At 71.5% G+C, this 54,498-nt stretch carries 53 protein-coding genes and 1 riboswitch (1 of these 54 only partly in view); of the genes, 27 read left to right on the top strand and 26 right to left on the bottom strand.

Annotation, left to right across the window (positions count from 1 at the left end; genetic code table 11):
- The 4 genes in view from CKO43_RS04165 to CKO43_RS04150 are tightly spaced (at most 59 nt apart) and all read left to right on the top strand, a layout consistent with a single transcriptional unit that may run on beyond the window.
- Positions 1-57: the 3' portion of a DUF1688 family protein gene (locus CKO43_RS04165; protein ID WP_200377915.1), read on the top strand. Its footprint begins 1,188 nt before the window's first position; 57 of the gene's 1,245 nt are visible here — the last part of the coding sequence; its start codon lies beyond the left edge, outside the window; its stop codon occupies positions 55-57.
- A 14-nt stretch (positions 58-71) separates the two neighbouring features.
- A complete protein-coding gene (gene upp, locus CKO43_RS04160; protein ID WP_200226952.1) occupies positions 72-704 on the top strand; it encodes a uracil phosphoribosyltransferase in 633 nt (210 codons plus the stop codon).
- 59 nt (positions 705-763) lie between these two features.
- The gene (locus CKO43_RS04155) at positions 764-2,080 is read left to right on the top strand and encodes an amidohydrolase family protein (RefSeq protein WP_200377914.1); all 1,317 of its coding nucleotides are present in this window, start codon (positions 764-766) and stop codon (positions 2,078-2,080) included.
- A gap of 44 nt (positions 2,081-2,124) precedes the next feature.
- Positions 2,125-2,742 carry a glutathione S-transferase family protein gene (locus tag CKO43_RS04150; protein WP_200226948.1) on the top strand — a complete coding sequence of 206 codons (618 nt, stop codon included), beginning with the start codon at positions 2,125-2,127 and terminating at the stop codon, positions 2,740-2,742.
- Positions 2,743-2,747: 5 nt separating this feature from the next.
- Here the strand turns inward: CKO43_RS04150 and eutC are convergent, their stop codons facing one another.
- From eutC to eat, 3 genes are read right to left on the bottom strand one after another with little or no spacing between them, the layout of a single operon-like run.
- Positions 2,748-3,539, bottom strand: coding sequence for an ethanolamine ammonia-lyase subunit EutC (eutC, locus tag CKO43_RS04145; RefSeq protein ID WP_200377913.1), 792 nt, complete (start codon positions 3,537-3,539; stop codon positions 2,748-2,750).
- A complete protein-coding gene (locus CKO43_RS04140) occupies positions 3,536-4,933 on the bottom strand; it encodes an ethanolamine ammonia-lyase subunit EutB (protein ID WP_200377912.1) in 1,398 nt (465 codons plus the stop codon). Before CKO43_RS04140 ends, eutC begins: the two co-directional genes overlap by 4 nt.
- Positions 4,934-4,937: 4 nt before the next feature.
- The gene (gene eat / locus CKO43_RS04135; protein ID WP_200377911.1) at positions 4,938-6,296 is read right to left on the bottom strand and encodes an ethanolamine permease; all 1,359 of its coding nucleotides are present in this window, start codon (positions 6,294-6,296) and stop codon (positions 4,938-4,940) included.
- A gap of 84 nt (positions 6,297-6,380) precedes the next feature.
- Between eat and CKO43_RS04130 the strand changes: the two genes are divergently transcribed.
- The 4 genes from CKO43_RS04130 (at position 6,381) to CKO43_RS04115 (ending at position 10,414) form a co-directional block, all read left to right on the top strand.
- The gene (locus CKO43_RS04130; protein WP_200226941.1) at positions 6,381-7,316 is read left to right on the top strand and encodes a helix-turn-helix domain-containing protein; all 936 of its coding nucleotides are present in this window, start codon (positions 6,381-6,383) and stop codon (positions 7,314-7,316) included.
- Between the two features lie 28 nt (positions 7,317-7,344).
- Positions 7,345-7,423, top strand: a riboswitch (SAM riboswitch).
- A gap of 31 nt (positions 7,424-7,454) precedes the next feature.
- Positions 7,455-8,609, top strand: a complete 1,155-nt coding sequence (metX, locus tag CKO43_RS04125; protein ID WP_200226939.1) for a homoserine O-succinyltransferase MetX — start codon at positions 7,455-7,457, stop codon at positions 8,607-8,609.
- The gene (gene metW, locus CKO43_RS04120; RefSeq protein ID WP_200226937.1) at positions 8,602-9,186 is read left to right on the top strand and encodes a methionine biosynthesis protein MetW; all 585 of its coding nucleotides are present in this window, start codon (positions 8,602-8,604) and stop codon (positions 9,184-9,186) included. Before metX ends, metW begins: the two co-directional genes overlap by 8 nt.
- Positions 9,187-9,229: 43 nt before the next feature.
- Positions 9,230-10,414, top strand: a complete 1,185-nt coding sequence (locus CKO43_RS04115; RefSeq protein ID WP_200377910.1) for a CaiB/BaiF CoA transferase family protein — start codon at positions 9,230-9,232, stop codon at positions 10,412-10,414.
- On the opposite strand, the gene CKO43_RS04110 is transcribed toward CKO43_RS04115, so the two are convergent.
- Entirely contained in the window at positions 10,411-11,244 is an 834-nt protein-coding gene (locus CKO43_RS04110) for an enoyl-CoA hydratase-related protein (protein WP_200226933.1), read from the bottom strand. The two genes, CKO43_RS04115 and CKO43_RS04110, sit on opposite strands and share 4 nt — an antisense overlap.
- 111 nt (positions 11,245-11,355) lie before the next feature.
- Between CKO43_RS04110 and CKO43_RS04105 the strand changes: the two genes are divergently transcribed.
- Positions 11,356-12,804, top strand: coding sequence for a M20 family metallopeptidase (locus CKO43_RS04105; protein ID WP_200377909.1), 1,449 nt, complete (start codon positions 11,356-11,358; stop codon positions 12,802-12,804).
- Positions 12,805-12,823: 19 nt separating this feature from the next.
- On the top strand, positions 12,824-13,786 hold the full coding sequence (locus CKO43_RS04100; protein WP_200226930.1) for a LysR family transcriptional regulator: 963 nt from the start codon (positions 12,824-12,826) through the stop codon (positions 13,784-13,786).
- Here the strand turns inward: CKO43_RS04100 and CKO43_RS04095 are convergent.
- Complete coding sequence (locus CKO43_RS04095) at positions 13,783-14,844, bottom strand: aminoglycoside phosphotransferase family protein (protein WP_200226929.1); 1,062 nt, start codon at positions 14,842-14,844, stop codon at positions 13,783-13,785. The two genes, CKO43_RS04100 and CKO43_RS04095, sit on opposite strands and share 4 nt — an antisense overlap.
- A gap of 18 nt (positions 14,845-14,862) precedes the next feature.
- On the opposite strand from CKO43_RS04095, the gene CKO43_RS04090 reads away from it, so the two are divergent.
- From CKO43_RS04090 to rsmA, 3 genes are read left to right on the top strand one after another with little or no spacing between them, the layout of a single operon-like run.
- The gene (locus CKO43_RS04090; protein WP_200377908.1) at positions 14,863-17,244 is read left to right on the top strand and encodes an LPS-assembly protein LptD; all 2,382 of its coding nucleotides are present in this window, start codon (positions 14,863-14,865) and stop codon (positions 17,242-17,244) included.
- Positions 17,241-18,554, top strand: a complete 1,314-nt coding sequence (locus CKO43_RS04085; protein ID WP_200377907.1) for a peptidylprolyl isomerase — start codon at positions 17,241-17,243, stop codon at positions 18,552-18,554. Before CKO43_RS04090 ends, CKO43_RS04085 begins: the two co-directional genes overlap by 4 nt.
- On the top strand, positions 18,551-19,318 hold the full coding sequence (gene rsmA, locus CKO43_RS04080) for a 16S rRNA (adenine(1518)-N(6)/adenine(1519)-N(6))-dimethyltransferase RsmA (protein ID WP_200377906.1): 768 nt from the start codon (positions 18,551-18,553) through the stop codon (positions 19,316-19,318). The genes CKO43_RS04085 and rsmA overlap by 4 nt, the downstream gene beginning before the upstream one ends.
- A 3-nt stretch (positions 19,319-19,321) precedes the next feature.
- Here the strand turns inward: rsmA and CKO43_RS04075 are convergent, their stop codons facing one another.
- From CKO43_RS04075 to CKO43_RS04060, 4 genes are all read right to left on the bottom strand, one after another.
- Positions 19,322-19,516, bottom strand: a complete 195-nt coding sequence (locus CKO43_RS04075; protein ID WP_200377905.1) for a hypothetical protein — start codon at positions 19,514-19,516, stop codon at positions 19,322-19,324.
- Entirely contained in the window at positions 19,495-19,890 is a 396-nt protein-coding gene (locus tag CKO43_RS04070) for a barstar family protein (protein WP_200226924.1), read from the bottom strand. The genes CKO43_RS04075 and CKO43_RS04070 overlap by 22 nt, the downstream gene beginning before the upstream one ends.
- Positions 19,891-19,927: 37 nt before the next feature.
- Positions 19,928-20,368, bottom strand: coding sequence for a ribonuclease domain-containing protein (locus CKO43_RS04065; RefSeq protein WP_200377904.1), 441 nt, complete (start codon positions 20,366-20,368; stop codon positions 19,928-19,930).
- A gap of 134 nt (positions 20,369-20,502) precedes the next feature.
- Positions 20,503-22,797: an NADP-dependent malic enzyme gene (locus CKO43_RS04060; RefSeq protein ID WP_200377903.1), complete on the bottom strand. Its 2,295-nt coding sequence runs from the start codon at positions 22,795-22,797 to the stop codon at positions 20,503-20,505.
- 150 nt (positions 22,798-22,947) lie between these two features.
- On the opposite strand from CKO43_RS04060, the gene CKO43_RS04055 reads away from it, so the two are divergent.
- The 6 genes from CKO43_RS04055 to CKO43_RS04030 are packed head-to-tail and all read left to right on the top strand — an operon-like array spanning position 22,948 to position 28,494.
- Positions 22,948-25,005 carry a sensor histidine kinase gene (locus tag CKO43_RS04055; protein WP_200226918.1) on the top strand — a complete coding sequence of 686 codons (2,058 nt, stop codon included), beginning with the start codon at positions 22,948-22,950 and terminating at the stop codon, positions 25,003-25,005.
- Between the two features lie 19 nt (positions 25,006-25,024).
- The gene (locus CKO43_RS04050; RefSeq protein ID WP_200377902.1) at positions 25,025-25,672 is read left to right on the top strand and encodes a response regulator transcription factor; all 648 of its coding nucleotides are present in this window, start codon (positions 25,025-25,027) and stop codon (positions 25,670-25,672) included.
- A gap of 2 nt (positions 25,673-25,674) precedes the next feature.
- On the top strand, positions 25,675-26,625 hold the full coding sequence (gene thiL, locus CKO43_RS04045) for a thiamine-phosphate kinase (RefSeq protein ID WP_200227022.1): 951 nt from the start codon (positions 25,675-25,677) through the stop codon (positions 26,623-26,625).
- On the top strand, positions 26,625-27,146 hold the full coding sequence (locus CKO43_RS04040; protein ID WP_200377901.1) for a phosphatidylglycerophosphatase A family protein: 522 nt from the start codon (positions 26,625-26,627) through the stop codon (positions 27,144-27,146). Before thiL ends, CKO43_RS04040 begins: the two co-directional genes overlap by 1 nt.
- Positions 27,137-27,631: a nicotinamide-nucleotide amidohydrolase family protein gene (locus CKO43_RS04035; protein WP_200377900.1), complete on the top strand. Its 495-nt coding sequence runs from the start codon at positions 27,137-27,139 to the stop codon at positions 27,629-27,631. The genes CKO43_RS04040 and CKO43_RS04035 overlap by 10 nt, the downstream gene beginning before the upstream one ends.
- Positions 27,628-28,494, top strand: a complete 867-nt coding sequence (locus tag CKO43_RS04030; RefSeq protein ID WP_200377899.1) for a 2-hydroxyacid dehydrogenase — start codon at positions 27,628-27,630, stop codon at positions 28,492-28,494. Before CKO43_RS04035 ends, CKO43_RS04030 begins: the two co-directional genes overlap by 4 nt.
- A 208-nt stretch (positions 28,495-28,702) precedes the next feature.
- Here CKO43_RS04030 and holA read toward each other — a convergent pair whose 3' ends face one another.
- Genes holA through CKO43_RS03995 form a run of 7 tightly spaced genes read right to left on the bottom strand, consistent with a single transcriptional unit; the run spans position 28,703 to position 35,367 of the window.
- Positions 28,703-29,803, bottom strand: a complete 1,101-nt coding sequence (gene holA, locus CKO43_RS04025; protein ID WP_200377898.1) for a DNA polymerase III subunit delta — start codon at positions 29,801-29,803, stop codon at positions 28,703-28,705.
- A gap of 2 nt (positions 29,804-29,805) precedes the next feature.
- The gene (locus tag CKO43_RS04020; RefSeq protein ID WP_200377897.1) at positions 29,806-30,306 is read right to left on the bottom strand and encodes an LPS-assembly lipoprotein LptE; all 501 of its coding nucleotides are present in this window, start codon (positions 30,304-30,306) and stop codon (positions 29,806-29,808) included.
- Positions 30,293-32,917, bottom strand: a complete 2,625-nt coding sequence (gene leuS / locus CKO43_RS04015) for a leucine--tRNA ligase (RefSeq protein ID WP_200377896.1) — start codon at positions 32,915-32,917, stop codon at positions 30,293-30,295. The genes CKO43_RS04020 and leuS overlap by 14 nt, the downstream gene beginning before the upstream one ends.
- An 18-nt stretch (positions 32,918-32,935) precedes the next feature.
- Positions 32,936-33,358: an ExbD/TolR family protein gene (locus CKO43_RS04010; RefSeq protein ID WP_200226904.1), complete on the bottom strand. Its 423-nt coding sequence runs from the start codon at positions 33,356-33,358 to the stop codon at positions 32,936-32,938.
- A gap of 11 nt (positions 33,359-33,369) precedes the next feature.
- The gene (locus tag CKO43_RS04005) at positions 33,370-34,020 is read right to left on the bottom strand and encodes a MotA/TolQ/ExbB proton channel family protein (RefSeq protein ID WP_200226903.1); all 651 of its coding nucleotides are present in this window, start codon (positions 34,018-34,020) and stop codon (positions 33,370-33,372) included.
- 13 nt (positions 34,021-34,033) lie between these two features.
- The gene (gene dapB / locus CKO43_RS04000; RefSeq protein ID WP_200377895.1) at positions 34,034-34,837 is read right to left on the bottom strand and encodes a 4-hydroxy-tetrahydrodipicolinate reductase; all 804 of its coding nucleotides are present in this window, start codon (positions 34,835-34,837) and stop codon (positions 34,034-34,036) included.
- The gene (locus tag CKO43_RS03995; RefSeq protein ID WP_200226899.1) at positions 34,834-35,367 is read right to left on the bottom strand and encodes an outer membrane protein assembly factor BamE; all 534 of its coding nucleotides are present in this window, start codon (positions 35,365-35,367) and stop codon (positions 34,834-34,836) included. Before CKO43_RS03995 ends, dapB begins: the two co-directional genes overlap by 4 nt.
- A gap of 104 nt (positions 35,368-35,471) precedes the next feature.
- Here CKO43_RS03995 and fur point away from each other — a divergent pair, with 104 nt between their 5' ends.
- Positions 35,472-35,900 carry a ferric iron uptake transcriptional regulator gene (gene fur / locus CKO43_RS03990; RefSeq protein WP_200377894.1) on the top strand — a complete coding sequence of 143 codons (429 nt, stop codon included), beginning with the start codon at positions 35,472-35,474 and terminating at the stop codon, positions 35,898-35,900.
- Between the two features lie 12 nt (positions 35,901-35,912).
- Here the strand turns inward: fur and hprK are convergent, their stop codons facing one another.
- From hprK to CKO43_RS03965, 5 genes are all read right to left on the bottom strand, one after another.
- Positions 35,913-36,866, bottom strand: coding sequence for an HPr(Ser) kinase/phosphatase (gene hprK, locus CKO43_RS03985; RefSeq protein WP_200226896.1), 954 nt, complete (start codon positions 36,864-36,866; stop codon positions 35,913-35,915).
- A 13-nt stretch (positions 36,867-36,879) separates the two neighbouring features.
- Entirely contained in the window at positions 36,880-37,350 is a 471-nt protein-coding gene (locus tag CKO43_RS03980; RefSeq protein WP_200226894.1) for a PTS sugar transporter subunit IIA, read from the bottom strand.
- Between the two features lie 253 nt (positions 37,351-37,603).
- Positions 37,604-37,945 carry a ribosome hibernation-promoting factor, HPF/YfiA family gene (hpf, locus tag CKO43_RS03975; protein WP_200226892.1) on the bottom strand — a complete coding sequence of 114 codons (342 nt, stop codon included), beginning with the start codon at positions 37,943-37,945 and terminating at the stop codon, positions 37,604-37,606.
- A 313-nt stretch (positions 37,946-38,258) separates the two neighbouring features.
- Positions 38,259-40,709 (bottom strand): cache domain-containing sensor histidine kinase, encoded by a 2,451-nt coding sequence (locus CKO43_RS03970; protein ID WP_200377893.1) that lies wholly within the window; start codon positions 40,707-40,709, stop codon positions 38,259-38,261.
- Positions 40,710-40,727: 18 nt separating this feature from the next.
- Entirely contained in the window at positions 40,728-41,468 is a 741-nt protein-coding gene (locus CKO43_RS03965; RefSeq protein WP_242477835.1) for an HD-GYP domain-containing protein, read from the bottom strand.
- A 143-nt stretch (positions 41,469-41,611) separates the two neighbouring features.
- On the opposite strand from CKO43_RS03965, the gene CKO43_RS03960 reads away from it, so the two are divergent.
- Positions 41,612-42,232 carry an excisionase family DNA-binding protein gene (locus CKO43_RS03960; RefSeq protein ID WP_242481050.1) on the top strand — a complete coding sequence of 207 codons (621 nt, stop codon included), beginning with the start codon at positions 41,612-41,614 and terminating at the stop codon, positions 42,230-42,232.
- Positions 42,229-42,969: a response regulator gene (locus CKO43_RS03955; protein ID WP_200226888.1), complete on the top strand. Its 741-nt coding sequence runs from the start codon at positions 42,229-42,231 to the stop codon at positions 42,967-42,969. Before CKO43_RS03960 ends, CKO43_RS03955 begins: the two co-directional genes overlap by 4 nt.
- Positions 42,970-42,985: 16 nt before the next feature.
- On the opposite strand, the gene CKO43_RS03950 is transcribed toward CKO43_RS03955, so the two are convergent.
- A complete protein-coding gene (locus tag CKO43_RS03950) occupies positions 42,986-45,145 on the bottom strand; it encodes a prolyl oligopeptidase family serine peptidase (RefSeq protein WP_200377892.1) in 2,160 nt (719 codons plus the stop codon).
- Between the two features lie 163 nt (positions 45,146-45,308).
- On the opposite strand from CKO43_RS03950, the gene CKO43_RS03945 reads away from it, so the two are divergent.
- The 5 genes from CKO43_RS03945 (at position 45,309) to CKO43_RS03925 (ending at position 51,215) form a co-directional block, all read left to right on the top strand.
- Positions 45,309-46,424, top strand: coding sequence for a sensor histidine kinase (locus CKO43_RS03945; protein ID WP_200377891.1), 1,116 nt, complete (start codon positions 45,309-45,311; stop codon positions 46,422-46,424).
- Positions 46,425-46,456: 32 nt separating this feature from the next.
- Positions 46,457-46,828, top strand: coding sequence for a response regulator transcription factor (locus CKO43_RS03940; protein ID WP_200226883.1), 372 nt, complete (start codon positions 46,457-46,459; stop codon positions 46,826-46,828).
- Positions 46,828-49,461, top strand: a complete 2,634-nt coding sequence (locus tag CKO43_RS03935; protein ID WP_200377890.1) for a PAS domain S-box protein — start codon at positions 46,828-46,830, stop codon at positions 49,459-49,461. The genes CKO43_RS03940 and CKO43_RS03935 overlap by 1 nt, the downstream gene beginning before the upstream one ends.
- Before the next feature lie 169 nt (positions 49,462-49,630).
- Positions 49,631-50,608 (top strand): magnesium/cobalt transporter CorA, encoded by a 978-nt coding sequence (gene corA, locus CKO43_RS03930; protein ID WP_200226879.1) that lies wholly within the window; start codon positions 49,631-49,633, stop codon positions 50,606-50,608.
- 124 nt (positions 50,609-50,732) lie between these two features.
- Positions 50,733-51,215 carry a hypothetical protein gene (locus CKO43_RS03925; RefSeq protein WP_200226877.1) on the top strand — a complete coding sequence of 161 codons (483 nt, stop codon included), beginning with the start codon at positions 50,733-50,735 and terminating at the stop codon, positions 51,213-51,215.
- A 244-nt stretch (positions 51,216-51,459) separates the two neighbouring features.
- Here CKO43_RS03925 and CKO43_RS03920 read toward each other — a convergent pair whose 3' ends face one another.
- Genes CKO43_RS03920 through CKO43_RS03905 form a run of 4 tightly spaced genes read right to left on the bottom strand, consistent with a single transcriptional unit; the run spans position 51,460 to position 54,440 of the window.
- Positions 51,460-51,903 (bottom strand): nuclear transport factor 2 family protein, encoded by a 444-nt coding sequence (locus tag CKO43_RS03920; protein WP_200377889.1) that lies wholly within the window; start codon positions 51,901-51,903, stop codon positions 51,460-51,462.
- Between the two features lies 1 nt (position 51,904).
- Positions 51,905-52,690: an SDR family NAD(P)-dependent oxidoreductase gene (locus CKO43_RS03915; RefSeq protein WP_200377933.1), complete on the bottom strand. Its 786-nt coding sequence runs from the start codon at positions 52,688-52,690 to the stop codon at positions 51,905-51,907.
- Positions 52,691-52,695: 5 nt separating this feature from the next.
- Positions 52,696-53,220: a DUF3833 domain-containing protein gene (locus tag CKO43_RS03910; RefSeq protein ID WP_200226875.1), complete on the bottom strand. Its 525-nt coding sequence runs from the start codon at positions 53,218-53,220 to the stop codon at positions 52,696-52,698.
- Complete coding sequence (locus tag CKO43_RS03905) at positions 53,217-54,440, bottom strand: MFS transporter (protein WP_200377932.1); 1,224 nt, start codon at positions 54,438-54,440, stop codon at positions 53,217-53,219. The genes CKO43_RS03910 and CKO43_RS03905 overlap by 4 nt, the downstream gene beginning before the upstream one ends.
- Between the last annotated feature and the right edge of the window lie 58 nt (positions 54,441-54,498).

Below are 54,498 nucleotides of genomic sequence, written 5' to 3'. Positions count from 1 at the left end.
CGCCGCGCCGACGGCTCCCCGCCGGTGGCCATCGACAGCGACGGCACGATCTTCTGACCCGAAAGCCCTGCATGACGCCCATCGTCCACCACGTCACGCACCCGCTGGTTCAGCACAAGCTGACGCTGATGCGGCAGAAGGACCGCAGCACGAACAGCTTCCGCCGCTTGCTGCACGAGCTCTCGATGCTGATGGCCTACGAGGTGACACGCGAGATGCCGACCTCGCTGATCGAGATCGAGACGCCGCTGGCGACGATGCGCTCGCCGGTCATCGACGGCAAGAAGACGGTCTTCGTCGCGGTGATGCGCGCCGGCGACGGCTTCCTCGACGGCATGCTCGAGGTCGTGCCCGGCGCGCGGGTCGGCCACATCGGGCTGTACCGCGACCCGAAGACGCTGGTCGCCGTCGAGTACTACTTCAAGATGCCGCAGGACATGCACGAACGCGACGCCATCGTGCTCGACCCGATGCTGGCCACCGGCAACTCGGCGGTGGCCGCGGTCGACCGGCTGAAGGAGACGCGGCCGAAGTCGATCCGCTTCGTCTGCCTGCTGGCCGCGCCCGAGGGCCTGCGCCACTTCCAGGCGCACCACCCCGACGTGCCGGTCTACACCGCGGCCATCGACGAGCGCCTGGACGAACACGGCTACATCCTGCCCGGGCTGGGCGACGCCGGCGACCGCATCTTCGGCACCAAGTAGCCGGCGGCGAGTGGGCGCGCCGTATGCTCGCCGGGGTCCGAGGCCCCGCCCCCATTCCCATGCTCGTCCGCAATGCAACCCTGCCCGATGGCCGCACCGGCATCGACCTGCTGATCCAGGACGGCTGTTTCGCCGCCGTCGGCCCGGCGCTCGCCGCCCCCGAAGGCACGCCGGTCGTCGACGCCGGTGGCTGGCTCGTCAGCCCGCCCTTCGTCGACGCCCACTTCCACATGGACGCGACGCTCAGCTACGGGCTGCCGCGCGTCAACGCCAGCGGCACGCTGCTCGAAGGCATCGCGCTCTGGGGCGAGCTGAAGCCCTTGCTGACGCAGGAGGCGCTGGTCGAACGGGCGCTGCAGTACTGCGACTGGGCGGTGGCGCGTGGGCTGCTGGCGATCCGCAGCCACGTCGACGTCTGCGACCCGCGGCTGCTGGCCGTCGAGGCGCTGCTGGAAGTCAGGAAGCGCGTCAAGCCCTATCTCGATCTGCAGCTCGTCGCCTTCCCGCAGGACGGCGTGCTGCGGGCGCCGGGTGCGCTGGCCAATCTGGAGCGGGCGCTGGATCTGGGCGTCGACGTCGTCGGCGGCATTCCGCACTTCGAACGCACGATGGCGGACGGCGCCGCCAGCGTGAAGCTGCTGTGCGAACTGGCCGCACGCCGCGGCCTGCGTGTGGACATGCACTGCGACGAGAGCGACGACCCGCTGTCGCGCCACGTCGAGACCTTGGCCTTTGAGACCCAGCGCCTGGGGCTGCAGGGCCGGGTGACGGGTTCGCACCTGACGTCCATGCACTCGATGGACAACTACTACGTCAGCAAGCTGCTGCCGCTGATGGCCGAGGCCGGGCTGCACGCGGTCGCCAACCCGCTGATCAACATCACGCTGCAGGGCCGCCACGACAGCTACCCGAAGCGCCGCGGCATGACGCGGGTGCCCGAGCTGCTGGCGGCCGGCGTCAACGTCGGCTTCGGCCACGACTGCGTGCTCGACCCCTGGTATTCGCTGGGCTCGGGCGACATGCTGGAAGTGGCGGCGATGGGGCTGCACGTCGCGCAGATGACCTCGCAGGCCGGCATGCGCCAGTGTTTCGACGCGGTCACCGTCAACAACGCGCGCATCCTGGGGCTGGAAGGCTACGGGCTGGAGCCGGGCTGCCGCGCCGATTTCGTGCTGCTGCAGGCGCGCTCGCCGGCCGAGGCGATCCGGCTGCGCGCGCAGCGTCTGCTGGTGGTTCGCGGCGGCCAGTTGCTGTCGCGCATGGCGCCGGGCAGCGCCCAGCTGGCGCTGCCCGGGCGGCCCTCGGCCGTGGACTTCACGCTACAGCGCGGCGAGGGGCTCGGGGGGGCTCCCGGGGGTCAAAAAGCCCTTGGCTAGAATCAACCAGCTCAGGGAAACCCGCAGCTGTCTTCACCACCCCCATGAAACTCATCGGTTCGCTCACCAGCCCTTACGTCCGCAAGGTGCGCGTCGTCATGGCCGAGAAGAAGCTCGACTTCCAGCTCGTGCTGGAAGACGTCTGGGGCACGGACGCCATCCTCAAGTCCAACCCGCTGGGCAAGGTGCCCTGCCTGGTGATGGAAGGCGGCGAAGCCGTCTTCGATTCCCGCGTCATCGTCGAGTACCTGGAAACGCTGTCCCCGGTGGGCAAGCTGATCCCGCCGTCGGGGCGTGAACGTGTCGAAGTGCGCACCTGGGAAGCGCTGGCCGACGGCGTGCTCGACGCGCTGATCCTGGCGCGCCTGGAAGCCACCTGGAACGGGCGCAGCGAAGGCCAGCGTTCGCAGGCCTGGATAGACCGCCAGATGGTCAAGGTCGACGCCAGCCTGAAGGCGATGAGCCAGGGCCTGGGCGAGCGCCCCTGGTGCGCCGGCACCCACTACACGCTGGCCGACGTCGCCGTCGGCTGCGCGCTGGGCTACCTGGACTTCCGCTTCCCGGAAGTCGATTGGCGCAGCCCGTATCCGAACCTGACCAAGCTGGCCGAGAAGCTGGCGGCACGCCCCAGCTTCGTCGACACGGCGCCCCCGCGGGGCTGAACGCGTCACTCGCCCAGCAGGAAGCTGGCGGCGAGGTCCAGCGGCGGCACCGGCGGTTCGCTTTCGTCCTTGAGTTCGACGCCGGTGAGCTGGCGGCGGCGGGCTTCGTTCAGCAGCCAGGCCAGGCGCGCGGCGGCGGCTTCGATGGGCAGGCCTTCGGGGCGCACGTTCGAGATGCAGTTGCGCTCGGCGTCGCTGCGCCCGGGGCGCGGCGCCCAGGTCAGGTACAGGCCCAGGCTGTCGGGTGAACTCAGGCCCGGGCGCTCGCCGATCGCGACGACGACGATGCGCGCGCCGAGCGCCTGGCCGATCTCGTCGCCGATCGCCACGCGCGCCTGCTCGACGACCGCCACCGGCGCGAAGCGCCAGCCGCGGCGCAGCGTGATGCGCAGCGCGGCGATCAAGGCGGCGGCGTGGTGTTCGGCGGCCAGCGTCGACAAGCCGTCGGCGACGACCAGCGCCAGGTCCGGCGGCTGCTCCGGCGCCGGCAGCTCGCGCAGCGTGGTGCACGAGGCCTCGTCCAGGCGCCGGCCCAGGTCGGGGCGCTTCAGATAGCTGGCGCGGTCGGGCGCGGCGCTGTGCAGGCGCAGCGTCGTCAGGCCGAGCGCCGCGATGCCGGCCTCGACACCGGCGGCGTCGAAGGGGCGGTGCACCGCGTCGCGCGCCTCGGCGTGGGCGCGCTGGAAGTCCAGGTGCGCGGCGGTCGGTTGGCTGACGCCGCTGCGGCCGAGCGCGATGCGCGCCGGCGTGTGCCGGCGCAGCGCCTGCCAGGGGTCGGGCGTGACGGCGTCGGTCATCGCGCCAGGCGGGCGAAAGCCGGCGGCAGGCCGGCGAGCAGGCGGTCGGGCGCGCCGGGTTCGGTGATCTGCATCGCCTCCAGCCAGCGTTCGAACTCGGGCGCGGGCCTCAGGCCGAGCACGCGGCGCAGGTAGAGCGCGTCGTGGAAGGACGTGCTCTGGTAGTTCAGCATCACGTCGTCGGCGCCGGGCACGCCCATCACGAAGCTGCAGCCGGCCACGCCCAGCAGCGTCAGCAGCGTGTCCATGTCGTCCTGGTCGGCCTCGGCGTGGTTGGTGTAGCAGACGTCGCAGCCCATGGGCAGGCCCAGCAGCTTGGCGCAGCAGTGGTCCTCGAGCCCGGCGCGCTGGATCTGCTTGCCGTCGTACAGGTACTCCGGGCCGATGAAGCCGACGACGCTGTTCACGAGCAGCGGGCGAAAGTGCCGCGCCACCGCGTAGGCGCGGGTCTCGATCGTCTGCTGGTCGCAGCCGTGGTGGGCGCCGGCCGACAGCGCGCTGCCCTGGCCGGTCTCGAAGTACATGAGGTTGTCGCCGCGCGTGCCGTCGTCGAAGAGCGCGCCGCGCTGCAGCGACAGCGCCGCCGCCTGCGCCTGGGCGAGCAGCGCCAGGTCGATGCCGAAGCTGCGGTTCGTCGCCTCGGTGCCGCCGATCGACTGGAACACCAGGTCCACCGGCGCGCCGGCTTCGATGCAGCGCAGCGTGTTCGTCACGTGCGTCAGCACGCAGCTCTGGGTGGGGATCTGCCAGCGCTGGATCACCGCGTCCAGCATCTGCAGCAGCCGCGTGACCTGGGCGACGTTGTCGCTGGCCGGGTTGATGCCGACGACGGCGTCGCCGCTGCCGTAGAGCAGGCCGTCGAGCACGCTGGCGGCGATGCCGGCGGCGTCGTCGGTGGGGTGGTTGGGCTGCAGCCGCGTCGACAGCCGGCCGGGCAGGCCGATGGTGCCGCGAAAGCGCGTGCGCACGCGGCATTTGCGCGCCACCAGCACCAGGTCCTGGTTGCGCATGATCTTGCTGACCGCCGCCGCCATCTCGGGCGTCAGCCCGGGCGCCAGCGCGGCGAGTGCGGCTTCGTCGGCGGCGTCGGACAGCAGCCAGTCGCGCAAGCCCCCCACCGTCAGGTGCGCCACCGGCGCGAACGCAGCGCGGTCGTGCGTGTCGACGATCAGCCGCGTGACCTCGTCGTCTTCGTAAGGCACGACGGCTTCGTTCAGGAACGTCGCCAGCGGCAGCTCGGCCAGCGCCTGCTGCGCGGCGGCGCGTTCGCTGCGGCTGGCGGCGGCGACACCCGCCAGCTCGTCGCCCGAACGTGCCGGCGAGGCCCGCGCCAGCAGCGTGCGCAGGTCGTCGAAGACGTAGCGCGTGCCGCCGACGACGTGGGCGTAGGCCATGGGCTCAGGCGGCGGTGGCCGGCAGCGCCGGGCGCAGCTTGCCGCGCAGCAGGAACCAGAAGTAGCCCGCCGCGCCCAGGCCGATGAAGAGCGCGGCGATCAGCGGGTTGAACCAGGTCATCGTCGCCAGGCACACCAGCGCGGCGGCGAGCGCGAAGCCCGGCAGCCACGGGTACAGCGGCGCGCGGAACGGGCGCGCCATCTCGGGCTCGCTGCGCCGCAGCTTGAACAGGCTGGCCATGCTGACGATGTACATCACGATCGCGCCGAAGACGCTCATCGTGACGATGTTGGCGGTCAGCGTCTGGCCGCCGAACTGCAGCCATTCGTCGCTGAAGATCGCGAGCAGCCCGATCACGCTGCCGGCGACGACGGCCAGGTGCGGTGTCCTGAAGCGCGGGTGCACGCGCCCCAGCGCCGCCGGCAGGAAGCCGGCGCGGGCGAGCGCGAAGATCTGGCGCGAGTAGCCGATCATGATCCCGTGGAACGAGGCGACCAGGCCGAACAGGCCCAGCCACACCAGCATGTGCAGCCAGCCGCTGGAGTCGCCGACGATGCCCTTCATCGCCTGCGGCAGCGGGTCGTTGATGTTCGAGAGTTTGGTCCAGTCGCCGGCGCCGCCGGCGAAGACCATGACGCCGACGGCCAGCACCAGCAGCGTCAGGATGCCGCCGATGTAGGCGCGCGGGATCGAGCGTTGCGGGTCCTTCGCTTCCTCGGCCGCCATGGCCACGCCTTCGATCGCGAGGAAGAACCAGATCGCGAACGGGATCGCGGCGAAGATGCCGCCGACCGCGCCCAGCTGGAAGTTGTCGCTGCCGGCCCAGCCGCCCTTGACGAAGTTCGCGACCGAGAATCCCGGCGAGACCACGCCCATGAAGACCAGCAGCTCGAAGATCGCGACCACCGTGACGACGAGTTCGAAGGTGGCGGCGATCTGCACCCCCAGGATGTTGAGCACGGTGAAGATCGCGTAGGCGCCGACGGCGGCGATCTTCGGGTCCAGCCCCGGGAACTGCACCGCGAGGTAGGAGCCGATCGCCAGCGCGATGGCCGGCGGCGCGAACACGAACTCGATCAGCGTCGCGTAGCCCGCGAGATAGCCGCCGGTGGGGCCGAAGGCGCGGCGCCCGTACTCGAACGGGCCGCCGGCGTGCGGGATCGAGGTCGTCAGCTCGGTGAAGCTGAAGATGAAGCAGGTGTACATCAGCGCGATGAACACCGCGGTGATCAGGAACCCCAGCGTGCCGGCGCCGGCCCAGCCGTAGCTCCAGCCGAAGTACTCGCCCGAGATCACCAGCCCGACGGCGATGCCCCAGAGCTGCCAGGTCGACAGCGACTTGTTCAATGCGGGTTGCGACATGTGGAAACCCCTTGCTCGGCCGGGTGCGGCCCTTGCTCCGCAGCGTAGGAGCGCGCCCGGCCGGCGTGTTAGCGGGAATCGGCAATGTTCGAAAGCACGAACCGTGTGCAGCACGCACCATGGCGAGCCGCCAGCCGCACGGCCGGCGACGTCGACGAACACGCCGCGCACCTGAGCGGCTGGCACCAGGAGTACGACCAGCTCGGCGCAGGCCGCTTCGACGGCCGCCTCGACGAAGCCCTGGCCGACGGCGTGCAGCTGTTCCGCGAGCGCACCAGCCAGCGCCTGCGCCAGCGCTGCCAGGTCTGGGCCGGGGCGCTGTGGTGCGGCATCACCGAAGCCGACGACGGCTCGCGCCTGAACGGGCGCCGGGTCGCGGCCGCTGGCGTGATGGTCAGCGGCCATGACGGCAGCTTCGAACTCGTCAGCCCGCCGGGCCATGCGATCGTTGGCATCGTCGTCGCACGCGATCTGCTCGCGCGCCGCGCGCCGGCGCTGGCCTTGCCCGATGCGCGCGACGCCGCCTGGTGGCCGGTCGACGCTGTGCAGCGGCAGCACGCGCTGGCGCTGGCGCGTGCGATCCTGGCGCTGGCCGCCGCCGGCCAGGCGCCGCCGCCAGGCGCGCTGCTGGACACCGTCGTCGCGCTGCTGGCCGCACGCAGCGTGCCGCGCGAGCGCGGCAACGCGGTGTCGCGGCGCCAGCTCGTCGCCCAGGCGCATGCGCTCGTCGCCGGCGCGCCCGAGCGTGTGCCCGGCATCGCCGAACTCTGCGCCGCGCTGCACGTCAGCCGGCGCACGCTGCAGTACGCCTTCGAGGACGAAGCCGGCATCTCGCCGCTGGCCTTCCTGCGCAGCGTGCGCCTGAACGGCGTGCGCCGGCTGCTGCGCGCCGGCCGCGGCGGGCAGACGGTGCAGGCCGCGGCCCAGGCCTGGGGCTTCTGGAACCTGAGCGCCTTCGCCGCCGACTACCGGCGCCAGTTCGGCGAACGCCCGTCCGAGACGCTGGCGCGCGCCGGCTGAAGCCGCGCCCGGCCGGGCTCGTATACTTCGCGCTTCCAGCGCCGATTTGTTTTCCTGATTGCGGGCGCTTTAACAAATGCCGCTAAAGAGGACACCGAGACCCGGTGCCCGCTGACGGCGGCGCCGGGTTTTTGTTTTATGGCTTCGGTCGGTCGCGTCACTCCGCAGACGATGCACTTCGACGAGCCGCTGCCCTTGCGCAGCGGGGCGTCGCTTCCTTCCTACTCGCTGGTCTACGAGACCTACGGCACGCTCAACGCCGAACGCAGCAACGCGGTGCTGGTGTGCCATGCGCTCAACGCCAGCCACCACGTCGCCGGCACCGACGAGCGCGGCGCCACCGGCTGGTGGGACAACCTGGTCGGCCCCGGCAAGCCGCTGGACACCGACCGTTTCTTCGTCATCGGCGTCAACAACCCGGGTTCGTGTTTCGGCTCGACCGGGCCGATGCAGCTCAACCCGGCGACCGGGCGCGCCTGGGGCGCCGACTTCCCCGTCGTCACCGTCGAGGACTGGGTCGACGCCCAGGTTCGGCTGATCGACCGGCTGGGCATCAGCAAACTCGCCGCGGTGCTGGGCGGAAGCCTCGGCGGCATGCAGGCGCTGTCCTGGGCGATGCGTCACCCCGGGCGGCTGGAGCACTGCATCGCGGTCGCCACCGCGCCCAACCTGTCGGCGCAGAACATCGCCTTCAACGAGGTCGCGCGCCGCGCCATCGTCACCGACCCCGATTTCCACGGCGGCCACTTCTACGAACACGGCGTGCTGCCCAAACGTGGCCTGCGCGTGGCGCGCATGATCGGCCACATCACCTATCTGTCGGACGACACGATGGAGGCCAAGTTCGGGCGCGAGCTGCGCGCCGCCGAACTCGGCTACAGCACCCAGGCGATCGAGTTCCAGATCGAGAGCTACCTGCGCTACCAGGGCGACAAGTTCAGCGAGTACTTCGACGCCAACACCTACTTGCTGATCACGCGCGCGCTCGACTACTTCGACCCGGCGCTGGAACACGGCGGCGACCTGGCCGCGGCTTTCGTGCCGGCACGCGACAAACGGTTCCTGCTCGTCAGCTTCACGACCGACTGGCGCTTCTCGCCGGCGCGCTCGCGCGAGATCGTCAAGGCGCTGCTGGACAACCGCATCGCCGTCAGCTACGCCGAGATCGACGCCCCGCACGGCCACGACGCCTTCCTGCTCGAGGACCCGCGCTACCACCAGGTGATGCGCGCCTATTTCGAGGGCATCGCCGCCGGTTTCGGCGCCGCGAAGACGGAGGCGGCCCATGTCTGAACGCCGCGACCTGCAGATCATCGGCGACCTGGTGCCGCCGGGCAGCCGCGTGCTTGACCTGGGCTGCGGCAACGGCGAGCTGCTCGCCTGGCTGCAGCGCCACAAGGGCTGCAGCGGTTACGGCGTCGAGATCGCCGACGCCAACGTGCTGGCCTGCGTGCAGCGCGGCGTCAACGTCGTCCAGCTCAACCTCGAGGAAGGGCTGGCGATGTTCGAGGACCAGAGCTTCGACGTCGTGCTGCAGATCGAGACCCTGCAGCACCTGCGCAACGCCGAACGCATGCTGCGCGAGACGGCGCGGGTCGGCCGCATCGGCATCGTCAGCTTCCCCAACTTCGCCCACTGGCCGAACCGCGTGCGTGTCGTCGGCGGCCGCATGCCGGTGACGCGTGCGCTGCCTTACGAGTGGTACGACACGCCCAACATCCGCGTCGGCACCTACGCCGACTTCGAGGTGCTGGCGCGCAAGAACGGGCTGCAGATCAGCGACGGCTTCGGGCTGCAGGACGGGCGCGTCGTGCGGGTGCTGCCCAACCTTCGCGCCAGCGTCGCGGTGTTCAAGTTCCAGCGCGGCTGAGCGCCGCCTAGACTGCCGTCCTGCCCCCACAGGACGCCGCCCGATGCAGACTTCGCCCGACCCGACTCCCGCCGGCCCGCTGGCCGGCCTCAAGGTGCTGGAACTGGGCCAGCTGATCGCCGGCCCCTTCGCCGCCAAGACGCTGGCCGACTTCGGCGCCGACGTGATCAAGGTCGAGGCGCCCGACGGCGGCGATCCGCTGCGGCGCTGGCGGCTGTTGAAGGACGGCACCTCCGTCTGGTGGCAGGTGCAGTCGCGCAACAAACGCTCGGTCGCGCTCGACCTGAAGGACCCCGAGGCGCAGGCGCTGGTGCGGGAGCTCGCGCTCGAAGCCGACGTGCTGATCGAGAACTTCCGCCCCGGCGCGCTCGAAGGTTTCGGCCTCGCGCCCGAGGCGCTGATGGCGGCCAGCCCGAAGCTGATCGTGCTGCGGGTCAGCGGCTACGGCCAGACCGGGCCGTACCGCGACAAACCCGGTTTCGGCGTCGTCGCCGAGGCCATGGGCGGCCTGCGCCACCTGAGCGGCGAGCCCGGGCGCGTGCCGGTGCGTGTCGGCGTGTCGATCGGCGACACGCTGGCGGCGCTGCACGGTGTCATCGGCGTGCTGATGGCGCTGCACGAGCGCGGCAAGAGTGGCCGCGGCCAGGTCGTCGACGTCGCGCTCTACGAGGCGGTGTTCAACTGCATGGAGAGCCTGCTGCCCGAATACAGCGCCTTCGGCGCCGTGCGCGGCCCGGCCGGCAGTGCTTTGCCGGGCATCGCGCCGACCAACGCCTACGTCTGCCGCGACGGCCAGGTGCTGGTGGCCGGCAACGGCGACAGCATCTTCCGCCGGCTGATGAAGACCATAGCCCGCGAGGACCTGGCGGCCGACGCCGAACTCGCCGACAACACCGGCCGTGTCGCCCGCGTGGCCGAACTCGACGCCGCGATCGGCGCCTGGACCGCCACGCGCACGGTCGACGAGGTGCTGGCGGCGCTGGACGCGGCCGCGGTGCCCGGCGGGCGCATCTACACCGCCGCCGACATCGCGCACGACCCGCATTACGCGGCGCGCGACATGCTGCTGCCGGTGACGCTGGACGACGGCAGCACGCTCACGGTGCCGGGCATCGTGCCCAAGCTGTCGCGCACGCCGGGCAGCCACCGCCGCAACGCGCCGGCGCTGGGCGCCGACACCGAGGCCGTGCTGGCGCCGCTGCGCGCGCGGCGCAAGGCCGAAGGCTAGACGCGCGGCACGGGCGCCAGCGGCTGGAAACCGGCCGGCTTCTTCGTCTGCCAGGCCTCGATCGCCTGCGCCATCTCGCCGATGTCGAAGATCGCGCTCTGCAGCAGCGTCATCTGGTCGAGCGCGTCGGCGGTCGGGTGGTCGACGGCGTAGTTCAGCGCGCGTTTGCTGCCGGCGATCGCCAGCGGCGACTTGGCGGCGATCGCCGCGGCCAGCGTCAGCGCGTGGTCCAGCGTCGCGGCAGCGTCGGGCAGCACGGCGTTGACCAGGCCGATCGCCAGCGCACGCTCGGCGGCGACACGTTCGCCGGTGTAGGCCATCTCGCGCGCCACGCCCGGCGGCACGATCTTGGGCAAGCGCTGCAGCACGCCCAGGTCGGCGGCCATGCCGATCTGGATCTCCTGCACCGAGAAGAAGGCGTCGGCCGAACACACGCGCAGGTCGCAGGCGGCGGCGAGGTCGAGCGCGCCGCCCAGGCAGCCGCCCTGGACCGCGGCGATGACCGGGAAACGCGCCGATTCGAGCACGTCGAAGCAGCGCATCAGCTGGCGCAGCGAGTCCTGGAAGGCCAGGCGCTGGCGCGCGCTGCCGGTGTCCAGCAGCGTCATGTCGCTGGCGAAGACGTCCAGCGCCATGCCGGCGCTGAAGTGTTTGCCGGTCGACGAGATCACCAGCACGCGCGTGTGGCCCTCGGCGTTGAGCGACTCGACGACCTCGCGCAGCGCCGGGAAGAAGGCCGGCGTCATCGTGTTCAGGCGCTCGGGGCGCGCCAGCTGCAGATGGGCGACGCCGGAGTCGGCGAGCTCGAGGCGGAAGAAGTCGGTCGTCATCGGGCCAGCATAGCGGCCGGCCCGGGCGCTGCGAAGACCGGCTCCCCCTCGGGGCGCGGGGGCGTCGGCCTACACTGGCGGGATTCGCACGAAACCCGCAGGAGTCCGCCCATGAACGCCCCCGACCGCCACCTGCCGCTGGCCGATTTCGTCGCCCATGCCTGGGACGAGCGCATCGTGCCCGCGCTCACCGACTACATCGCCGTGCCCGCCAAGAGCCCGATGTTCGACGCCGACTGGCAGGCGCACGGTTACATCGAGCGTGTCGTGCAGGACGCCGTGGCCTGGGTCGAGGCGCGCCGCGTGCCGGGCCTGGCGATCGAGATCGTGCGCATTCCCGGGCGCACCCCGGTGATCTTCTTCGACGTCGCCGCCACCGGCGGCGCCAGCGACACGGTGCTGTTCTACGGCCACCTGGACAAGCAGCCCGAGTTCAGCGGCTGGCGCAGCGACCTGGGCCCGTGGACGCCGAAGTACGAGGGCGGCCTGCTCTACGGCCGCGGCGGTGCCGACGACGGTTACGCGATCTACGCGGCAGTCACCGCGATCGAGGCGCTGAAGGCCCAGGGCACGGCGCACCCGCGCTGCGTCGGCGTCATCGAGACCTGCGAGGAGAGCGGCTCGCACGACCTGCCGGCCTACCTGGACGCGCTCAAGCCCCGCCTGGGCCAGGTCGGCCTCGTCGTCTGCCTGGACAGCGGCGCCGGCAACTACGACCAGTTGTGGCTGACGACCAGCCTGCGCGGCATGGTCAGCGGCGTGCTGAAGGTCGAGATCCTGACCGAGGGCATCCACTCCGGCGACGCCAGCGGCCTGGTGCCGTCGAGCTTTCGCATCCTGCGCCAGGTGCTGGACCGGCTGGAGGACGCCAAGACCGGCCAGCTGCTGCCCGAGTTCTTCCACTGCGAAGTGCCGGCTTCGCGCGTCGCGCAGGCCCAGGCCACTGCGGCCATCCTCGGCGACGACGTCTGGAAGCGCATGCCCTGGGTCTGCGGCGCCGACGGCACGCTGGCGTTGCCGACGACCACCGACCCGGTCGAAGGCCTGCTCAACCGCACCTGGCGGCCCACGCTCAGCGTCACCGGCGTCGACGGGTTCCCCGAGATGAAGAGCGCCGGCAACGTGCTGCGCCCCTACACCGCGTTCAAGCTCAGCCTGCGCCTGCCGCCGCTGGTCGACGGCCACGAGGCCAGCGTGCGGCTGAAGGCGCTGCTGGAAGACAACGCGCCGTACAACGCCCGCGTGACTTTCGTGCCCGACGGCCGCGCCGGCGCGCTCGGCGCCAGCGGCTGGAACGCGCCCGAACTGCCGGCCTGGCTGGAGGACTCGCTGAACGCGGCGTCGAACGCCCACTTCGGCGCACCGGTCGGCTACATCGGCCAGGGCGGCACGATCCCGCTGATGAGCATGCTGCAGGCCGGCTTCCCGCAGGCGCAGATGATGGTCTGCGGCGTGCTGGGCCCGAAGAGCAACGCCCACGGCCCGAACGAGTTCCTGCACGTGCCTTACGCCAAGCGGCTGACGGCCGCGGTGGCGCAGGTGGTCGCCGCCTTCCGCTGACCGGCTGACGGGCGCCGCGATGGACCAGTTGCGCGCGATGAAGGTCTTCGTGCGTGTCGTCGACGAAGGCGGCTTCGCGAAGGCGGCGCGTGTGCTGGACATGGCGCCGCCGGTGGTCACGCGTGTCGTCGCCGAGCTCGAGGCCCATCTCGGCGCGCGGCTGCTGAACCGTACGACGCGGCGTGTCGCGCTCACCGACGTCGGCGACGCCTATCTCGAGCGTGCGCGCCGCATCCTGGCCGACGTCGACGAAGCCGACACGCTGGCCGGCGAAGCCACGCGCGACCTGAGCGGGCAGCTGCGGCTGCTGTGCCCGTCGGCGCTGGCCACGCACCAGATCCTGCGCCACCTGCCGCGCTTCGGGGCGCTGCATCCGCAGGTCTCGATCGAGCTGTCGGCGCCAGCCCATGTCGAGACCGTCGACGAGGACTTCGACATCACGCTGCTGACGCTGCGCGGGCCTATCGACGGCGATTTCGTCGCCCGGCGGCTGGCGCGCTCGGAGGTCGTCGCCTGCGCCTCGCCCGAATACCTGGCGCGCCACGGCCGGCCGCGGTACCCGCACGAACTGGCGCGCCACGAGCTGCTGATGCAGCCTTCGGCGCTGCTGCCGCGCGGCCTGGTGCTGCTGCGCGGCGAGCCGGGGCCGGACGAGGAGGCCCGCACCGTGCTGCCGGAGCGTGCGCCGGCGCTGCGCTGCCACGAGACCGAGAGCCAGCTCGCCGCGGCGCTGGCCGGCCTGGGCATCGCCGGGCTGCCGACGCTGGCGCTGGAGGACGCGCTGGCGCTCGGGCGGCTGGAGCGAGTGCTGCCGCAGTGGCGCCTGGACGGGCTGTCGATCTGGGCCGCGATGCCCAGCCGCAAACACGTGCCGGCGCGCACGCGCGCGCTGCTCGAGTTCCTGATCCAGCTCTTCGGCGGCGACGACCGCGACCCCTGGCTGGCCGCCACCGGCGCCCCGGGGCTGGCGCGTGTGGCCTAGAAGGTGAAGCCGGTGCCGACGCGCTGGCCGGACATCGGCTCGAGCAGCGGCAGCAGGGGCTTGAGCGGCGCGTAGCGCAGCGCCACCTTGCTCGCGTAGGCGAAGAAACGCGGCAGATCCTCGGCGTAGTGCGGCTTGCCGTCGCGGTGCTTCAGGCGGCAGAAGATGCCCAGCACCTTCAGGTGGCGCTGCAGCCCCATCCACTCGAGCGCCCGCCAGAACTCGCCGAAGTCGTGGCCCATCGCGTCACCCAGCGGCAGGCCGGCGCGGCGCGCCTGCTCCCACCAGCGCACCGCCCAGTCGATCTCCTGCGCCTCGTCCCAGGACAGGAAGGCATCGCGCAGCAGCGAGGCCAGGTCGTAGGTGATGGGCCCGCGCACCGCGTCCTGGAAGTCCAGGATGCCGGGGTTGGGTTCGGCCACCATCAGGTTGCGCGGCATCCAGTCGCGGTGCACCGCCACCTGCGGCTGGGCGAGCGCGCTGGCGACGAGCGCGTCGCAGACACGGCTCCAGGCTCGCTGCTCCTTGTCGCCCCAGACGATGCCGAACTCGCGCTGCACGCACCACTCGGGAAAGAGCGCGAGCTCGCGCCGCAGCAGCGCCTCGTCATAGGGTGGCAGCGAATCCGCCGGCACCTGCGCCTGGAACTGCAGCAGCGCGCGCAGCGCGTCGCGCATCAGCGCATCGGCGTGGGGGCCCTCGGCGCGCAGCGCGTCCAGGTAGAGCTGCTGGCCCAGGTCGGTGAGCAGCACGAAACCCTGTTCGGCGTCGCATTCCAGCACCTGCGGCGCGTGCAGCCCGGCGGCTTCGATCAGGCCGGCGACGTGCACGAAGGGGCGCACGTCCTCCTGCGGCGGCGGCGCGTCCATCACGATCAGGCTGCCGTTGCCGGCGGCCACACGCAGGTAGCGGCGGAAGCTCGCGTCGGCGGACGCGGGGGCGAGGGTCGTGCGGTCGATGCGGTGGCGTTCGGCGATGGCGTCGAGCCAGCGTTCGAACGCCTGGCGTCGGCCTTCGTCGGACCAGACGACGGTGGGGGTTGGCAGGCTGGGCCTCATGGATAATCGATTCTACAAATGCGACTGACACCGCTGGCGCTGGCGGCGGGACTGCTGTTCGTCGGCGCGGGCATTCGGGCGCAAAGCCCCGACGCCCCGGCCGAAAACGGGCTGCAGTCCGCGCCGAAGCTGATTCCCGACCGCAAGCTCGAAGCCCCGCCCGGCGGCGAGGCAGGCCGCCGCCTGCCCATCGTGCTGAGGGCGCAGGAGGTTCGTGCTCGTCCCAATCTCGACGCCGTCGCCGAAGGCGAGGTCGAGTTCCGCCGCGGCGGCACCGTCATCCAGTCCGACCGCCTGAGCTACGACCAGGCCGAGGATCTGGCGGTTGCCCGCGGCCATGTGCGCATCGAACGCGCCGGCGCGATCTACGAAGGCCCGGAACTGCAGCTGCGGGTGCAGCGCTTCGAGGGCTTCTTCCTGTCGCCCGAGTTCGAGCTGCTGGAGTTCGGCGCCGGCGGCCACGCCGAGCGCATCGACTTCATCGACAGCTCGCGCGCCAAGCTGTCCAACGCGATCTACACCAGCTGCCCGCGCGACGGCAGCGGCGACCCGGCCTGGGTGCTGGAGGCGCGCGAGGTGCGCCTGGACTTCGACGCCAACGAAGGGGTCGCCGACGGCGCGGTGCTGCGGTTCCTCGGGGCGCCCATCCTCGCCGGGCCGTCGATCAGTTTCCCGCTGACCGACGAGCGCAAGTCGGGCTGGCTGCCGCCGTCGATCGGGCTGGACAGCCGCAGCGGCCTGGAACTGACCGTCCCGTACTACTGGAACATCGCCCCGAACCGCGACGCGACGATCGCGCCCTGGCTGTCGACGAAGCGCGGTGCCGGGCTGCAGACCCAGTTCCGCTACCTCGAGCGCTCGCTCGGCGGCACGCTCGACCTCGACGTGCTGCCCAACGACCGGGTGGCCGACCGCTCGCGCAGCGCCTGGCACTGGGAGCACGAAGGGCGTTTCGGCGGCTCGGGCTTCTACTCGGCCGACTTCCGCCATGTCTCCGACGACGGCTGGTGGAAGGACTTCCCCGATTCCCGCCGCAGCCTGACGCCGCGCCTGCTGGGCTCGGACGCGCGCATCGAGCAGGCGCTGCACCTGGGCGACAGCGAGGGTCTGGCCTATGTGCGTACGCAGCGCTGGCAGGTGCTGCAGGACAGCGACCAGCTCGTCACCTCGCCTTACCAGCGCAGCCCGCAGGTCGGCCTGCGACTGGGCGGCGGTGCCGGCGCCGGGCTGCGCTACAGCGCCGAGACCGAGTTCAACCGCTTCACGCTGCCGGTCGGTGAAGACGACGGCACCCGCCTCACCGGCGACCGCGTGCACCTGCTGGCCTCGCTGTCGCGGCGTTTTGGCGACCCCGGCTGGTGGCTGGAGCCGCGGCTGGCGCTCAACGCCGCCAGCTACCGCACCGACCAGCGCATGGCCGACGGCGACCGCAGCGCCTCGCGCAGCGTGCCGACCTTCAGCCTGGACTTCGGCCTCGAGCTCGAACGCGAGACCTCGGGTTTCGGCCGTGCGCTGCGCCAGACGCTGGAGCCGCGCCTGCTGTACGTGCGCACGCCTTACGAGAAGCAGTCCGACCTGCCGAACTTCGATTCCTTCGGCAAGGACTTCAACTTCCAGTCGATCTACTCGCCCAACATCTTTTCCGGCGTCGACCGCGTCTCGGACGCGAACCAGCTGACCGCGGGCGTGACCTCGCGTGTCGTCGACGCCGCCAACGGCAAGGAGCTGTTCCGGCTGGGCGTGGTGCAGCGCTACCTGTTCTCGGACCAGCGCGTCACCTCCCAGGCCGACGGCACGCCCGACGGCGAGACCTTCGACCAGCCCTTCTCCGACGTGCTGCTGCTGGGCTCGACCTCGCTCGTGCCGAGCTGGACGCTGGACGGCACGCTGCAGTACAGCCCCGAGATCTCGCGCACGGTGCGCTCGGTCGTCGGGGCGCGTTACTCGCCGGGGCCGTTCCGCACCGTCAGCGCCACCTACCGCTTCGCGCGCGGCCTGAGCGAGCAGGTCGAGCTCGGCTGGCAGTGGCCGCTGTCCGGGCGCGTGCCGACCACGGCCGAACGCGGCACGCGCTCGATGATCGGCGCTGCCGCCGGCGGTGGCGGCAGCTGCAGCGGCACCTGGTACGGCGTCGGGCGCTTCAACTACAGCATGAAGGACAGCCGCATCACCGATTCCATCCTCGGCGTCGAGTACGACGCCGGCTGCTGGATCGGCCGTTTCGTCGCCGAGCGCCTGTCCACCGGGCGCAGCGAGGCGACGACACGGCTGATGTTCCAGCTCGAGCTCGTCGGCCTGTCGCGCCTGGGCTCCAACCCGCTGGGGGTCTTGAAGGACAATATCCCCGGCTACACCCTGCTGCGCGAAGAACGCCGCGACCCCATTTCCTCCGACGAATGACCGATCCTCAAAACGTCTGGCGCCGCGCCGCGCTGGCGCTGGTGCTGGCAGCGGCGGCCGTCACGGCCCCGGCGCAACAGCGCGTGCGCAACGGCGACTACATCGTCGCCATCGTCAACCAGGAGGCCGTCACCGCCGCCGAGGTCGAGGCCCGGCTGCAACGCGAGCTGCAACAGGCGGCCCGCGCCGGCGGCCAGGCGCCGGCGGTCGATGCCGTGCGCAAGCGTGTGCTCGACGAACTGATCGAGGAGCGCGTGATCGTCACCTACGCGCGCGACAGCGGCATGCGGGTCGAGGAGCCCGAGCTCGACCGTGCGGTCCAGAGCGTCGCCGCGCAGAACCAGATCAGCGCCGATCAGCTGCGTGCGCGCCTGCGCAGCGAGGGCATCGACTACGCCCGCTTTCGCGCCAACCTGCGCGACCAGATCATGATCGAGCGGGTGCGCGAGCGCGAGGTCTACCAGCGCATCCGCATCACCGACGGCGAGGTCGACCGCTACCTGGCCGACCAGAAGATCGAGACCCAGGCCGACATCGAGCTGAACCTCGCCCAGATCCTGGTCATCGTGCCCGAGGGCGGCGACGATACGGTGGTTGGCGCGCGCAAGGCGCGCGCCGAACGTGCGCTGGCGCGGGTGCGTGCCGGCGAGGACTTCGCCACCGTCGCACGCGAGATCTCCGAGGACGCGAACAAGGAGCGTGGCGGCGTCATCGGCCTGCGCCCGGCGGCGCGGCTGCCCGACCTCTTCGTCGACGCGGTGCGCGACGTGGCGGCCGGCGAGACCAAGCCCGAGCTGGTGCGGTCGGGCGCGGGCTTCCACGTGATCAAGGTCCTGGAGCGCAAGGAGACCTCGGCGCTGCGCGTGACGCAGACGCATGCGCGCCACATCCTCGTGCGCAGCTCGGAGCAGGTCAGCCCCGAGGTCGCCACCCGGCGCCTGGCCGATTTCAGGCGCCAGATCGAGTCCGGCCAGCGCCGCTTCGAGGACATTGCGCGCCAGTATTCCGAAGACGGCTCGGCGCCGTCGGGGGGCGATCTCGGCTGGTTCTCGCCCGGCACGATGGTGCCGGAGTTCGAGGACGCGATGAACAAGCTCCCGATCGGCGGCGTCTCCGAGCCGGTGGTCTCGCGTTTCGGCGTGCACCTGATCCAGGTCGTCGAACGTCGCGACATCGCCGTCGAAGCGCGCCAGGTGCGCGATCAGGCGCGCAACGTGCTGCGCGAACGCAAGTTCGACGACGCCTACTCCGAGTGGGCCAAGGACCTGCGCGACCGCGCCTACATCGAGATGCGCGAACCTCCGATTTGAAACACCTGCCGCGCAAACGGTTCGGCCAGCACTTCCTGGCCGACGACTCGGTGATCGACGCGATCGTCGACGCGATCGATCCGCGTCCGGGCGAGGCCATGGTCGAGATCGGGCCCGGGCTGGGCGCGATGACGTTGCCGCTGCTCGAACGCATCGAGCGCCTGACGGTGATCGAGCTCGACCGCGACCTGGCCGCGCGCCTGCGCCGCCGGCCGGAGCTGGATGTCGTCGAGGCCGATGTGCTGAAGGTGGACTTCGCCGCGCTGGCGGCGGCGGCCGGGAAGCCGCTGCGTGTCGTCGGCAATCTGCCCTACAACATCTCGACGCCCATCCTGTTCCACCTGCTGGAGTCGGTCGAGCACGTCGTCGACCAGCACTTCATGCTGCAGAAGGAAGTCGTCGACCGCATGGCCGCCGCGCCCGGCTGCAAGGACTACGGCCGGCTGTCGGTGATGCTGCAGTGGCGCTACGACATCGAGGCCGTGCTCGACGTGCCGCCCGAGGCCTTCGACCCGCCGCCGCGCGTCGATTCGGCCGTGGTGCGCATGCAGCCGCTGGCGGCGGCCGAAGGCATAGACGCCGCGCTGCTGGGCGAGCTGGTGACGGTGGCGTTCTCGCAGCGGCGCAAGCTGCTGCGGCACTCGCTCGGACGCTGGCTGGAACAACGCGGCGCCGAGGTCGGGTTCGACCTGCAGCGCCGCGCCGAGGAAGTGCCGGTGGCCGAGTACCTGGCGCTGGCTCGCGCCCTCGCCGCCGGCGGCTGACGATCAGGCCGCGTTGAGCCAGGCAGCGGTGTCGAACGCGCTGCACATCATCGGCATGTTCATTCCGAAGTTCGGGTTCTGACCGTTCTTCGAAACCACCTTGGCGGCCGGCTTGACCGTCGTGTTCTGGGCCGTTTCAGCAGCCCGCTCCCATGACCCGTTATCTTGGGAGCGGGCTACTGAAAAGAATAGAAACACCTGAACGGTATGCGCCGTTCGCCCCAGAAGTCTGCGGCATCGCGGAAGACGTCGAGCAGTTGCTCACGCGCCTCGCGGTCGAAGCGCGGGTTGTCCGGGATCTGCTCGAGCACGACGACGAAACCCGGCTGCGCGCCGGACTTGTGCACGAGGTCGGTCATGCAGTCGTACAGCGCGTCGAGGTTCTTGCCGAAGTGGGCCGGAAAGAGAAACGCCGCTGCGATGGCCTCCAGTACTTCCTGCTTGGACTGGGCGGCCGACAGATTGGCGTACAGGAAATGCTGGCCGGCGTTGCCGGCGGCCTGCATCAGGTCATCGACACGGTAGGCCCGTATCGCCTGGACGATGTTGGGTCGGACGGTCTGCAACTCCATGGTCGCGTGCCTCCTCGTAGGGATCAAGAAAAACGGTTCACCGCGCGTCCGCTGCTGCGATGCGTCTGAAGCTCGCGTAGTGGTCGGCGGTGTAGAAACAGGCATCCGGAACGGTGGGCTGTACGCCACCACAGACGATGCGGCGGGCGCCGCGATTGCGCGCGCCCGGAGTCGGGACGGTGTACTCCCGGTAATAGCCGCGTGTCTTGGGCGGGAGCAAACGTTCACGGTTGGAGAAGACGCTGGCGTCCTTCGAGTACGGGAACGGGCCGCCCGAACGGATCAGGCGGTAGGTCTTCTGCGCTGGGACCGGGAGTTCTTCGAGGGAGACGCTGGCGGCCTGGTCGCTTGGTGCCGCCGGGCGTGCCTGGACCGCTGCGCCGGCCGCCAGGCCCGAGCCCACCGCGATCGCGAGAGCCCACCTGCAAACCGCCTGCCGGAGCGCGGTGCTCCTGTCGGCCTGTCCGGACCAGAACACGGGTCAACCCTGAAAGAACAAACCGCGATGGTACCGTCGGCGCGCCGAAAACTCAAGGCGCTGCCTCAAAATAGAGCAAGGGGCGCGCTACGTGAGTAGGCGCCCACATGGGTTTCGACGATGTAACCGCGGGGTTATCTCAGCACGTTGGCGTCCGCGACCGCGAGCGCAGTCATGTTGACGATGCGGCGCACCGTGGCCGAGGGCGTCAGCACGTGCACCGGCTTGGCGGCGCCCAGCAGCACCGGGCCGATCGCGATGCCGCCGCTGGCGGCGGTCTTCAGCAGGTTGTAGGCGATGTTGGCGGCGTCGATGTTGGGCAGCACCATCAGGTTGGCGTCGCCGCGCAGCGTGCCGTTGGGCATCAGTGCCGCGCGTGCCTCGCCGTCGAGCGCGATGTCGCCATGCATCTCGCCGTCGACCTCGAGCCAGGGCGCACGTTCGCGCAGCAGCGCCAGTGCGCGCCGCACCTTGATCGCGCTCGGCTGGTCGCTGGTGCCGAAGTTGGAGTGCGACAGCAGCGCCGCCTTGGGCTCTATGCCCAGTCGCAGCATCTCGTCGCCGGCCATCGCCGCGATCTCGGCCAGTTCCTCGGCCGTCGGGTCGTAGTTGACGTGGGTGTCGACGAGGAAGACCTGGCGCCCCGGCAGGATCAGCCCGTTCATGCAGGCGTAGACGCTGGCGCCAGGGCGTTTGCCGATCACCTGGTCGATGTACTGCAGGTGGCTGGCGGTCGTGCCCCAGGTGCCGCAGAGCAGCGCGTCGACATCGCCCTTGGCCAGCAGCATCGAGCCGATCAGCGTCAGCCGCCGCCGCATCTCGATCTTGGCCACCTGCTGCGTCACGCCCTTGCGCTCGGCCATGCGGTGGTAGGTCTGCCAGAAGTCGCGGTAGCGGCTGTCCTGCTCGACGTTGACGACCTCGTAGTCCAGGCCTTCCTTCAGGCGCAGCCCGAGCGTGTCGATGCGCCGCGCGATCACCGCCGGCCGGCCGATCAGCGTCGGCTGCGCCAGGCCTTCGTCCAGCACCACCTGCACCGCACGCAGCACACGTTCGTCCTCGCCCTCGGCGTAGGCGACACGCCTTGCCGTCGCGCGTTTGGCGATGTTGAAGATCGGCCTCATCGTCTGGCCCGAGGCGTAGACGAAGGCCTGCAGCTTGTCGCGGTAGGCGTCGAAGTCGCCGACCGGCCGCAGCGCGACGCCGCCGGCCTCGGCAGCCGCGGCCACGGCGGGCGCGATCTTCATCATCAGCCGCGGGTCGAAGGGCTTGGGGATCAGGTATTCGGGCCCGAAGGACAGCGACTGGCCGCCGTAGGCCGCGGCGACGACGTCGTTCTGCTCGGCCTGGGCGAGCTCGGCGATCGCGTGCACCGCGGCGATCTCCATCTCGTCGGTCACCGTGGTCGCGCCGCAGTCGAGCGTGCCGCGGAAGATGTACGGGAAACACAGGACGTTGTTGACCTGGTTCGGGTAGTCGCTGCGGCCGGTGGCGATGACGGCGTCGGAGCGCACCGCCTTCACCTCCTCGGGCAGGATCTCGGGCGTCGGGTTGGCGAGCGCGAAGACGATGGGCTGCGCTGCCATCGCCGCCACCATCGCGGGCTTGAGCACGCCGCCGGCGGACAGGCCGAGGAACATGTCGGCGCCCTCGATGACTTCGCGCAGCGTGCGCGCCGAGGTGGCTTGCGCGAACTGCGCCTTGTCGGCGTCCATCAGCTCGGTGCGGCCCTGGTAGACGACGCCGGCCAGGTCCGTGACCCAGATGTTCTCGCGCCGCACGCCCAGCTTGACCAGCAGCCCCAGGCAGGCCAGCGCCGCGGCGCCGGCGCCGCTGGCGACGAGCTTGATCTCGTCTATGCGCTTGCCGACGACCTTCAGCGCGTTCAGCGCCGCGGCGCCGACGACGATGGCGGTGCCGTGCTGGTCGTCGTGGAAGACCGGGATCTTCATGCGCTCGCGCAGCTTGCGCTCGACGTAGAAGCAGTCCGGCGCCTTGATGTCCTCGAGGTTGATGCCGCCGAAGGTGGGCTCGAGCGCGGCGATGTGGTCGACGAGGCGGTCGAGGTCCTTCTCCTGCACCTCGAGGTCGAAGACGTCGATGCCGGCGAACTTCTTGAACAGCACCGCCTTGCCTTCCATCACCGGCTTGGCCGCCAGCGGGCCGATGTCGCCCAGGCCGAGCACGGCGCTGCCGTTGGTGACGACGGCGACCAGGTTGCCACGCGAGGTGTAGCGGAAGGCGGCCGCCGGGTCGGCGACGATCTCCTCGCAGGCGAAGGCGACACCGGGCGAATAGGCCAGCGCCAGGTCGCGCTGGTTGACCATCTGCTTGGTGGCGGCGATGGCCAGTTTGCCGGGGGTCGGCAGTTCGTGATATTCGAGCGCGGCGCGACGCAGCTCGGCGCGCTTGTCTTCGGGGCTTGACATCCCTGTCTCCTGATGGCGTCGCGAGAGCTGGGCATTCTAGGCAGCGCCGCCGAGGGCCGCCGCGATGCGCAAAACTGCGTAGCGGCGCCGCGGCTGCCGCAGCCGATACTGCGCCACCCACGCGCCACCCGCGCGCCGCCCCGCCTGCCGATGACCGATCCCGACGCCCCCGTCCGCGCGCCGCGCCTGCAGCGCTGGTTGCCGTGGATCGCGCTCGTCACGCTGCTGCTGGTGGCGCAGACGCTGCTCGTCTGGCTGACGCTGCGCCACGAGTCCTCGCGCGCGCAGGAAGAAGCCGACGAGATCGCGACCGAGGCCGCCGCCGAGATGAAGCGCGACCTGCTCGGCCTGATGCGTTCGCTGCAGGCGCTGAGCTGGGGCGACCCGCCGGCCGAACGCTGGCGCGCCGACGCCGAGCAGCTGCTGCGCGAACAGCGCCTGCTGCTGCGCGTCGAGCGCCGCGACCCGCAGCTGGGCGTGGCCGACGCCGTCGACGGGCCGTTCGCCGTGCCGCTGTTCTCGGAGATGCCGCGCGTCGCGCTCGACGTCGACGCCGGCATCGCCTGCAACGCCGCGCGCCACCTGGCGGCGCCGGCCTTCTCGCGCAGCTACTTCGTGCCCGGCGAGGGCGGCATCGGCCAGGAGGTGATCGACATCTGCATCCCGCTGCAGCGTGCCGGCCGCGACGTGGGTTACCTCGTCGGCACCGTCGGCCTGGGGCAGCTGCTCGAAGCGGCGCTCGGGCCGCGCCAGGCGCGGCGCCACGAACTCAGCTTCGTCGAAGGCGACGGCACCCGGCTGGCGCGTGCCGGCCTGGTGCGCGGCGCCGGCATCTACCAGGCCGAGCGCCTGATCGACGTGCCCGGGGCGGCGCTGCAGCTGCGTGCCGACAGCGCCGCCGGCCGCCCCAGCCTGATCCCGAACGTCGCCACCGCGCTGGTGCTCGGGCTGTCGCTGGCGCTGTTCGCCGTCGTGTCGCTGCTGGCGCGCGACGTGCGCCGCCGCGCCCGGGTCGAGCGTGCGCTCGGCGAGGCGCTGGCTTTCCGCAAGGCGATGGAGGACTCGCTGGTCACAGGCCTGCGTGCGCGCGACCTGCACGGCCGCATCACCTACGTCAACCCGGCCTTCTGCGCGATGGTCGGCTTCAGCGAGGAGGAGATGCGCCAGCCGCTGCCGCCGTACTGGCCGCCCGAGTTCGTCGAGGTCTACGCCGAGCGCCAGCGTGCCCGCCTGGTCGGCGCCGGGCGTCCGGCGCGGGAGGCGCGCGAAGGTTTCGAGACCGTTTTCATGCGCAAGAGCGGCGAACGTTTCCCGGTGATGATCTACGAGGCTGCACTCGTCGACGGCCAGGGCCGGCAGAGCGGCTGGATGAGCACCGTGCTCGACGTCAGCGCCCAGCGCCGCATCGAGGAGTTCTCGCGCCAGCAGCAGGACCGGCTGCAGGCCAGCGCGCGCCTGGCGACCGTCGGCGAGATGGCCTCGCTGCTGAGCCACGAGCTGAACCAGCCGCTGGCGGCGATCGCCAGCTACGCCAGCGGCTCGCTGAACATGCTCGACGACGCCGACGGTGAAGGTGCGCCGTCGCGGCCGGTGGACGCGCTGATGCGCCAGGCGCTGGAACGCATCGCCGAGCAGGCCGAACGTGCCGGCCGCGTCATCAAGAGCGTGCACCACTTCGTGCGCCGGCGCGTGCAGCAGCGCGAGACCCTGGGCGCCGACCAGCTGATCGACGCCGTGCTGCCGCTGGTGCGGCTGCAGGCGCGCAAGAGCGGCACCCGCATCGAGCTCGACATCCCCAAGCGCGCGCCGCGGCTGGAGTGCGACCGCACGATGCTCGAGCAGGTGCTGCTGAACCTGACGCGCAACGGCATCCAGGCGATGGAGACCGACACGCCGCTGGAAGACCGGGTGCTGGCGCTGCGTGTGCAGCAGGCCTCGCCGCAGCGCGTGGAGTTCGTCGTCGCCGACCGCGGCCCGGGCATCGCCGCCGAGGTCGCCGAGCAGCTCTTCACGCCCTTCTACACGACGCGCAGCGAGGGCATGGGCCTGGGCCTCAGCCTGTGTCGCACCGTCGTCGAGCAGCACGGCGGCACGCTCGAGTTCGGCCCCGGCGCCGACGGCCGCGGCACCGAGTTCCGCTTCACGTTGCCGGCGGCGCGCACGCCGGCCGGCGCGGCGGCCTCCAGCCGCGAGGCGGCCGATGGCTGAGGGGCGATACTTGGCGCCGATGCGCCCCGATCCCGCCCTCGGCATTCCCGTGGTCTACCTCGTCGACGACGAGGACGTCGTGCGCGACGCGCTCGCCTGGCTGCTGCGTTCGCGCCGGCTGCTGTCCGAAGGTTTCGCCAGCGCCGAGGCTTTCGAGGCCTTTCGCGCCGGCTGCCGCCAGCCCTGGCCCGACGCCCCGTCCTGCCTGCTGCTGGACGTGCGCATGCCAGGGCTGTCGGGGTTGGCGCTGTTCGAGCAGCTCGCCGAGCGCGGCCTGACCGAGACGCTGCCGGTGATCTTCCTCACCGGCCACGGCGACGTGCCGACGGCGGTGGCCGCGGTCAAGCGCGGCGCCTTCGACTTCGTCGAGAAGCCGTTTTCGAACAACGCGCTCGTCGACCGTGTCGAGCTGGCGCTGATCGCCAGCGCCGAGGCGCTGGGCCGGCGCCGCGCCGCCGACACCGTGCGGCGCTCGCTGTCCGAGCTGACCGAGCGCGAGCGCGAGGTGATGCAGCTCGTCGTCGACGGCCGCCCGAACAAGAACATCGCCGACCAGCTCGCGATCAGCGTGCGCACCGTCGAGGTCCACCGGGCGCGCGTGTTCGAGAAGATGAACGTCAAGTCGGCGATCGAACTCGCCAACCTGCTGCGAGAATCCGGCGCCTGATGCTGGGCGAATTCGAACTCATCGAGAAGTACTTCGGCCGCGCCGCGCGCCGTGCGCCGCTGGGCGTGGGTGACGACTGCGCGCTGCTCGACCTCGAGCCCGGCATGCGCCTGGCCGTCTCGACCGACCTGCTGGTCGAGGGCCGCCACTTCCTGTCGACGGTCGCGCCCGAACGCCTGGGCCACAAGGCGCTGGCGGTGAACCTGTCGGACCTGGCCGCCTGCGGCGCCGAGCCGCTGGCCTTCACGCTGGCGCTGTCGATGCCGCGGGTCGACGAGGTGTTCCTCGCCGGCTTCGCGCGTGGGCTGTACGCGCTTGCCGACCGCCACGGCATCGAACTCGTCGGCGGCGACACCACCGCCGGGCCGCTGTCGATCTGCATCACCGTCTTCGGCCAGGTGCCACCCGACCAGGCGCTGCTGCGCAGCGGCGCGCGCCCCGGCCACGACCTGTGGGTCAGCGGCCGGCTCGGCGACGCGCGTCTGGCGCTGGAGGTCTTCCGCGGCAACGCGCTGCTGCCCGGCAGCGCTTTCGACGAGGTGCGCCGGGCGATGGAATGCCCCGAGCCGCGCATCGCGCTCGGCCTGGCGCTGCGGGGCCTGGCGACGAGTGCGATCGACCTGAGCGACGGTCTCGCCGGCGACCTGGGCCACGTGATGCGGCTCTCAGGTGTCGGCGCGACCATCGAATACGACGCACTGCCGCGCAGCAGCGTGCTGGCGCTGCAGTCGCCCGAGCTGCAGCGCGAATGCCTGCTGGCCGGCGGCGACGACTACGAGCTGCTGTTCAGCGCGCCGCGTTCGCGCCGCGACGCCGTGCTCGCCGCCGCCGCCGAGGCCCAGGTGGCGGTCAGCTGCATCGGCAGCATCGACGCCGGCGAGGCGTTGCGCATCGTCGACGCCGACGGCCGGCCGCTGGCACCCGCGGCACGCGGCTTCGACCACTTCGCCTGATGGCCGCCTCGGGTGCCAGCGCCGCGTTCATGCTGCGCCACCCGGCGCACTGGATCGCGCTCGGTTTCGGCAGCGGGCTGGCGCCCAAGGCACCGGGCACCTTCGGCACGCTCTGGGCCTGGGTCGCCTTCCTCGTGCTCAGCCGCTGGCTCGGGCCGCTGGGCTGGGCCGTCGTCATCGCCGCCGGGCTGCTGATCGCGCCCTGGGTCTGCGCCGTCACCGCGCGCCATCTCGGCATCGGCGACCCGTCGGCGGTGGTCTGGGACGAGGTGGTCGCGTTCTGGATCGTGCTCTGGCTGCTGATGCCGGCGGGCTGGGCGATGCAGCTCGCCGCGTTCGCGCTGTTCCGCTTCTTCGACGCTGCCAAACCGGGCCCGGTGGGCTGGGCCGACCGGCGCTTCAAGCCGCTGCCCGACGCGGCGATCGGCTGGCGCGAGGGTTTCGGCATCGTCTTCGACGACCTGGTGGCCGCCGGCTGCACGCTGCTGGTGATCGCGCTCGGGGTCGCGCTGTGGCGCTGAAGCGCTTCGAGCCGGCGGTGCTGGCATTGGCCGACGCGCTGCGCGCGCGCGGCTGGCGCATCGCCAGCGCCGAGAGCTGCACCGGCGGCCTGGTCGCCGCCGCCTGCACCGCGCTCGCCGGCTCCAGCGACTGGTTCGAACGTGGCGTCGTCAGCTACAGCAACGAAGCCAAGCAGACGCTGCTGGGTGTTCCGGCCGAGCTGATCGCCGCCCACGGCGCCGTCAGCGAGCCAGTCGCGCGGGCGATGGCCGAAGGCCTGCTGGCGCGTGCGCCGGTCGAGCTGACCGTCGCCGTCACCGGCATCGCCGGCCCCGGCGGCGCGGTGCCGGGCAAACCGGTGGGCACCGTATGGCTGGCCTGGGCCCGGCCCGGCCACACCGGCGCGGTGCTGCTGCGCCTGGGCGGCGACCGCACGGCGGTGCGCGAGGCCACGGTGGACGCCGCACTCGCGCGCCTGCTCGCCGTCGCGCGCCACGGCGCATGAAGGTCCGGCTGGCCGGCGAGGTCGACGCCGCCTGGCGGCGTGAACTGGCCGCCGCGCTGCCCGAGGCGCAGTGGTGCGACCACGGCGACGCCGAATTCGCCGTCGTCGCCAATCCGGTGCCGGGCGCGCTCGCCGACATGCCGTCGCTGGTGTTCGTGCAGTCGCTCTGGGCCGGCGTCGAGCGCCTGCTGGCCGACACGACGCTGCCGCCCGGGCTGCCGGTCGCCCGCATGGTCGACCCGGCGATGAGCGCGGCGATGGCCGAGACCGCGCTCTGGGCGGTGCTGGCGCTGCACCGCGGCTTCTTCGACTACGCCGCGCAGCAGCGCGCAGGCGTCTGGCAGCAGCAGGCGCAGCGCCGCGCCGACGAGGTGGCGGTGCTGGTGCTGGGCCGCGGCGAGATGGGCGGCACCGTCGGCGCGCGGCTGGCGGCGCTGGGCTACCGCGTCGAACACTGGCAGCGTGGGCGCGAGCTGGCGCCGCTGCTGGCTGGCGCCGACATCGTGATCAACCTGCTGCCGCTGACGGCGGCGACACACGACCTGGTCGACGCCCGTTTCTTCGCCGCGCTGCCGCCGGGCGCGGCCTTCGTCAATCTGGGCCGCGGCGCCCACGTCGTCGAAGCCGACCTGCTGGCAGCGCTGGATGCAGGCCGGCTGCGGCATGCGGTGCTCGACGTCTTCCGCAGCGAGCCGCTGCCGGCCGGGCATGCGTTCTGGCGCCACCCGCGCGTCACGCTGCTGCCGCACGCGGCTGCCGCCACCGATGCCCGCAGCGCCAGCCGCGTCGCCGCGGCCAACCTGCGCGCCTGGCGCGACGGCCGGCCCGTCGCCCACCTCGTCGATCGCGGGCGCGGTTACTGATCCAGGAGTCTGCGCGGCGGCGCCTGGCAGGTGCGACGCAGGCTGAGCCGCGCCGCCGCGGTCGTCAGACTGACTGGAGCCTCCCTCGCGGAGGGAGGCTGGAGGGAGCCGTCGAACGAGCCGGAGCACCCTCGCGGAGGGGGCTCGGGGGAGCCGTGTGTTCAGAGGCGCAGCCTAGGAGACTGGGCGGCTCAAGCCGCCCAGTCTCCTAGGCATGCAGCGCCAGCGCGCGCGGCATCGAGGGCCGCGTACCGCGTGTCGGCGTGCCGGCGGCGGCAGTGGCGTCGACGATCATCAGCACCAGGCGCCGCAGCGCGTCCCAGGGCTCGGCCGGCCAGTCGGGGTGGCGCAGGCCCTTGACGATGCCGTCGACCGTGCTCGCCGCCTGCACCAGGTGCTGGGCCTGGTGGCCGGCGAGGGCCGGCACGACACGTTCGAACAGCTTTTCCTTCGTGCCCCAGACGCGCGCCTCGCGCAGCGCCAGCGGCAGCGGCTTGCCGTCGTCGACGGCGGCACGCACGCGGCCGAGTGCCCGCAGGTCCTCGGCCAGCGTCCACAGCACCAGCACCGTGGCCTCGCCTTCGGCGCGCAGGCCGTCGAGCATGCGCAGCGCACGCGCCACCTGGCCCGCCAGCACCGCTTCGCCGAGCTTGAAGACGTCGTAGCGCGCGACGTCCAGCACCGCGGCCTCGACCTGCTCGAAACTCAGTTCGCCCTGCGGGTACAGCAGCGCGAGCTTTTGCAGCTCCTGGTGCGCGGCCAGCAGGTTGCCTTCGACGCGGTCGGCGAAGAAGGCGAGCGTGTGCTGCCCGTCCTCGCCGCTGGCCACACGCTGGCCCTGGCGCGACAGGCGCTGCGCCAGCCAGGCCGGCAGCGCCTTGCGTTCCACCGGCTCGACCTTCAGCGTCACGCCGGCGCCGTCGAGCGCGGCGAACCAGGCCGACTTCTGCTGCTGGAAGTCGAGCTTGGGCAGTTGCACGATGGTCAGCACGTCGGGGCCGAGCTGGGCGCAGTAGCGCTGCAGCGCGTCCGATCCTTCCTTGCCGGGTTTGCCGTTGGGGATGCGGACCTCGATCAGCTGCCGGTCGGCGAACAGCGACAGCGCCTGCGAAGCGCCGAGCAGGCCGCTCCAGTCGAAGTGCTGGCCGACGGTGAAGACCTGGCGTTCGACGAAACCGGCGGCGCGCGCGGCGGCGCGGATCGCGTCGCCGGCTTCCTGCGCCAGCAGCGGCTCGTCGCCGTGGATGGTGTAGAGGGTGTCCAGGCCGCGCTGCAGGCGCGCCCCGAGTTGTTCGGCACGAAGCTGCATGGTTACGGGCGGATCGCCGCGAGCCGCCGCATCACCTGGATCACGATGTCGTTCTCCATGTCGCGGTAGAGCTCGGCTTCCTCGAACTGCTTGGCGAGCGCGGCGTTTTCGCTGTAGTTCAGGTCTTCCTCGCGCAGCAGCTCGATCGGCGGGATCAGCTCGCGGCCGTCGGGCGTGTGGGCGCTGAAGTGCAGGCGCACGCGGATCTCGAACTCGCGCACCTGGGCCGCCGAGGTCGAGGCGACGACGCTCTTCTCGCGCTTGTCCTCGGTGACCTGCAGGATGACCTGGGCCGCCGCCGGCACGTCGACGATGCGCACGTCGGGTTCGAGCGCACGCCGCAGCGCCGCCGCCAGCGGCGAACGCGGCTTGAAGCCGACGAGCGCGATGCGCTCGAACGAGGGCTTCTGCGGCCGGCGCAGCTCGAAGCCGCAGCCGCCCAGCGCCAGCGTGCCGAGCGCGGCGAAGGCGAGCAGCGCGCGGCGGCGGTCAGACGACGACATTGACCAGCCGCCCCGGCACGACGATGACCTTCTTCGCCGCCTTGCCTTCGCCGAACTTGGCGAACTCGGGCGTCGCCAGCGCGGCGGCCTCGATCGCCTTGCGGTCGGCGTCGGCCGGCACGCGCACGCTGCCGCGCGTCTTGCCGGCGATCTGCAGCACGAGTTCGATCTCCGAGCGTGCGAGCGCCGCTTCGTCGACCTCGGGCCAGGGTGCGGCCATCAGCTCGCCGAGCGTGGCGCCGTAGCCCAGTTCGCCCCAGAGCGCGTGCGCGATGTGCGGTGCCACCGGGTAGAGCGCACGCAGCAGGATGCCGACGCCTTCGCGCAGCGTGGCGTCGTCGGCTGCTGCGGCGCCGTCTTCCAGCGCGTTGAGCAGCTTCATCGCACCCGAGACGACGGTGTTGTATTGCAGCCGGTCGTAGTCGGCGCCGATCTGGCGCAGCAGCGTGTGCACCTCGTAGCGCAGCGCATTCGTGCCCTGGGCCGCGGTGGTGGTGGCGGCGATGCGCGCGGCGTTCTTGCTGCCGAAGCTCCAGAGCCGGCGCAGGAAGCGGAACACGCCTTCGGCGCCCGAGTCCGACCAGGCGGCGCTCTGGTCCGGCGGGCCGGCGAACATCGTGAAGGTGCGCGCGGTGTCGGCGCCGAAGCGCGCGATGATGTCGCGCGGCTCGACGACGTTGTTCTTGCTCTTGGACATCTTCTCGATGCCGCCGAGCCGCACCGGCTGGCCGTCGGCCTTGGCCACGGCGCCCATCGGCTGGCCACGCTCGTCGAACTGGACCTCGACCTCGCTCGGGTAGAACCAGCGCTTCTTGCCGCTCTCCTCCTCGCGGTAGAAGGACTCGTTGAGCAGCATGCCCTGCGTGAACAGCTTGGTGAACGGCTCGTCGAAGCTCACCAGGCCGATGTCGCGCATCGCCTTGGTCCAGAAACGCGCGTACAGCAGGTGCAGCACCGCGTGCTCGATGCCGCCGATGTACTGGTCCATCGGCATCCAGTACTCGTTGCGCGCGTCGACCATCGCGTCGTCGCTGTCCGGGCAGCAGTAGCGCATGTAGTACCAGGACGAGTCGACGAAGGTGTCCATCGTGTCGGTCTCGCGCCGCGCGGGTTTGCCGCAGCAGGGGCAGGCGACGTTCAGGAACGAGGCGCACTTGTTCAGCGGGTTGCCGCTGCCGTCCGGCACCAGGTCCTCGGGCAGCAGCACCGGCAGGTCCTTCTCGGGCACCGGCACCGCGCCGCAGTCGGGGCAGTGGATGATCGGGATCGGCGTGCCCCAGTAGCGCTGGCGGCTGATGCCCCAGTCGCGCAGGCGCCAGGTGGTCTTCTTCTCGCCCAGGCCCTTGGCGGCCAGCGCCTGCGCCACCGCGTCGACGGCGGCCGCATAGGCCAGGCCGCTGTAATTGCCCGAGTTGATCGTGACGCCGCGCGTCTTGTCGCCGTACCAGTCCTGCCAGCGCTCGTAGTCGTAGTGCTCGCCGTCGACGTGCACCACCTGCACGATGTCGAGCTGGTACTTCTTCGCGAACGCGAAGTCGCGTTCGTCGTGCGCCGGCACGCCCATCACCGCGCCGTCGCCGTAGCTCATCAGCACGTAGTTGCCGACCCAGACCGGGACCTGCTCGCCGGTCAGCGGGTGCGTCACGTACAGGCCGGTGGGCCGGCCTTCCTTTTCCTTCAGCGCCAGTTCGGCTTCGGTCGTGCCGCCGCGCTTGCATTCGTCGATGAAGGCGGCGAGCTCCGGGTCGCTGCCGGCGGCGTGCTGCGCCAGCGGGTGCTCGGGTGCGACGGCGCAGAAGGTGACGCCCTTGATCGTGTCGGCGCGCGTCGTGAAGACGTACATGCGGCCGCCCTGGATCAGTTCGCCGTCGTCGCCGCGGATGTCGTGGGTGAAGGCGAAGCGCACGCCCTCGCTCTTGCCGATCCAGTGCTCCTGCATCAGGCGCACGCGTTCGGGCCAGCCTTCGAGGAAGTGGGCGCTGGTGCTGTCGTTGACGCCGGCGAGCAGCTCGTCGGCGTACTGCGTGATCGCGAGGTAGTAACCCGGGATCTCGCGCTTCTCGACGATCGCGCCCGAACGCCAGCCGCGGCCGTCGACCACCTGTTCGTTGGCGAGCACGGTCTGGTCGATCGGGTCCCAGTTGACGACCTGGGTCTTCTTGTAGGCGATGCCCTTCTCGAGCATCTTCAGGAAGAACCACTGGTTCCACTTGTAGTAGCCGGCATCGCAGGTGGCGACCTCGCGGTCCCAGTCGAAGGCCAGGCCCAGCGGCTGCATCTGGCTCTTCATGTCGGCGATGTTGGCGCGCGTCCACTTGGCCGGCGCGACGCCGTTGTCGATGGCGGCGTTCTCAGCCGGCAGGCCGAAGGCGTCCCAGCCCATCGGCATCAGCACGTTCATGCCCTTCATGCGCAGGTAGCGCGCCATCATGTCGTTGATGGTGTAGTTGCGCACGTGCCCCATGTGCAGCTTGCCGCTGGGGTAGGGCAGCATCGAGCAGGCGTAGAACTTGGGCCGGTCCGGGTCCTCGACGACCTTGAACGCACCGGTGGCGTTCCAGTGCGCCTGGGCGGCGGCTTCGACTTCGGCGGGGACGTACTTTTCGTTCATCCCCCGGATTGTAGGGAGCTACCTGGGCGCTGCCGGCTCGGTGACGAAGCCGATGCGTGTCAGGCCGGCACGCTGGGTGACGTCGATCAGCTCGGCGACGCGGCCGTAGGGCACGGCGCGGTCGGCGCGCAACCGCACCTCGGTCTGCGGGTCGCGCGCCGCGGCCTCGCGCACCGCGCGCTCGAGCTCGGCTGCGTCGACCGGGCGTTCGCCGACGTAGAGCTGGCCCTGGGCGTCGAGCGCCAGCGCGATGAAGGCCGGTTCGTCCGACGGGCTGGCGGTTTTCGCCTGCGGCAGGTCGAGCTTCAGGCTCGAGGCCAGCAGCGGCGCGGTGACGATGAAGATCACCAGCAGCACCAGCATGACGTCGATCAGCGGCGTCATGTTGATGTCGCTGATCGGCTGCGAGGCGTGGGCACGCTCCAGGCGTCCGAAGGCCATCGCCGCGGCTCTCAGTCCTGCGCGTCCAGCGCCATGCGGCGCAGGTCGTGGGCAAAACCTTCGAGCTCGCCTTCGCAGGCGGCGACGATCTTGCCGAAGGCGTTGAAGGCCAGCACCGCGGGCACCGCGACGGCGATGCCGGCGGCCGTCATCACCAGCGCCTCGCCGACCGGGCCGGCGACCTTCTCGATCGACAGCGTGCCGGCGTCGCCGATGCCGGTGAGCGCGTGGTGGATCGCCCAGACGGTGCCGAACAGGCCGACGAAGGGCGCGGTGCTGCCGATCGAGGCCAGGATCACCTGGCCGAACTGCAGGTGCGCCAGGCCCCGGTGCAGCGCCTCGCGCAGCCGGCGCGTGAGCCGCGCCTCGGGCGCCGCCGCGCCTTCGAGCGTGCCGGCGGCCGCCGGCGCCGCAGCGGCTTCGACCAGCGGCAGCAGCACGCCTTCGCGGTCCAGCGCCTGCACCCGGGTGCGGCCTTCGGCGAGCGAGGCCGCGTCCCAGAACGCCGGCACGGCGCGCCGGATGTCGGCACCGGCGCGGCGCAGCAGCAGGCCTTTCCAGATGATCAGCACCCAGGCGCTGACCGACATCGCCAGCAGCAGCGCGGCGACGGCACGGCCGACGCCGTCGCTGCCGGTCCAGAAATGCGCGAGGCCCTGCATCGCCGGGTGCGGCCTAGAGCGCGAGCACGTCGTCCATGCCGTACAGCCCGGGGCCGTTGGCGGCAAGGAAACGTGCGGCGCGCAGGCTGCCGGCGGCGTAGTTCGCGCGGCTGTTGCTGCGGTGGCTGATCTCGATGCGCTCGCCGGTACCGGCGAACAGCACGGTGTGGTCTCCGACGATGTCGCCGCCGCGGATGGTGGCGAAACCGATCGTGCCCGGCTTGCGTTCGCCGGTGTGGCCTTCGCGTGCGAAGACGGCGTGTTCGGCCAGGTCCTGGCCGAGCGCACGCGCGACGGCTTCGCCCATCGCCAGCGCCGTGCCGCTGGGGGCATCGACCTTGTGGCGGTGATGGGCCTCGATGATCTCGATGTCGTAGCCCTCGGCCAGCGACTTGGCGGCGGTCTCGAGCAGCTTGAGCACGACGTTGACGCCGACGCTCATGTTGGGCGCGAAGACGATGCCCACCTGCTGCGCGGCGGCGGCGATCTCGGCCTTCTGCTGCGGCGTGAAGCCGGTGGTGCCGATGACCAGGCCGACGCCCAGCTCGCGGCAGGCCGCCAGGTGCGCCAGCGTGCCCTCGGGGCGGGTGAAGTCGATCAGCACGTCGGCGCCGGCCAGGCCGGCCTGCAGGTCGGCGGTGATGGCGACGCCGGTCGTGCGGCCCAGGAAGGCGCCGGCGTCCTGGCCGAGCGCGGGGCTGGCGGGCTGGTCGAGCGCACCGCTCAAGCGGCAGTCGGCGCTGGCGAGAACGGCCTCGACCAGCATGCGGCCCATGCGGCCGGACGCGCCGGCGACCGCGATCGCGACAGGGCTCACGAAGCCTCCAGCGGCGGGTAGGCGCGCGCCGGGCCGGCGATCTCGGGTTCGGCGTTCGTGTCCTCGCGCTTGGGCGGCCGCGGCAGCGCCATGCGCTCGGCCTCGGTCAGCTCGAGCTTGGGCACCGTCGGCTTCTCGTCCTTGTTGCGCGTGATCGAGTCGACGAACTCGCGCTCGGTCGGCAGGTCTTCCGGCGCCTCGACACCGGTCATCGCGCCGGCAGCGTCGAAGCGCACGACGATGCTGCGGCGCTGCGGGTCGGTGCCGGGGCGGCGGATCGTGAAGATGTAGTCCCAGCGCTGGGCGTGGAAGGCGTCGGCGACGAGCGGCGTGCCGAGCACGTTGCGCACCTGCTCGCGCGACATGCCGGTCTTCAGTGCCTGCAGCTGTTCGCGCGTGACGACATTGCCCTGGACGATGTCGATGCGGTAGGGCGTGATGAAGCCGAGGAAGCTGTTGGCAGCGGTCGGTGCCGACGTGCATGCGCCCAGCAGAAGCGAGCCGGACAGCAGGGCCAGGATGCGAAGCATGAGGGGATTCCTGCGCGGCCGCAGAAAGCGGCGCGATAGGCTGGCTATGATGGCCGTCATTCTAGCCGGCGTGTTTCAGGCCCCGGCGCCCGAGGATTTCCGTCATGACCAACGCCGACGAACTGAAGAGCAGCGGCCTGAAGGCCACGCTGCCGCGCATCAAGATTCTGGAAGTCTTCCAGCACGCCGAGCGGCGCCACATGACCGCCGAGGACGTGTTCAAGGCGCTGCTGACCGAGGGTGCCGACATCGGCCTGGCCACTGTCTACCGCGTGCTCATGCAGTTCGAGCAGGCGGGGCTGCTGACGCGCAGCAACTTCGAGTCCGGCAAGTCGGTGTTCGAGCTCAACGAGGGCCAGCACCACGACCACCTCGTCTGCATGGACTGCGGCCGGGTCGAGGAGTTCTACGACCCGGAGATCGAAGTTCGCCAGCGCGCCATCGCCGCGCAGCGCGGCTTCGAACTGCAGGACCACGCGCTCGCGCTGTACGCACGCTGCGTCCGTCCGGACTGCCCGCGCCGCGGCAAGTAGGCGCCGCGGCCCTCAGGGCTGGCCTCGTTCCATCGCGCGCTGGTGGCGCTCGATGAACTCCTGGTAGGTGTCGATGCCGCGCAACTGCAGCACCGTGTTGCGCACCGCGGCCTCGACCAGCACCGCGAGGTTGCGCCCGGCGTCGACCGCGATCACCACCTTGCGCACCGGGATGCCGAGGATGTCCTCGTACAGCGGCTCGTAAGGCAGGCGCTCGAACTCGCGCTCCATCGTCTCCTTGCGCACCAGGTGGACGATCAGGCGCAGCCGCATCTTGCGCCGCACCGCGGTCTCGCCAAAGATCGCCTTGATGTCCAGCAGGCCGATGCCGCGCACCTCGAGCAGGTTCATCAGCAGCTCGGGGCAGCGGCCCTCGAGCGCGGTCTGCGAGGTGCGGTACAGGTCGACGGCGTCGTCGGCGACGAGGCCGTGGCCGCGCGAGATCAGCTCGAGCCCGAGTTCGCTCTTGCCCAGGCCGGACTCGCCGGTCAGCAGCACGCCCAGGCCCAGGATGTCCATGAAGACGCCGTGGCGCGTGGTGCGTTCGGCGAACAGGTGCGCGAGGTAGGCGCGCACGACGTCGATGACGTGGCCGGCAGATTCGCGCGTGACGAACAGCGGGATCTCGGCGCGGTCGCACATCGCCACCAGCCGGTCCGGCGGCACCTGTTCGTCGGCGACGATCAGCACCGGCGGCTCGAGCGTGACGATGCGCGCGATGCGCCGTTCCTGGTCCTCGGGCGCGCTCGCAGCGAGGTAGGCGATCTCGCGCCGGCCGACGATCTGCACCCGGTAGGGGTGGATGTAGTTCAGGTAGCCGACGAGGTCGGCGGCGGAGCGTGCGTCGCGCACCGCGCTGTCGTCGAAGCGGCGCTCGGGGTGGGCGTGGCCGGCGATCCACTCCCAGCGCAGGGCGCTGCGATGGGCCTCGAACAGCGCTTCGGCGCTGATCGATGTCGGCTTCATCGCACGCCTGCCGTCATGCGACGGACTTCAGCGGTTCCCAGTCGTGGATCAGCTTGTGCACCGCGGCCGCGTCGGTCTCGGTCTTGAGCTTCTCGCGCAGTTCGCGGTCGGAGAGCATCTCGGCGATCTCGGAGAGGATCTCCAGGTGCCGCTGCGTCGCCGCTTCTGGAACGAGCAGGAAGATCAGCAGCGCCACCGGTTCGTCGTCGGGTGCGTCGAACGGGATCGGTTGCTGCACCCGCACGACGGCGGCGAGCGGATTCTTCAGGCCCTTGATGCGTCCGTGCGGAATGGCGACGGCGTGGCCCAGGCCGGTGGAGCCCAGGCGTTCGCGTGCAAACAGGTTGTCGGTGACGAGGCCGCGCGCAATCGCGTGCTGGTTCTCGAACAGCAGGCCGGCTTGCTCGAAGACGCGCTTCTTGCTCGTCGCTTCGACGTTCACCAGCACGTTGCTGGCAGGCAGGATGGCGGCGAGTCGGTTCATGGGGCTTTTCCCCTTGCGGGCCGCGTTTCTGCTTCGCTGCTGCCGCGTCGTGTTGCTAGACGGCGGATGATAGCAATCGGGGTTCCCACCGGCTCGCGCACGGGCCACCCGATGCAGGGGAACTGCGAATTCTTGCGGCTACAGGACAACATCCATTTGCGGCAGGTGAAAAACCCTGCACGTCCGGCCGCCAGATGTGGCATGAAAAAACGGCCCCGCGGGGCCGTCGTTCGTGTGGGCCGCGAACGGGCTGTCAGCCGGCGTTGGCGTCCAGGCGCTTGGCGGTGGCGTGGTGGTGGTCCTGCGAGCACTCCTTGTGGCGCACGACCTGGCGGTCGAGCTTGTCCATCAGCTGGTCGATCGCTGCGTACAGGTCTTCGTGCGACTGCTCGACGAAGATGTCGCGGCCCTTCACGCGCAAGGTGACTTCGGCCTTCTGGCGGCGTTCCTTTTCCTTCAGCTTTTCGACGGTGAGCAGCACCGTGACGTCCACGACCTGGTCGAAGTGCCGCGTGACGCGATCCAGCTTGGTGAGAACGTACTCACGCAGCGCCGGCGTGACTTCGAGGTGGTGGCCGCTGATCGTCAGGTTCATCAAAGCCTCCTTTGAGAGGGTGGGAACGCGCCGAGCCCTGGAGTTCGGGCCCGGCTGGGGGAAGTGTGCAAGGGGGAGCGGACAGGCACGGAGGAGGGGTGATCCAGGGGTGTTTCTTCTAGGGCCGTCCGGGCCAGTGTGCACCCGTTGCAAGTTGATGACAAGCCGAGCCGGCGGGCCCCGGCAGGGCCTTGCCGGAGCCTGGTTCGCCGCGTTGACGCCGCGCAGAAACGCACGATTCGATGCACCCGCGGCGTCCGCCGGCGCGGCATCATCGGCGATTGGCAACTGGCCCACGGCGCGCATCGCGGGCTCAGACCAGGGTGTCGGCGAAGCCGCGCGCCGGCAGCGCGATGACGAAGCGGCTGCCGCCGCCCGCCACGTTTTCGGCCTGGATGCGGCCGCCGTGGGCCTCGAGGATCTTGCGGCAGATCGCCAGGCCCAGCCCGGTGCCGCCCGATCCGTCCTTCGTCTTGCTCGACTGCACGAAGGCCTCGAAGATCTGCTCCAGCTCGGCCGGCGGGATGCCGGGGCCGTGGTCGCGCACCGTGACGACGATCTCATGGCGCTCGTCGATGTCGCCGCCGACGGTGATGACCGCGCCATCGGGCGAGAAACGCACGGCGTTCGCGAGCACGTTGCGCACCACCTGCTGGAAACGCAGCGGATCGACCTTGGCCACCAGCGGCCCGTCGCTGAGCGTCAGGTCCAGGTGCAGGCGGCGGCGCGCGAGCAGCGGGTCGATCTCGCGCACGACCTCGCGGATCAGCGGCCGCAGGTCGGTGCGCTCGAGGTGGAAGGTGCCGACCGTGCTCTCGATCTTGGAGACGTCCAGCAGGTCGTTGACCAGCGCCAGCATGCGCTGGCCGGCGGCGTGGATGTCGCCGAACATCGAGGCCAGGCGCTCCTGCGCGCGGCCGCGCACCATGCCGAGTTCGGAGAAGCCGATGATCGCCTGCAGCGGCGTGCGCAGTTCGTGGCTGATGTTGGCGATGAACTCGGACTTCGCGCGCGAGGCTTCCTCGGCCATGTCGCGTGCCTCGCGCATCGTGCGGTCGGCTTCGCGGAACTCGGTGATGTCGTCGAGCGTGGCCAGCAGCCCGCGCGGGCGGCCGTCGTCGCCGGGCACCGCGGCCTTGGTCACGGCCATCGTGCGCCGCGAGCCGTCGGCTGTCGTCGCCTCGGCCTCGTAACGCACGACGCCGCCGCGCGCCAGCAACTCCCGGTTGTGGCGCTCGTGCTGCTCGGCCTCGGCCGGCACCAGGTAGTCGCGCACCTGCTTGCCGATCAGGGCCTGGCGCTCGGCGCCGGCGAGCTGCTCCCAGGCGCGGTTGACGGCGACGTAGCGCGCCTCGCGGTCCATCAGTGCCACCGGCAACGGGATCGTGTCGAGCATCAGCGCCGACAGCGCGAGCTGGTTCTGCAGCTCGCGCTCGGCGGCGCAGCGCGCGGTGACGTCGACCGCGCTGCCGGCGTAGCCGACGAGCTGTCCACCTTCCTGCAGCGGCGAGACGGCGACGTCGAAGCTGCGCGTGCCGCCGAACATGAGTTGCGCCGCGCGCGTGCCGCCGTCGCCCGGCGCCAGCAGCGCGGTCGCGGCCGGACGCGAGGCCTCGTCCACCAGCGATGCCAGCGTGCGCCCGAGCAGGCCGGCCGCTGCCAGCCCGGTCGCCGCGTGCCAGCGCGCGTTGACGAAGGTGAGCCGCCCCTGGGCGTCGGTGCGGAAGATCAGCTCCTGCACGCTCTTGACGATCACGCTCAGCTCGCGTTCGCGCTGGGCGACGGCCTGTTGCGCCGCGTCGCGCTGGCGGCGCGCCGTCTCGCGTGCGCGCACGCTGCGTTCGGCGACGATGGTCATCGCGACGATGACGGCGGCGGCAGCGGCTACGGCGGCCACGAGCCAGCGCAGCAGCGCGCGCCACCCGGACAGCGCGACCTCGAGGTCGCGTGCGACGACGACCAGCAGCGCCGGGCGCTGCCCGAGTTCGTGCCAGGCGAGCACGTGCCCGCCGCTGGCGCTCGAGCCTTCGTGCTGCTGCAGCGGGCCAGCCGGCGCCGGCACCTCCAGGCGTTGACCGACGCCGGGCTGCGCGTCCGGCGTCGCGTTCAGCACCTGGCCGTCGCGCAGCACCAGCCAGGCGCTGGTGCCGGGGTCGCCGACGGCGTGGCGCTGGTGGCGCGCGAGCAGGTGTTCGTCGAGCAACGCAACGAGCAGCAGGCGCCGGCCGTCAGCGCGGGGGCCCACCGCGTGCAGCATCGGGATCGTGCGTGCGCGCACGCCCAGCGGGGTGGCGTCGGTCAGCGGCGCGCCTATGGTCTCGGCGCCGGGCCCGGGGCGCGCCGCCAGGCGCGTGCTGTCCAGGCGCCGGCCGCGCGCCTGCGGCGTGCTCGCGGCGACGACGGTGTCGCGCTCGTCGACCAGCGCCACCGCGGCGAACAGCGGCTGCGCGCCCACCAGCCGGGCGAGCGCCGGGGCGAGCTCGTCGAGTTGGTCGGCCGGCATGCGTTCGGCACGCTCGGCGATGGTCGCGAGCGCCGCAGACGCGCTGTCCAGCGACGCCGTCGCGTGTTCCTCCAGCAGCCGCGCGAGCAGTGCGGCGCGCTCCTGCTGCACCTCGCGCGCCTCCTTGTATTCATAGAGGGCGCTCGCGCCGACGACGGCGAACAGCAGCCCGATCAGCGCCGCGCCGCCGGCGATGACCATGCGCGCCGTCAACGGCCGGGGGCGCCGCCGTCGGCGCTCGGTCGGGTGGTGTGGGTCCATCGGGCCGGGCGGCGAGTCTCAGTACGACGCCGTCTCGGTCGACGCGCTGTCGTCGACCAGCTCGGCAAAACTGGGCCGGCGCCGGTTGACCGCGTCGCGCAGCGCGAGCATGCGCGGCGCCTGATCGAGAAACGCCTGCGCGATGCGCGGATCGAAGGCCCGGCCGCACTCGGCTCGCATCATCTCCAGGGCCTTGTCGTCGGGAAAGGCGGCACGGTAGCAACGGTCCATCGTCAGCGCATCGAAAAAATCGACGACGGCGACGATACGCCCGGACAGGGGGATGGCCTCGCCGGCTAGCCCCTCGGGGTAGCCCTTGCCGTCCCAGCGCTCGTGGTGCGACAGCGCGACCTCCGACGCCATGCGAAACAGCGGGATGCGCGAACGGCCGAGGATCTCGGCGCCGATGCCGGCGTGCCGGTTCATCGTCGCGCGTTCTTCGGCATCCAGCGGCCCCTGCTTCTGCAGCACCTTGTCCGGGATGCCGATCTTGCCGACGTCGTGCATCGGCGCGGCCTTGCGCAGCATCGCCGCCCAGCGTGTGCTCTTGCCCAGCGTCAGCGCCAGCGCCTCGGCCAGATAACCCAGGCGCACGATGTGCTCGCCGGTGTCGCTGTCGCGGTACTCGGCCGCCAGCGCCAGCCGGAACAGGGTCTCGTGGTGCGCGCGCGCGACCTCCTGATACATCTGACCGAAGTCGCGCAGGAAACACTCCATCTGCGCGTGGGCTGCGTCATCGAATCGATTGGGGGACGTCATCACGGCTACGCTGTCGTTGTCCGCCGGGAGCGCGCCCGGCGGCCAGGGTCCGGTCATGCGGAGTGCTGAATTATCAACGTTATTGCTTTTAGCAGTTGGCGCAAGTGCTCCCCGGGGCCGCTGAAATTCGGCAGAATTACTCGATGGCCGATATCCCTATGTCCGACGACGCACGTGACACCTTCAGCACGCTGGAGGTGGCCCGGCTGCTCGGCATGGCGGTGCGCTCGGTGCAGATGATGGTCGACCGCGGCGAACTCGAAGCCTGGAAGACCCCCGGCGGTCACCGCCGGATCTCGCGGGACTCCGTTCAGCGCTGGCGCGAAGGTCGCCGCTCTGGCCCCGCCCGCCCAGCCACTGCCCGGCCGGCGACCGGCGCGCGCCGGGTGCTGCTGATCGAAGACTCCGCGCACTACCAGAACCTGGTCTCGCTGCTGGTCAAGCAGCACTTCGGCGATGTCGAACTGCACGTCGCCGACGACGGCATCGCCGGCCTGGCGCTGGCCGGGCAGCTGCAGCCCGAGGTGCTGATCGTCGACATCCTGCTGCCCGGGATCGACGGCGCGACGCTGATCACGAGCCTGCGCTCGCACCCGCAGTTCAGCCGCAGCCGCCTGGTCGTCGTGACCTCGCTCGACGAGGCCGGGCGCGCACCGTATGCCTTCGCGCTCGAAGGCGTGCCGGTGGTGCACAAGCCGCAACTCGTCGCCCAGCTGCCTGGCCTGCTGAAGGCCGCGCTGGACGCCACCGCCGCGACCGTATGAACACCCACCCCGGTGACGGCGCCGGCGCGTCGCTGCCGCGGGTTCTGCTCGTCGAGGACGACCCCTCGATCCGGCGTTTCGTGCAGATCGCGCTCGAGGAGATGGCGATCGAGTTCATCGAAGCCGGCACGCTCGCCGAGGCGCGTGCGGCGCTCGCCGAGGCCCCGGTGCGGCTGGTGATCTGCGACCTGATGCTGCCCGACGGCAGCGGCGTCGACCTGCTGCACGAACTGGCCGCGGCACGCGCCGCGGCCGCGCAGCCGCGGCTGGTGGCCTTCAGCGCCGGCATCTCGGCCGAGCGCCGCGAGCAGCTCGAGGCGCTGGGCGTCGACGAGGTGCTGGCCAAGCCGGTGCCGCTGGAAGAACTCGAAGCCTGCGCCCAGCGCGCGCTGGACGCGGCACCGACACCCGCGGCCGCTCCTGCCCCGGCCCCCGGGGCCGTGGCCGAGTTCTTTGCCGGCGACGCCGTGCTCTACGGCGCCTACCGCGCCAGCTGCCTGCCGCAGTTCCTGCGCGACGTGCGCCAGGGCGACGAAGCGCTCGCCGCCGGCGATCTGGGCGCGCTGCGGCGCCTGAACCACAGCCTGAAGTCGGTGCTGCTGACGCTGGGTTACGTCGCCGACAGCGAACGCGCCGCGGCGATCGACCGCGCCGCGGCGGCGGGCGACACGGCCGCCGCCGGCGTCGGCTGGGCGACGCTGCGCGCCGCGCTGCTGGCCATCGTCGAAGCCGGCTGAGGCCGGCGCCGCCGCTTCAGCGTGCGCTGCCGGTCGCCTGCCAGCGCACGAAAGCCATCACGTCGGCGATCTCCGCCGCCTGTTGCGCGCGTGTCGCGCCGCCGCCGTGGCCACCTGCGTAGTCCAGGCGCAGCAGCACCGGCTTGCCGCTGGCGCTCGCGTGCTGCAGCCGGGCCGCCATCTTCAGGCTCTGCCAGACCTCGACACGGGCGTCGTTGATGCCGTGCGTCAGCAGCACCGCCGGGTAGCGCACGCCGTCGACGACGTGGTGGTAGCTGCTCATCTCGAGCAGCGCACGGAAGCCGTCCTCGGTGGCGACGCTGCCGAACTCGGGGATGTTGGGCGGGCCGTTGGGCTCGAGTTCGGCACGCACCATGTCGAGCGCGCCCACCGACAGCACCGCCGAGCCGAACAGGTCGGGGCGCGCGGTGATCGCACGGCCGACGAGCACGCCGCCGGCGCTGGCGCCCCAGACGCCCAGGCGCTGCGGCGTCGTGTAGCCCTCGGCGACGAGGTATTCGGCGGTCGCGATCAAGTCCTTCCAGCTGTTGGGCTTGGTCTCGCGCAGCCCGCCGCGGTACCAGTCCTCGCCGAACGCGCCCGAGCCGCGCGGGTTGGCGACCGCGAACACGCCGCCCTTTTCCAGCCAGGCCAGGCGTGTCGGCGAGAACCAGGGTTCATCGGTCATGCCGTAGCTGGCGTAACCCCAGAGCAGTGTCGGGGCGCGGCCGTCGAGCTTGAGCCCGGCGCGGTGCACGATCGCCAGCGGCACGAGCGCGCCGTCGTGGCTGGGCACCAGCAGCTCGCGTACGACGTAGCGGCCGCCGCCCAGGCGCCCGGGCTTTTGCAGGCCGGTGTCGGCGACGGTGACGCCGCCGTCGGCCGCGGGCGTCACGGCCCAGACGCGTTCGGGTTCGGTCCAGCCCTGCAGCGCCGTGAGCACGCCGGGCAGCGCGGGGTCGGCACCTTCGAGTTCGAAGCTGCCGCGCAGCGGCAGTGCCACCGCCTCGGCCTGCGCCCCGGGCTGCAGCGTCAGCCGCAGCAGCGAGGACGCGCTGCCGTCGCGGCGGCGCAGGTAGAGCGCGTCGGCAGCGCGCGCCAGGCCGGTGAGAACGCCCTCGCCCTGCTCGACGGCGACACGCGCGCGGCCCAGGTCGGGCGCCGTCAGCGAGGTCTCGAGCAGGCGTGAACGCGGTGCGTCCTGGTGGCTCAGCAGGAACAGGCGCTCGCCGACGGTCTCGAACGCGGTGACGCCGGCTTCGCGCCCGAGCAGCGGGCGCCAGGCCGCGCGGCCGGCCACGGCGTCGGCCAGCGGCGCCAGCCAGAGTGCGAGTTCGCGGTCGGTGCCGTGGTTGACGACGCCCAGCGCCCAGCCGGTGCCGGCCACCGGCAGCACCGACGGCGAGTCCTGGGCCTCGTCGATCACGACCCCGGGCGACGCGAAGGACAGCACGACGGGCGCACGCTCCGGGTCGCTGCCCAGGCGCACGAACACCGCGCCGGCGCCGGCGTACTTGGCCGCCGGCGGTGCGTCGGGCGCCGTCTGCCGCAGCCGGGTGAAGAAGAAGCCGCTCTCGTCGTCCAGCCAGGCGACACCGCCGTACTGCGCCCGCGTCACCGGCCCGAGCACACGCCGGCCGCTGCGGCTGTCGACGACGTAGAGCTCGGCGTCTTCCGAGCCGCCGGCCGACAGGCCGTAGGCGAGATAGCGGCCGCTCGGCGAGGCCTCGAAATAGTCGATCGCGTGCGGCGTGCCGCCGGCGCCCGCCAGCGGGTCGACCAGCAGGCGTTCGCGCCCGCCTTCGCGCACGAAGAGGCGGAACTGGTCGTCGCGCGCGCCGCGCTTCTCGTAGAAGAGGCGCCCGCCCGGGCGGCGCTGCACCGGCCCCAGGCGCGTGCCGGCGGCGGCCATCAGCTGCCCCACCCGGCGCGCGAGCGCGGCGCGGCCGGGGATCGCGTCCAGCGTGCGCCGCGCCTGGCGCGCCTGGCTGCGCATCCAGGCCGCGACCGCCGGGTCCTGCGTGTTCTCGAGCTGTCGATACGGGTCGGCGAGCTCGACGCCGTGGTAGCGCTCGAACACCGGCCCGGGCGCGCCGACGGCAGCGGGCACCGGCGGCGCCGCGAGCGCGGCCGCCGTGCACAGCGCCAGTGCGGCGATCGAAAAGCATCGAATCACGTGGTTCTCCGGCAACAGCTGGGGCTGGCGAGCATAGCGGCTGGCGCTGCAGGGCCTGCCCCGGCGGCGACACCGTGGCTGTGGGGGCTCCGATTCGTGACCGATTGCCACGTCATGAAATGATAAATATGCAAAATAAGCTCCACGGGGCCAAGGCCACACCATGCATTCCTCATTGACCGAACTGCTCGAGAACCTGAAGTCCGGGCTGCTGTGGGTGCACCACGACGGCACGGTGCGTTACGCCAACGGTGACGCCTGCGTGCGCACCGGTCTGGCGCCCGGGCACAAGCTGTTCGATCCCGACATGAGCGCGGCCGTGGCCGCGGCGGTGGCGCAGCAGAGCGCGCGCAAGCTGGTGTCGGTCGGCATGGCCGGCGGCGCCGGCATGGCGGCGCCCGAACTGCAGTGCCGCGTGATCCCGGGTTTCAGCCGCGATGACGCCTTCGTGCTGATCGCGCCCGAGAGTGGCGAAGACGCGGGCACGGCCTTCGACAACCTGATGCAGGTGATCCGCACCGACCTGCGCGACCCCCTGGCCGAGTCGCGCGGCGCGATCGCGCTGGCGCGCGAACACGGCGGCGGGCCCGAGATCGACACGCTCGTCGATGGCGTGCAGGAACTCGTGCGTGTGCTCGACAAGCTCGTCGACCTGGCCGAACTCTGGGGCAGCGGCGCGCTGTTCGCCAACGACCGCATCGAGCTGTGGAAGCTGCTGCAGTCGGTCTGGGCCGAGGTCGAGCCGGTGGCGGTGTCGCGCCAGGTGAAGGTGCGCTTTCGGGCCCAGTCCGACGCCGCCGGGCTGGCCACGCTCTACGGCAGCGAGCACTGGCTGCGCCGCGTCTTCCTCGAATGCCTGGAGTCGGCGCTGCGCAGCTCGCCGCAGGGCGCGGTGCTCGAGATCGAACACCGCCAGATGGGGCCGCGCGCCGTCATCGTCTTCCGCGACTGCGGCATGTTCGCGCCCCAGGCCGCCGACGCCGTCGACCTGCCGCGCTCGGCGCACATCGCCGGCCGCCGCCTCGCCGTGCCCCGGCCCGGCGCGCGCGACCAGATCGGGCTCAAGCTGTGCCAGCACATCGTCTCGCTGCACGGCGGCCAGCTGCGCGAGGAGGTCGACGACGGCCTGCGCGACTTCGTCATCGACCTGCCGACCGGCGCGCCGCACCACAACGACCATTCGCAGCTGGACATCGTGCAGGCCCAGCAGTACGCCCGCGACCTCGCCGCGCTGATGGCGCGCGCGCGCAGCCGCGCCCCCGGCAGCGCCACGCGCTGACGGCATCCGCAACCGCATCACCAGGAGCCGCCATGAAGCGTGTCCTCATCGTCGAAGACCAGGCCGACATCCGCAAGCTGATCCGCATGACGCTGGAGTTCGAGGCCTACGAGATCCACGAGGCCGCCGACGGCGCCTACGGCCTGCGCCTGGCGCAGGCGGTGCGGCCCGATCTCGTGCTGCTGGACATCATGATGCCCGGTGAGATGGACGGGCTGCAGGTGTGCCAGCGCCTGAAGCAGGACCCGGCCACGCGCGAGATCAAGATCGTGCTGCTGACCGCCCGCGGCCAGGCGCGCGACCGCGAGGCCGGGCAGGCCGCCGGCGCCGACGAGTACCTCGTCAAACCCTTCAGCCCGCTGCAGCTGATCGACACCATCGAGCGGCTGCTGGAGACCGCCTGATGGCGGCGCGGCCGCAGCGCGCGCCGATCGGGCCGCGGCGGCTGCGCCACCAGCTGCTCGCCCTGCTGATCCTCAGCACCGCGCTGGCGATGGCGCTGCTGTACCGCGTCTCGGCGACGCGCCTGGACGACGTCGCCGTCGACGCCAGCATGGGCTGGGCCGGGTCGGTTGCCCACGGCGCTGCCGCCGCCGCGACTGCGGCGCTGGAGTCGGGTGACGACGCCGAACTCGAAGCCACGCTGCGCAGTTTCGCCGGCATGGCCGGCGTCGTGCGGCTGGAAGTCGTCGACAGCCGCGGCGTGCAGCTGCTGTCGCTGCACCAGTCCACCGAAGGTCTGGTGACGCGCGAGCCACCGAGCGCCGCGCCGGCGCGCGCGGTGGCTGGCGCAGCCGCACGCAGCGGCCCGGTCGGCGACGACGCGGTCCAGGTCTGGGCGCCGGCCGGCCCCGGCGGCCGGCTCGGCAGTTTCGGCGTGACGTTCTCGCTCGGCCTCGAGCGCGCCCGGCTGGGCATGCTCAGCAACGAGGCGATGCTGGCGATCGCGCTCGTCAGCCTGGTGACGATCATCGTCAGCTACGGCTTCGTGCAGCGTGCGCTGGCGCCGTTGCAGCGCCTGGTCGGCTTCTCCGCCGAACTCGGCGAGCGCGCCGGCGCCCGGCTCGAACTCGGCGGCGGCAGCCGCGAGTTCCGCGAACTGGCCGATGCGCTCAACGGCGCCTCGGCGCGGCTGCGCGCGCAGATGGAGGCGATCGGCCACGCCGAGTCGCGCAACCAGGCCATCCTGCAGGCGGTGCCCGACGTCATCCTCGGCCTGGACGCCGAGTGCCGGGTGCAGGTCGTCAACCCGAGCCTCTCCAGCGTCTTCGGCCTGCAGCCCGAGGAGGCGCTGGGTCGGCCGGTCGCCGAACTGCTGCCCGAGCTGACGCGCGAGCAGGCCGAACGCCGCACGCTCGCCGGCCTGTACATGCGCGCCAGCGGCACCCATGTCGTGCGGCTGGAGCTGGAGGCGCGGCGCCACGGCGGCACCTCGTTCCCGGCCGAGGTCTCGCTGTCGCGCACCGAAACCGCCGACGGCGTGCGCTACGCCGCCGTCGTGCGCGACATGACCGAGCAGCGCATGACCTTCGCGATGCTCAATCTCTACAGCCGCGCGCTCGAATGCACGACCAACGGCGTCGTCATCTGCGACATGTCGCTGCCCGGCTACCCGGTCTTCTACGCCAACCCGGCGTTCAGCCGCATCACCGGCTACGCCGCCGACGAGACCATCGGCCGCAACTGCGCCTTCCTGCAGGGCGAGGACCGGGCTCAGCCGCAGCTGGCCGAGCTGGACGCGGCAGTGCACGCCGGCCGCTCGACCCAGGTCGTGCTGCGCAACTACCGCAAGGACGGCACGCTGTTCTTCAACGAGCTCAGCGTCTCGCCGGTGGCCGACGCCGGCGGCAGGCCGCGGCACTACGTCGGCGTGCTCAACGACGTCACCGAGCGCGAGCGTGCGCGCATGGCGATCGCCGAACGCAGCGCGCGGCTGAACGCCGTCTTCGACCTCTCGCCCGACGGCTTCGTCGTCTTCGACGGCGAAGGCGAGGGCGGCGGCCGGCTCGTCTACTGCAACCCGGCCTTCGAGGCCATGACCGGCTGGGACCTGCAGGCGCAGGCGGCGCCGATGACGGTCGACGAGTTCGACCGCCGCTTCCTGAAGCAGTGCGACGCCGCGTCGCCCTATCCGCCACTGTCGCAGGCGCTGGCCGCCGACGCTGCCGCCGCCGACGGCCCCGACCTGCTGCAACTGGCGCTGCCCGAGCGCCGCGTGCTGGCGCGCATGGCGCGCCACGCCGGTGACGGCCAGCACGAGACCATCCTGTTCTTCCGCGACATCACGCGCGAGACCGAGGTCGACCGCATGAAGAGCGAGTTCCTGACCACTGCCGCGCACGAGTTGCGCACGCCCATGGTCAGCGTCTTCGGCTTCACCGAGCTGCTGCTGCGCCGCCCGGTGTCCGAGGAGCGCCGCCGCGACATGCTCGAGACCATCCACCGCCAGGCTTCGCTGCTGATCAACATGGTCAACGAGCTGCTCGACCTGGCGCGCATCGAGGCGCGCCAGGGCAAGGACCTGAGGCGCGAACCCTGCCGCCTGGACAGCCTCGTCACCCAGGCCGTCGGCCCGATGCTGATCGCCGGCGGCGCGCATGACCTGCAGATCGACATCGCGCATCCCGACTGCGTGCTGCAGGTCGACCCGGAGAAGACCAACCAGGCGCTGACCAACGTGCTGTCCAACGCCGTCAAGTACTCGCCCGCGGGCGGCACGGTGCTGGTGACGACGCAGTCGGGCGAGCTGCGCGGCGAGCCCGCCGTCGGCGTGCGTGTGACCGATCACGGCATCGGCATGGCGCCCGAACAGCTGGCGCGCATCTTCGAACGTTTCTACCGCGCCGACCCCTCCGGCAACATTCCCGGCACCGGTCTGGGCATGTGCCTGGTCAAGGAGATCGCCGAGCTCCAGGGCGGCCGCGTCGACGTCGCCAGCACGCCCGGCCGCGGCACCACGGTGACGATCTGGCTGCCGCTGGCGAGTGCCGGCGCCGGGCTTCCGGATGCCCTGTCCGGTGGTGGTGCGGTGCAATAATCCGGGCTTCCCCGTCAACCGGGTTCCCCCAATGGAACAGCCACCTAGTCGGTGACCGTCGGCTCCGGCGTCGAGCAGGAGTGCGGCGGTCCGCCCCAGCCCCCTTCAGCCCCACGCCCGAGCGGGCCCGGCGCCTCAGCCGGCCCTTTCGCGACGCCGAAAGTTCCCGATGATCAACGTCTTCACGCTGGCCAATGGCCGGCTGTTCCAGGAAGAGATCGCCAACCCCGACGCGCTGGCCGGCGTGCAGCCGGTCTGGGTCGATCTCGAAGCCCCCACCGCCGAAGAGAAAGACTGGGTCCGCGCCCGCTTCGGCCTGTCCATCCCCGAGGACGTCGTCGACGAGGACCTCGAGGAGTCGGCCCGTTTCTACGAGGAAGACAACGGCGAGCTGCACATCCGCTCCGACTTCCTGATCGACGGCGACGCCGGCCCCGACGGCCAGGGCTCGCGCAACGTGCGTGTCGCCTTCATCCTCTACGAGAAGGTGCTGTTCTCGGTGCACGCCGAGGACCTGCCGGTGTTCCGCCTGCTGCGCCTGCGCGCGCGCCGCATCCCGGCGCTGATCGAGGACGCCAAGGACGTGCTGCTCAAGCTCTACGACGCTGACGCCGAGTACTCGGCCGACGCGCTGGAGGGTGTCTACGACAACCTGGAGAAGGTGTCGGCACGCGTGCTCAAGCAGGACGTGGACGACCGCGCCGCCGGCGAGGCGCTGGCCGCGATCGCCGGCGAGGAGGATCTGAACGGCCGCATCCGCCGCAACATGATGGACACGCGGCGCGCGCTCAGCTTCCTGATGCGCAGCCGCATGCTGAACGCCGAGCAGTTCGAGGAGGCGCGCCAGATCCTGCGCGACATCGACTCGCTGGACTCGCACACAGCCTTCCTGTTCGACAAGATCAACTTCCTGATGGACGCCACCGTCGGCTTCATCAACATCAACCAGAACAAGATCATCAAGATCTTCTCGGTGGCCTCGGTCGGGCTGCTGCCGCCGACGCTGATCGCCAGCATCTACGGCATGAACTTCCGCGCGATGCCCGAGCTGGACTGGACCTACGGCTACCCGTTCGCGATCTGCCTGATGGTGGCCTCGGTCGCCGCGCCCTTCCTCTATTTCCGCCGAAAGGGCTGGTTGCGTTAGTTCCTGCTCGCGATTTGCCCGCAGCGGCCATCCCGGCGACGATGCCGGGGCCGACGTGCATCGTGTAGTCTCCCCGTCGCGACCGGCCGTCACGGTCGCTTCCCACGATTCGGACGCAGGACCCATGAATCGAACCCCATCGATGAACGCGAGCGCGCCGCTGCGTCGCGCCGCCGCCGTCGCTGTGCTGACGGCCCTGGCCTGGTGCGCCCCGGCGCAGGCCCAGTTCAACTCGGTCCCCGCGCCCGAGACCAGCGGCCCGCCGTCGGCCTCGGCCGCCTCGGTCGAGAAGGACTATCGCGTCGACGCCGCGCGCCACATCTACGCCGCCTACCCGAAACGCATCTACAAGGGCCGGCTGCCGCCGCTGCTGTATTCGGTGATGGTGGTCGAGACCGAGATCGACGCCGTCGGCCAGGTCGGCAATGTGCACGTGGTGCGCAAGCCGGCGGCCGACGAGGTCGCGCCCTGGGTCGTCGCGATGATCAAACGCGCCGCGCCCTACCCGGCCCCGGCGCGGCTGGGGCCGCTGCGTTACACCGAGATCTGGCTCGTCGACCGCAGCGGGCGCTTCCAGGTCGACGCGATCACCGAAGGGCAGCGCTAGGGAGCCGCCCTGCGGCTCCCTAGCGCTACCGCTGAATGCACGGCTCCCCCGAGCCCCCTCCGAGAGGGTGCTCCCGCTTGTTCGACGGCTCCCTCCAGCCTCCCTCCGCGAGGGAGGCTCCAGTCAGTTTGACGATGGCTGTGGCGCGGTTGAGCCGGCGCTCGTCTGCTCGCGGTTGAGCTGCCGGATCCCAGGCAGGTTGTTGATCGCGCGGCGTCGGCTATGGCCGATGCCGTGCAGACTCCTAACTCGCAGCGCGGCGCCTCAGCCAGCGCATTGCTGCGCCGAGTGCCGGCAGCTTCTCGTACAGCTCCTCGGCGGCGTCCCAGTAGTCGCGGTGCAGCGCGACGCGGCCGTCGGCGGCGAAACGGACGTGGGTCGCGCCGCGGATCAGCTGTTCGCCGCGCACGAAACGTTTCATCCGGTAGTGCATGTCCCAGGTCAGGAAACACTGCTCGTCCTGGACCACGGCCTCGTGCACGACGAAACGCGGCGCGTCCAGCGTGCGGAACATGTGCTCGAAGATCGCGCGGATCGCGGCCACGCCGCGCACCTCGTTGAACGGGTCCTTGAACGCCGCGTCGGGCGTGTAGATCTCGTCCAGCCGCGCCAGCGCTGCCGGCGACAGCTGCTCGAAGGCGTCGACCAGGCGCTGCACGCGCGGGTCGGCATGGCGTGCTGCGCTCATCTCACATCCCCGTGGAACGCCGTACCGCGGCGAAGTACGGACGGTAGCCGACGTGGCGCAGCGCCTTCAGCCAGAGCGTGAAACGTTTCGGGAAGTGGATCTCGAAGTCGCCGCGGCGCCAGCCCTTGACGATCTGGTCGGCGGCTTCCTCGGGTGTCAGCAGCGCCGGCATGTGAAAGCCGTTGGCCGCGGTCAGCGGCGTTTCGACGAAACCCGGGTTGATGATGGACACGCCGATGCCCAGCGGGTGCAGGTCCAGGTACAGCGTCTCGGCGAGGTTGATCAGCGCCGCCTTGGTCGGCCCGTAGGCCAGCGATTGCGGCAGGCCGCGGTAGCCGGCGACGCTGCCGACCAGGCCGATGTGGGCGCTGCCGCCGGCGGCGGCCTGGGCGCGCAGCCGCGGCAGCAGCGCGTCGAGCAGGCGCAGCGCGCCGACGTAGTTGACGTCGACGTGGCGCAGTGCGACATCCAGGTCGAAGGCGGTGGCGCGCATCGGCGTGTAGGTGCCCGCGCAGTAGACCGCCAGATCCAGCTTGCCGAAGGTGGCGAACACACGCTCGGCCGCGGCCGGCGTGGCCGCCGGGTCGGTGCTGTCCAGCGGCAGCGCGATGCTGCCCGGGTGCTGGACGACGAAACGATCCAGCGCCTCGGCGTTGCGCGCCGAGACGGCGACACGCGCGCCGAGTGCGTGCAGGCGCGACGCGGTCGCACGGCCGATGCCGGTGGAGGCGCCGACGATCCAGGCGCTGCGGCCGGTCCAGTCGACCAGCGGCGGGTTCAGGGACATCGTCATCAGCGCTTCTGGAAGGCGAGCGTGACCTCGCCCAGGCGGACGCCGAACTTGCTCATCTCGGCCTTGTTCAGCATCACCTTGTCGTCCATCTGGTACATCCAGTCGTCGAACTGGACCTCGTAGACGCTGCCGTCGACCGGTAGCCTGAGCGTGTAGCGCCAGTTCAGCGCGTTGCCGGCGGCCGTGCCCTGGGCGACGCCGACGACGTCGTCGGCCCGGCCCTCGTAGCGCCCGTCACCCAGCGACTTGAGCTTCCAGATGCGGCGTTCGGTCTTGCCGTCGCTGTAGGTGAAACGTTCGTCGAGCACGCCGTCGTCGCCGTTCCAGCTGCCGGTCATCTGCACCGTGAAGCGGCGCACGACCTTGCCGGAGCGGTCGCTGAAGATGCCGTGTGCCGTCATCTCGCCGTTGAAGAAGCTCTTCAGCTCGAGTTTCGGGGTCTCGGCGGCGTAGTCGGCCGGCTTCGGGCCGGCGCAGCCGGCCAGCAGCGCGGCGGTGGCCAGGCCCAGCAGCAGTCGTTTCATCGTTCGGTCTCCTCGTGTAATCGGCTGCGGCAGCGCCACAGCAGCGCCCCCGCGGCGAGCTTGAGTGCGCAGGGCAGCAGGCAATAGGCGGCGGCGAGTGCGCCCAGCGCCTCGGGCGTGCGCACGCCGGGTGCGTAGCCGAAGGCGCCCAGCAGCGGCAGTGCCACGCCGGCAGCCAAGGCCAGGTTCAGCTTGGTCGCGAAGTTCCACCAGCCGAAATAGGCGCCTTCGCGTCCGGTGTGGCCGGCCGCGCGCACGACGCCGGCCAGCAGTGCCGCCGGCAGCGCCAGGTCGGCGCCGAGTGCGGCGCCGCTGGCGACGCAGACGGCGGTGAAGGCCAGCGTGTCGCCGGCGCCCAGGCTGAAGGCCCAGACGAAGGCGGCGACGGCAAGCGCCATGCCGGCGAGCCAACTGCGCGCCAGCCCCAGGCGTGCGACCAGGCGCACCCACAGCGGCATCGCCAGCGCCCCGGCGGCGAAGTAGCTCGCCAGGAACACCGGTTCCCAGGCCGGCGCCTGCAGCCGGTCGCGCACGAAGAACAGCACCAGCGTCGCCGGCACCGCGCTGGCGATGCCGTTGACCAGGTAGACGGCGAGCAGGCGCCGGAACGCCGGCGTCGCCAGCGGCAGCCGCCAGTCGAAACGCGGCGCCGACAGCGCGGCCAGCGGGCGTGGTGCCTGCGCCAGCAGCAGCAGGCCCAGCACCAGCGCGACGGCGAAGACGGCGCTGGTCACCGCCAGCCCGGCCAGCGAAGGCAGCACGCTGGCGACCAGCACGCCGGCCAGCGCCAGCCCCTCGCGCCAGGAGACGACGCGTGCGCGCCCGGCGGCGTCGCCGCCCAGGCGTGCGCCCCAGGCCTGGTGCAGCACCGCGAGCAGGCTGTAGCCGAGGTAGGCCGCCACCAGCAGCGCCGCGCACCAGGCCAGCAGCGCGGCGCCGGCGTGCACCGGCGGGAAGAACAGGCCGTGGAAGGCCACGGCCAGCAGCGCCGCGGCGCCGGCGGCCGTCGCCAGCAGCCGTGCCCGCGAGCCGGCGAACAGACGGTCGACGACGAGGCCGAGGAAGGGGTCGACGACGGCGTCGAACAGGCGCACGGCCAGCAGCAGCGCACCCAGCGTCGCCAGCGGCACGCCGTAGGCGCTGGCGTAGTGGTTGGGCAGCAGCACGTACAGCGGCAGCGCGACGAAGGCCAGCGGCAGGCCGAGCGCGCCGTAGCGCAGGCCGGCCGCTGGCCTTCGTCGCGCTGCCGCTGTACGTGCTGCTGCCCAACCACTACGC

Origin of the sequence: Rubrivivax gelatinosus (assembly GCF_016583785.1) — a bacterium.
GTDB lineage: Bacteria > Pseudomonadota > Gammaproteobacteria > Burkholderiales > Burkholderiaceae_C > Rubrivivax > Rubrivivax gelatinosus_B.
Note: the sequence above shows the minus strand (reverse complement) of the source record. Positions and strands in the feature narration are given on the sequence as shown.

What these genes read in the sequence shown, in the direction of transcription:
- CKO43_RS04100 (WP_200226930.1), top strand. Translation starts at nt 12,824, where the DNA reads ATGGACCAGTTGCGCGCGATGAAGGTCTTCGTGCGTGTCGTCGACGAA.
- CKO43_RS04140 (WP_200377912.1), bottom strand. Translation starts at nt 4,933, where the DNA reads ATGGCCTACGCCCACGTCGTCGGCGGCACGCGCTACGTCTTCGACGAC.
- CKO43_RS03920 (WP_200377889.1), bottom strand. Translation starts at nt 51,903, where the DNA reads ATGAGCGCAGCACGCCATGCCGACCCGCGCGTGCAGCGCCTGGTCGAC.
- hprK (WP_200226896.1), bottom strand. Translation starts at nt 36,866, where the DNA reads ATGAAGCCGACATCGATCAGCGCCGAAGCGCTGTTCGAGGCCCATCGC.
- CKO43_RS04040 (WP_200377901.1), top strand. Translation starts at nt 26,625, where the DNA reads ATGGCCGCCTCGGGTGCCAGCGCCGCGTTCATGCTGCGCCACCCGGCG.
- CKO43_RS04085 (WP_200377907.1), top strand. Translation starts at nt 17,241, where the DNA reads ATGACCGATCCTCAAAACGTCTGGCGCCGCGCCGCGCTGGCGCTGGTG.
- CKO43_RS04090 (WP_200377908.1), top strand. Translation starts at nt 14,863, where the DNA reads ATGCGACTGACACCGCTGGCGCTGGCGGCGGGACTGCTGTTCGTCGGC.
- CKO43_RS03910 (WP_200226875.1), bottom strand. Translation starts at nt 53,220, where the DNA reads ATGAAACGACTGCTGCTGGGCCTGGCCACCGCCGCGCTGCTGGCCGGC.
- holA (WP_200377898.1), bottom strand. Translation starts at nt 29,803, where the DNA reads ATGCAGCTTCGTGCCGAACAACTCGGGGCGCGCCTGCAGCGCGGCCTG.
- CKO43_RS03960 (WP_242481050.1), top strand. Translation starts at nt 41,612, where the DNA reads ATGGCCGATATCCCTATGTCCGACGACGCACGTGACACCTTCAGCACG.
- CKO43_RS04150 (WP_200226948.1), top strand. Translation starts at nt 2,125, where the DNA reads ATGAAACTCATCGGTTCGCTCACCAGCCCTTACGTCCGCAAGGTGCGC.
- fur (WP_200377894.1), top strand. Translation starts at nt 35,472, where the DNA reads ATGACCAACGCCGACGAACTGAAGAGCAGCGGCCTGAAGGCCACGCTG.
- eat (WP_200377911.1), bottom strand. Translation starts at nt 6,296, where the DNA reads ATGTCGCAACCCGCATTGAACAAGTCGCTGTCGACCTGGCAGCTCTGG.
- CKO43_RS04020 (WP_200377897.1), bottom strand. Translation starts at nt 30,306, where the DNA reads ATGTCGTCGTCTGACCGCCGCCGCGCGCTGCTCGCCTTCGCCGCGCTC.
- CKO43_RS03955 (WP_200226888.1), top strand. Translation starts at nt 42,229, where the DNA reads ATGAACACCCACCCCGGTGACGGCGCCGGCGCGTCGCTGCCGCGGGTT.
- CKO43_RS03940 (WP_200226883.1), top strand. Translation starts at nt 46,457, where the DNA reads ATGAAGCGTGTCCTCATCGTCGAAGACCAGGCCGACATCCGCAAGCTG.
- CKO43_RS04130 (WP_200226941.1), top strand. Translation starts at nt 6,381, where the DNA reads ATGTTCGAAAGCACGAACCGTGTGCAGCACGCACCATGGCGAGCCGCC.
- CKO43_RS04050 (WP_200377902.1), top strand. Translation starts at nt 25,025, where the DNA reads ATGCGCCCCGATCCCGCCCTCGGCATTCCCGTGGTCTACCTCGTCGAC.
- CKO43_RS03935 (WP_200377890.1), top strand. Translation starts at nt 46,828, where the DNA reads ATGGCGGCGCGGCCGCAGCGCGCGCCGATCGGGCCGCGGCGGCTGCGC.
- eutC (WP_200377913.1), bottom strand. Translation starts at nt 3,539, where the DNA reads ATGACCGACGCCGTCACGCCCGACCCCTGGCAGGCGCTGCGCCGGCAC.
- hpf (WP_200226892.1), bottom strand. Translation starts at nt 37,945, where the DNA reads ATGAACCTGACGATCAGCGGCCACCACCTCGAAGTCACGCCGGCGCTG.
- metX (WP_200226939.1), top strand. Translation starts at nt 7,455, where the DNA reads ATGGCTTCGGTCGGTCGCGTCACTCCGCAGACGATGCACTTCGACGAG.
- CKO43_RS04155 (WP_200377914.1), top strand. Translation starts at nt 764, where the DNA reads ATGCTCGTCCGCAATGCAACCCTGCCCGATGGCCGCACCGGCATCGAC.
- CKO43_RS03995 (WP_200226899.1), bottom strand. Translation starts at nt 35,367, where the DNA reads ATGCTTCGCATCCTGGCCCTGCTGTCCGGCTCGCTTCTGCTGGGCGCA.
- corA (WP_200226879.1), top strand. Translation starts at nt 49,631, where the DNA reads ATGATCAACGTCTTCACGCTGGCCAATGGCCGGCTGTTCCAGGAAGAG.
- CKO43_RS04095 (WP_200226929.1), bottom strand. Translation starts at nt 14,844, where the DNA reads ATGAGGCCCAGCCTGCCAACCCCCACCGTCGTCTGGTCCGACGAAGGC.
- CKO43_RS04060 (WP_200377903.1), bottom strand. Translation starts at nt 22,797, where the DNA reads ATGTCAAGCCCCGAAGACAAGCGCGCCGAGCTGCGTCGCGCCGCGCTC.
- leuS (WP_200377896.1), bottom strand. Translation starts at nt 32,917, where the DNA reads ATGAACGAAAAGTACGTCCCCGCCGAAGTCGAAGCCGCCGCCCAGGCG.
- metW (WP_200226937.1), top strand. Translation starts at nt 8,602, where the DNA reads ATGTCTGAACGCCGCGACCTGCAGATCATCGGCGACCTGGTGCCGCCG.
- CKO43_RS04070 (WP_200226924.1), bottom strand. Translation starts at nt 19,890, where the DNA reads ATGGAGTTGCAGACCGTCCGACCCAACATCGTCCAGGCGATACGGGCC.
- CKO43_RS03925 (WP_200226877.1), top strand. Translation starts at nt 50,733, where the DNA reads ATGAATCGAACCCCATCGATGAACGCGAGCGCGCCGCTGCGTCGCGCC.
- CKO43_RS04055 (WP_200226918.1), top strand. Translation starts at nt 22,948, where the DNA reads ATGACCGATCCCGACGCCCCCGTCCGCGCGCCGCGCCTGCAGCGCTGG.
- CKO43_RS03915 (WP_200377933.1), bottom strand. Translation starts at nt 52,690, where the DNA reads ATGTCCCTGAACCCGCCGCTGGTCGACTGGACCGGCCGCAGCGCCTGG.
- CKO43_RS03965 (WP_242477835.1), bottom strand. Translation starts at nt 41,468, where the DNA reads ATGACGTCCCCCAATCGATTCGATGACGCAGCCCACGCGCAGATGGAG.
- CKO43_RS04005 (WP_200226903.1), bottom strand. Translation starts at nt 34,020, where the DNA reads ATGCAGGGCCTCGCGCATTTCTGGACCGGCAGCGACGGCGTCGGCCGT.
- CKO43_RS03945 (WP_200377891.1), top strand. Translation starts at nt 45,309, where the DNA reads ATGCATTCCTCATTGACCGAACTGCTCGAGAACCTGAAGTCCGGGCTG.
- CKO43_RS04105 (WP_200377909.1), top strand. Translation starts at nt 11,356, where the DNA reads ATGAACGCCCCCGACCGCCACCTGCCGCTGGCCGATTTCGTCGCCCAT.
- upp (WP_200226952.1), top strand. Translation starts at nt 72, where the DNA reads ATGACGCCCATCGTCCACCACGTCACGCACCCGCTGGTTCAGCACAAG.
- CKO43_RS04115 (WP_200377910.1), top strand. Translation starts at nt 9,230, where the DNA reads ATGCAGACTTCGCCCGACCCGACTCCCGCCGGCCCGCTGGCCGGCCTC.
- CKO43_RS04030 (WP_200377899.1), top strand. Translation starts at nt 27,628, where the DNA reads ATGAAGGTCCGGCTGGCCGGCGAGGTCGACGCCGCCTGGCGGCGTGAA.
- CKO43_RS03970 (WP_200377893.1), bottom strand. Translation starts at nt 40,709, where the DNA reads ATGGACCCACACCACCCGACCGAGCGCCGACGGCGGCGCCCCCGGCCG.
- CKO43_RS03980 (WP_200226894.1), bottom strand. Translation starts at nt 37,350, where the DNA reads ATGAACCGACTCGCCGCCATCCTGCCTGCCAGCAACGTGCTGGTGAAC.
- CKO43_RS04010 (WP_200226904.1), bottom strand. Translation starts at nt 33,358, where the DNA reads ATGGCCTTCGGACGCCTGGAGCGTGCCCACGCCTCGCAGCCGATCAGC.
- CKO43_RS04110 (WP_200226933.1), bottom strand. Translation starts at nt 11,244, where the DNA reads ATGACGACCGACTTCTTCCGCCTCGAGCTCGCCGACTCCGGCGTCGCC.